This is a genomic window from Enterobacter sp. FB (assembly GCF_000805795.1).
Lineage (GTDB): Bacteria > Pseudomonadota > Gammaproteobacteria > Enterobacterales > Enterobacteriaceae > Enterobacter > Enterobacter roggenkampii.
In genome coordinates, this window is the sequence record NZ_JSZC01000016.1 from 1 (window position 1) to 57,671 (window position 57,671).

General features: G+C 55.6%; 50 protein-coding genes, 5 tRNA genes, 1 rRNA gene and 1 riboswitch. Of the genes, 23 read left to right on the top strand and 33 right to left on the bottom strand.

Going from position 1 to position 57,671, the window contains the following annotated elements:
* Positions 1 to 47: 47 nt before the first annotated feature.
* Positions 48 to 1,588: ribosomal RNA gene (locus PI91_RS20770) — 16S ribosomal RNA — on the bottom strand.
* A 561-nt stretch (positions 1,589 to 2,149) separates the two neighbouring features.
* Here PI91_RS20770 and purH point away from each other — a divergent pair.
* Together purH and purD are read left to right on the top strand one after the other, a co-directional pair.
* Positions 2,150 to 3,739 carry a bifunctional phosphoribosylaminoimidazolecarboxamide formyltransferase/IMP cyclohydrolase gene (gene purH, locus PI91_RS20775; RefSeq protein WP_039267012.1) on the top strand — a complete coding sequence of 530 codons (1,590 nt, stop codon included), beginning with the start codon at positions 2,150 to 2,152 and terminating at the stop codon, positions 3,737 to 3,739.
* A 15-nt stretch (positions 3,740 to 3,754) separates the two neighbouring features.
* Positions 3,755 to 5,047 carry a phosphoribosylamine--glycine ligase gene (purD, locus tag PI91_RS20780; RefSeq protein WP_039267013.1) on the top strand — a complete coding sequence of 431 codons (1,293 nt, stop codon included), beginning with the start codon at positions 3,755 to 3,757 and terminating at the stop codon, positions 5,045 to 5,047.
* A gap of 90 nt (positions 5,048 to 5,137) precedes the next feature.
* On the opposite strand, the gene PI91_RS20785 is transcribed toward purD, so the two are convergent.
* From PI91_RS20785 to nudC, 6 genes are all read right to left on the bottom strand, one after another.
* A complete protein-coding gene (locus tag PI91_RS20785) occupies positions 5,138 to 5,830 on the bottom strand; it encodes a DUF1481 domain-containing protein (protein WP_021242965.1) in 693 nt (230 codons plus the stop codon).
* A gap of 11 nt (positions 5,831 to 5,841) precedes the next feature.
* Complete coding sequence (hupA, locus tag PI91_RS20790; protein ID WP_002445246.1) at positions 5,842 to 6,114, bottom strand: nucleoid-associated protein HU-alpha; 273 nt, start codon at positions 6,112 to 6,114, stop codon at positions 5,842 to 5,844.
* A 186-nt stretch (positions 6,115 to 6,300) separates the two neighbouring features.
* Complete coding sequence (locus PI91_RS20795) at positions 6,301 to 6,891, bottom strand: YjaG family protein (protein WP_008503468.1); 591 nt, start codon at positions 6,889 to 6,891, stop codon at positions 6,301 to 6,303.
* A gap of 41 nt (positions 6,892 to 6,932) precedes the next feature.
* On the bottom strand, positions 6,933 to 7,604 hold the full coding sequence (gene nfi, locus PI91_RS20800; protein ID WP_008503467.1) for a deoxyribonuclease V: 672 nt from the start codon (positions 7,602 to 7,604) through the stop codon (positions 6,933 to 6,935).
* Positions 7,605 to 7,613: 9 nt separating this feature from the next.
* Positions 7,614 to 8,678, bottom strand: coding sequence for a uroporphyrinogen decarboxylase (gene hemE, locus PI91_RS20805; RefSeq protein ID WP_039267015.1), 1,065 nt, complete (start codon positions 8,676 to 8,678; stop codon positions 7,614 to 7,616).
* A 38-nt stretch (positions 8,679 to 8,716) separates the two neighbouring features.
* Positions 8,717 to 9,490: an NAD(+) diphosphatase gene (gene nudC / locus PI91_RS20810; RefSeq protein ID WP_039267016.1), complete on the bottom strand. Its 774-nt coding sequence runs from the start codon at positions 9,488 to 9,490 to the stop codon at positions 8,717 to 8,719.
* Between the two features lie 95 nt (positions 9,491 to 9,585).
* Between nudC and PI91_RS20815 the strand changes: the two genes are divergently transcribed.
* From PI91_RS20815 to PI91_RS20860, 10 genes are all read left to right on the top strand, one after another.
* Entirely contained in the window at positions 9,586 to 10,071 is a 486-nt protein-coding gene (locus tag PI91_RS20815) for an Rsd/AlgQ family anti-sigma factor (protein WP_008503464.1), read from the top strand.
* 54 nt (positions 10,072 to 10,125) lie between these two features.
* A riboswitch (TPP riboswitch) is annotated at positions 10,126 to 10,234 on the top strand.
* A gap of 79 nt (positions 10,235 to 10,313) precedes the next feature.
* Positions 10,314 to 12,209 carry a phosphomethylpyrimidine synthase ThiC gene (gene thiC, locus PI91_RS20820; protein ID WP_039267017.1) on the top strand — a complete coding sequence of 632 codons (1,896 nt, stop codon included), beginning with the start codon at positions 10,314 to 10,316 and terminating at the stop codon, positions 12,207 to 12,209.
* Positions 12,209 to 12,844, top strand: a complete 636-nt coding sequence (gene thiE, locus PI91_RS20825) for a thiamine phosphate synthase (protein ID WP_021242961.1) — start codon at positions 12,209 to 12,211, stop codon at positions 12,842 to 12,844. Before thiC ends, thiE begins: the two co-directional genes overlap by 1 nt.
* Positions 12,837 to 13,592, top strand: coding sequence for a HesA/MoeB/ThiF family protein (locus PI91_RS20830; protein WP_039267019.1), 756 nt, complete (start codon positions 12,837 to 12,839; stop codon positions 13,590 to 13,592). Before thiE ends, PI91_RS20830 begins: the two co-directional genes overlap by 8 nt.
* Positions 13,576 to 13,776 (top strand): sulfur carrier protein ThiS, encoded by a 201-nt coding sequence (thiS, locus tag PI91_RS20835; RefSeq protein ID WP_021242959.1) that lies wholly within the window; start codon positions 13,576 to 13,578, stop codon positions 13,774 to 13,776. The genes PI91_RS20830 and thiS overlap by 17 nt, the downstream gene beginning before the upstream one ends.
* A gap of 1 nt (position 13,777) precedes the next feature.
* Positions 13,778 to 14,548, top strand: coding sequence for a thiazole synthase (thiG, locus tag PI91_RS20840; RefSeq protein WP_021242958.1), 771 nt, complete (start codon positions 13,778 to 13,780; stop codon positions 14,546 to 14,548).
* On the top strand, positions 14,545 to 15,672 hold the full coding sequence (gene thiH / locus PI91_RS20845) for a 2-iminoacetate synthase ThiH (protein ID WP_039267020.1): 1,128 nt from the start codon (positions 14,545 to 14,547) through the stop codon (positions 15,670 to 15,672). The genes thiG and thiH overlap by 4 nt, the downstream gene beginning before the upstream one ends.
* A gap of 336 nt (positions 15,673 to 16,008) precedes the next feature.
* Positions 16,009 to 17,550 carry a sensor domain-containing diguanylate cyclase gene (locus PI91_RS20850; RefSeq protein ID WP_039267022.1) on the top strand — a complete coding sequence of 514 codons (1,542 nt, stop codon included), beginning with the start codon at positions 16,009 to 16,011 and terminating at the stop codon, positions 17,548 to 17,550.
* 180 nt (positions 17,551 to 17,730) lie between these two features.
* A complete protein-coding gene (locus PI91_RS20855) occupies positions 17,731 to 18,039 on the top strand; it encodes a PTS sugar transporter subunit IIB (protein WP_008503456.1) in 309 nt (102 codons plus the stop codon).
* Positions 18,039 to 18,356: a PTS lactose/cellobiose transporter subunit IIA gene (locus tag PI91_RS20860; RefSeq protein WP_008503455.1), complete on the top strand. Its 318-nt coding sequence runs from the start codon at positions 18,039 to 18,041 to the stop codon at positions 18,354 to 18,356. The genes PI91_RS20855 and PI91_RS20860 overlap by 1 nt, the downstream gene beginning before the upstream one ends.
* A gap of 57 nt (positions 18,357 to 18,413) precedes the next feature.
* On the opposite strand, the gene rpoC is transcribed toward PI91_RS20860, so the two are convergent.
* From rpoC to PI91_RS20930, 13 genes are all read right to left on the bottom strand, one after another.
* Positions 18,414 to 22,637 carry a DNA-directed RNA polymerase subunit beta' gene (gene rpoC, locus PI91_RS20865; protein ID WP_008503454.1) on the bottom strand — a complete coding sequence of 1,408 codons (4,224 nt, stop codon included), beginning with the start codon at positions 22,635 to 22,637 and terminating at the stop codon, positions 18,414 to 18,416.
* Between the two features lie 76 nt (positions 22,638 to 22,713).
* Positions 22,714 to 26,742, bottom strand: a complete 4,029-nt coding sequence (rpoB, locus tag PI91_RS20870; protein ID WP_008503453.1) for a DNA-directed RNA polymerase subunit beta — start codon at positions 26,740 to 26,742, stop codon at positions 22,714 to 22,716.
* 319 nt (positions 26,743 to 27,061) lie between these two features.
* The gene (gene rplL, locus PI91_RS20875) at positions 27,062 to 27,427 is read right to left on the bottom strand and encodes a 50S ribosomal protein L7/L12 (RefSeq protein WP_002445276.1); all 366 of its coding nucleotides are present in this window, start codon (positions 27,425 to 27,427) and stop codon (positions 27,062 to 27,064) included.
* Positions 27,428 to 27,493: 66 nt separating this feature from the next.
* Positions 27,494 to 27,991 (bottom strand): 50S ribosomal protein L10, encoded by a 498-nt coding sequence (gene rplJ / locus PI91_RS20880; protein WP_003862338.1) that lies wholly within the window; start codon positions 27,989 to 27,991, stop codon positions 27,494 to 27,496.
* Between the two features lie 291 nt (positions 27,992 to 28,282).
* A complete protein-coding gene (gene rplA / locus PI91_RS20885) occupies positions 28,283 to 28,987 on the bottom strand; it encodes a 50S ribosomal protein L1 (RefSeq protein WP_006810530.1) in 705 nt (234 codons plus the stop codon).
* Positions 28,988 to 28,990: 3 nt separating this feature from the next.
* The gene (rplK, locus tag PI91_RS20890; RefSeq protein ID WP_008503452.1) at positions 28,991 to 29,419 is read right to left on the bottom strand and encodes a 50S ribosomal protein L11; all 429 of its coding nucleotides are present in this window, start codon (positions 29,417 to 29,419) and stop codon (positions 28,991 to 28,993) included.
* A 155-nt stretch (positions 29,420 to 29,574) separates the two neighbouring features.
* Positions 29,575 to 30,120, bottom strand: coding sequence for a transcription termination/antitermination protein NusG (gene nusG / locus PI91_RS20895; RefSeq protein WP_003862341.1), 546 nt, complete (start codon positions 30,118 to 30,120; stop codon positions 29,575 to 29,577).
* A gap of 1 nt (position 30,121) precedes the next feature.
* The gene (secE, locus tag PI91_RS20900) at positions 30,122 to 30,505 is read right to left on the bottom strand and encodes a preprotein translocase subunit SecE (RefSeq protein WP_003862342.1); all 384 of its coding nucleotides are present in this window, start codon (positions 30,503 to 30,505) and stop codon (positions 30,122 to 30,124) included.
* Positions 30,506 to 30,734: 229 nt separating this feature from the next.
* Positions 30,735 to 31,919, bottom strand: coding sequence for an elongation factor Tu (gene tuf, locus PI91_RS20910; protein WP_014830236.1), 1,185 nt, complete (start codon positions 31,917 to 31,919; stop codon positions 30,735 to 30,737).
* Between the two features lie 118 nt (positions 31,920 to 32,037).
* A tRNA-Thr gene (locus PI91_RS20915) sits at positions 32,038 to 32,113 on the bottom strand.
* Positions 32,114 to 32,119: 6 nt separating this feature from the next.
* Positions 32,120 to 32,194, bottom strand: a tRNA-Gly gene (locus PI91_RS20920).
* Positions 32,195 to 32,311: 117 nt separating this feature from the next.
* A tRNA-Tyr gene (locus PI91_RS20925) sits at positions 32,312 to 32,396 on the bottom strand.
* Between the two features lie 8 nt (positions 32,397 to 32,404).
* Positions 32,405 to 32,480, bottom strand: a tRNA-Thr gene (locus PI91_RS20930).
* A 317-nt stretch (positions 32,481 to 32,797) separates the two neighbouring features.
* Here PI91_RS20930 and coaA point away from each other — a divergent pair.
* Positions 32,798 to 33,748, top strand: coding sequence for a type I pantothenate kinase (coaA, locus tag PI91_RS20935; RefSeq protein ID WP_021242480.1), 951 nt, complete (start codon positions 32,798 to 32,800; stop codon positions 33,746 to 33,748).
* Positions 33,749 to 33,791: 43 nt separating this feature from the next.
* Here the strand turns inward: coaA and dppF are convergent, their stop codons facing one another.
* From dppF to eptB, 7 genes are all read right to left on the bottom strand, one after another.
* Entirely contained in the window at positions 33,792 to 34,805 is a 1,014-nt protein-coding gene (gene dppF / locus PI91_RS20940; protein WP_039267024.1) for a dipeptide ABC transporter ATP-binding subunit DppF, read from the bottom strand.
* A complete protein-coding gene (gene dppD, locus PI91_RS20945) occupies positions 34,802 to 35,785 on the bottom strand; it encodes a dipeptide ABC transporter ATP-binding protein (protein WP_008502772.1) in 984 nt (327 codons plus the stop codon). Before dppD ends, dppF begins: the two co-directional genes overlap by 4 nt.
* 10 nt (positions 35,786 to 35,795) lie before the next feature.
* Positions 35,796 to 36,698, bottom strand: a complete 903-nt coding sequence (gene dppC / locus PI91_RS20950; RefSeq protein ID WP_008502771.1) for a dipeptide ABC transporter permease DppC — start codon at positions 36,696 to 36,698, stop codon at positions 35,796 to 35,798.
* 9 nt (positions 36,699 to 36,707) lie between these two features.
* A complete protein-coding gene (gene dppB, locus PI91_RS20955) occupies positions 36,708 to 37,727 on the bottom strand; it encodes a dipeptide ABC transporter permease DppB (RefSeq protein WP_024909087.1) in 1,020 nt (339 codons plus the stop codon).
* A 177-nt stretch (positions 37,728 to 37,904) separates the two neighbouring features.
* Entirely contained in the window at positions 37,905 to 39,512 is a 1,608-nt protein-coding gene (dppA, locus tag PI91_RS20960; protein ID WP_008502769.1) for a dipeptide ABC transporter periplasmic-binding protein DppA, read from the bottom strand.
* Positions 39,513 to 40,132: 620 nt separating this feature from the next.
* A tRNA-Pro gene (locus tag PI91_RS20965) sits at positions 40,133 to 40,209 on the bottom strand.
* Positions 40,210 to 40,300: 91 nt separating this feature from the next.
* A complete protein-coding gene (eptB, locus tag PI91_RS20970; protein WP_039267026.1) occupies positions 40,301 to 41,992 on the bottom strand; it encodes a kdo(2)-lipid A phosphoethanolamine 7''-transferase in 1,692 nt (563 codons plus the stop codon).
* A gap of 133 nt (positions 41,993 to 42,125) precedes the next feature.
* Between eptB and PI91_RS26565 the strand changes: the two genes are divergently transcribed.
* Positions 42,126 to 42,260, top strand: a complete 135-nt coding sequence (locus PI91_RS26565) for a hypothetical protein (protein ID WP_255355298.1) — start codon at positions 42,126 to 42,128, stop codon at positions 42,258 to 42,260.
* Here the strand turns inward: PI91_RS26565 and PI91_RS20975 are convergent.
* Both PI91_RS20975 and PI91_RS20980 read right to left on the bottom strand, forming a co-directional pair.
* The gene (locus tag PI91_RS20975) at positions 42,251 to 43,453 is read right to left on the bottom strand and encodes an MFS transporter (RefSeq protein ID WP_008502767.1); all 1,203 of its coding nucleotides are present in this window, start codon (positions 43,451 to 43,453) and stop codon (positions 42,251 to 42,253) included. The two genes, PI91_RS26565 and PI91_RS20975, sit on opposite strands and share 10 nt — an antisense overlap.
* A 239-nt stretch (positions 43,454 to 43,692) precedes the next feature.
* Entirely contained in the window at positions 43,693 to 44,388 is a 696-nt protein-coding gene (locus PI91_RS20980) for an autotransporter domain-containing protein (protein ID WP_021242477.1), read from the bottom strand.
* 165 nt (positions 44,389 to 44,553) lie between these two features.
* On the opposite strand from PI91_RS20980, the gene tag reads away from it, so the two are divergent.
* Positions 44,554 to 45,135, top strand: a complete 582-nt coding sequence (gene tag / locus PI91_RS20985) for a DNA-3-methyladenine glycosylase I (protein WP_021242476.1) — start codon at positions 44,554 to 44,556, stop codon at positions 45,133 to 45,135.
* Positions 45,113 to 45,559: an N-acetyltransferase gene (locus PI91_RS20990; protein ID WP_039267027.1), complete on the top strand. Its 447-nt coding sequence runs from the start codon at positions 45,113 to 45,115 to the stop codon at positions 45,557 to 45,559. The genes tag and PI91_RS20990 overlap by 23 nt, the downstream gene beginning before the upstream one ends.
* Here PI91_RS20990 and PI91_RS20995 read toward each other — a convergent pair.
* Positions 45,522 to 47,801: a molybdopterin guanine dinucleotide-containing S/N-oxide reductase gene (locus PI91_RS20995; protein ID WP_052232748.1), complete on the bottom strand. Its 2,280-nt coding sequence runs from the start codon at positions 47,799 to 47,801 to the stop codon at positions 45,522 to 45,524. The two genes, PI91_RS20990 and PI91_RS20995, sit on opposite strands and share 38 nt — an antisense overlap.
* Before the next feature lie 212 nt (positions 47,802 to 48,013).
* Here PI91_RS20995 and PI91_RS21000 point away from each other — a divergent pair, with 212 nt between their 5' ends.
* The 6 genes from PI91_RS21000 (at position 48,014) to ghrB (ending at position 54,067) form a co-directional block, all read left to right on the top strand.
* Entirely contained in the window at positions 48,014 to 48,676 is a 663-nt protein-coding gene (locus PI91_RS21000) for an OmpA family lipoprotein (RefSeq protein ID WP_008502762.1), read from the top strand.
* Positions 48,677 to 48,855: 179 nt separating this feature from the next.
* Positions 48,856 to 49,872, top strand: coding sequence for a LacI family DNA-binding transcriptional regulator (locus PI91_RS21005; protein ID WP_023345235.1), 1,017 nt, complete (start codon positions 48,856 to 48,858; stop codon positions 49,870 to 49,872).
* Between the two features lie 103 nt (positions 49,873 to 49,975).
* Positions 49,976 to 50,725, top strand: a complete 750-nt coding sequence (locus PI91_RS21010; RefSeq protein WP_032635477.1) for a sugar phosphate isomerase/epimerase — start codon at positions 49,976 to 49,978, stop codon at positions 50,723 to 50,725.
* A gap of 3 nt (positions 50,726 to 50,728) precedes the next feature.
* The gene (locus tag PI91_RS21015; protein WP_023294842.1) at positions 50,729 to 51,667 is read left to right on the top strand and encodes a sugar kinase; all 939 of its coding nucleotides are present in this window, start codon (positions 50,729 to 50,731) and stop codon (positions 51,665 to 51,667) included.
* A 116-nt stretch (positions 51,668 to 51,783) separates the two neighbouring features.
* Positions 51,784 to 53,064 carry an MFS transporter gene (locus tag PI91_RS21020; RefSeq protein ID WP_032675755.1) on the top strand — a complete coding sequence of 427 codons (1,281 nt, stop codon included), beginning with the start codon at positions 51,784 to 51,786 and terminating at the stop codon, positions 53,062 to 53,064.
* Between the two features lie 28 nt (positions 53,065 to 53,092).
* Positions 53,093 to 54,067, top strand: a complete 975-nt coding sequence (ghrB, locus tag PI91_RS21025) for a glyoxylate/hydroxypyruvate reductase GhrB (protein WP_023345234.1) — start codon at positions 53,093 to 53,095, stop codon at positions 54,065 to 54,067.
* Between the two features lie 58 nt (positions 54,068 to 54,125).
* Here ghrB and cspA read toward each other — a convergent pair whose 3' ends face one another.
* Positions 54,126 to 54,338 (bottom strand): RNA chaperone/antiterminator CspA, encoded by a 213-nt coding sequence (gene cspA / locus PI91_RS21030; protein WP_003860775.1) that lies wholly within the window; start codon positions 54,336 to 54,338, stop codon positions 54,126 to 54,128.
* Between the two features lie 247 nt (positions 54,339 to 54,585).
* Entirely contained in the window at positions 54,586 to 55,296 is a 711-nt protein-coding gene (locus PI91_RS21035) for a DUF3053 domain-containing protein (RefSeq protein ID WP_008502756.1), read from the bottom strand.
* Between the two features lie 331 nt (positions 55,297 to 55,627).
* Here PI91_RS21035 and PI91_RS21045 point away from each other — a divergent pair, with 331 nt between their 5' ends.
* Positions 55,628 to 55,915, top strand: a complete 288-nt coding sequence (locus PI91_RS21045) for an HTH-type transcriptional regulator (RefSeq protein WP_008502755.1) — start codon at positions 55,628 to 55,630, stop codon at positions 55,913 to 55,915.
* A 39-nt stretch (positions 55,916 to 55,954) separates the two neighbouring features.
* Here PI91_RS21045 and PI91_RS21050 read toward each other — a convergent pair whose 3' ends face one another.
* Entirely contained in the window at positions 55,955 to 57,574 is a 1,620-nt protein-coding gene (locus PI91_RS21050) for an ABC-F family ATP-binding cassette domain-containing protein (protein ID WP_039267029.1), read from the bottom strand.
* Positions 57,575 to 57,671: the final 97 nt, after the last annotated feature.

The window sequence follows — 57,671 nt, forward strand, 5'->3', positions numbered from 1 at the left end:
TTCATCAGACAATCTGTGTGAGCACTACAAAGGCAGGTTCTTTAAGGTAAGGAGGTGATCCAACCGCAGGTTCCCTACGGTTACCTTGTTACGACTTCACCCCAGTCATGAATCACAAAGTGGTAAGCGCCCTCCCGAAGGTTAAGCTACCTACTTCTTTTGCAACCCACTCCCATGGTGTGACGGGCGGTGTGTACAAGGCCCGGGAACGTATTCACCGTAGCATTCTGATCTACGATTACTAGCGATTCCGACTTCATGGAGTCGAGTTGCAGACTCCAATCCGGACTACGACGCACTTTATGAGGTCCGCTTGCTCTCGCGAGGTCGCTTCTCTTTGTATGCGCCATTGTAGCACGTGTGTAGCCCTACTCGTAAGGGCCATGATGACTTGACGTCATCCCCACCTTCCTCCAGTTTATCACTGGCAGTCTCCTTTGAGTTCCCGGCCGGACCGCTGGCAACAAAGGATAAGGGTTGCGCTCGTTGCGGGACTTAACCCAACATTTCACAACACGAGCTGACGACAGCCATGCAGCACCTGTCTCAGAGTTCCCGAAGGCACCAATCCATCTCTGGAAAGTTCTCTGGATGTCAAGAGTAGGTAAGGTTCTTCGCGTTGCATCGAATTAAACCACATGCTCCACCGCTTGTGCGGGCCCCCGTCAATTCATTTGAGTTTTAACCTTGCGGCCGTACTCCCCAGGCGGTCGACTTAACGCGTTAGCTCCGGAAGCCACGCCTCAAGGGCACAACCTCCAAGTCGACATCGTTTACGGCGTGGACTACCAGGGTATCTAATCCTGTTTGCTCCCCACGCTTTCGCACCTGAGCGTCAGTCTTTGTCCAGGGGGCCGCCTTCGCCACCGGTATTCCTCCAGATCTCTACGCATTTCACCGCTACACCTGGAATTCTACCCCCCTCTACAAGACTCTAGCCTGCCAGTTTCGAATGCAGTTCCCAGGTTGAGCCTGGGGATTTCACATCCGACTTGACAGACCGCCTGCGTGCGCTTTACGCCCAGTAATTCCGATTAACGCTTGCACCCTCCGTATTACCGCGGCTGCTGGCACGGAGTTAGCCGGTGCTTCTTCTGCGGGTAACGTCAATCGCTGAGGTTATTAACCTCAACGCCTTCCTCCCCGCTGAAAGTACTTTACAACCCGAAGGCCTTCTTCATACACGCGGCATGGCTGCATCAGGCTTGCGCCCATTGTGCAATATTCCCCACTGCTGCCTCCCGTAGGAGTCTGGACCGTGTCTCAGTTCCAGTGTGGCTGGTCATCCTCTCAGACCAGCTAGGGATCGTCGCCTAGGTGAGCCGTTACCCCACCTACTAGCTAATCCCATCTGGGCACATCTGATGGCAAGAGGCCCGAAGGTCCCCCTCTTTGGTCTTGCGACGTTATGCGGTATTAGCTACCGTTTCCAGTAGTTATCCCCCTCCATCAGGCAGTTTCCCAGACATTACTCACCCGTCCGCCGCTCGCCGGCAAAGTAGCAAGCTACTTTCCGCTGCCGCTCGACTTGCATGTGTTAGGCCTGCCGCCAGCGTTCAATCTGAGCCATGATCAAACTCTTCAATTTAAGTTTGATGCTCGTGAATTAAACTTCGTAATGAATTACGTATGTTCACTCAGAGACTTGGTATTCATTTTTCGTCCGAGGACGTTAAGAATCCATGTCACTTTGAGTGCCCACACAGATTGTCTGATAAATTGTTAAAGAGCAGTGCAACGCGGCTTTCGCTCACCGTTGCGAGGTGGCGTATATTACGCCTTCCTCTTTCAGAGTCAACCCGTTATTTCAGGATTTTTTCTCTTCAACCGAACCGCTTGTTGTGTGAATTGATTCACATCCGCCGTGTCGATGGAGGCGCATTATAGGGAGTTCTCCGCAGGCCGCAACCGCTAAATGACAGAAAAATGACTGACTGCTGCATTCCACAGCAAAACCCCGCCTTATACCTTTTTACGCACAGACTTATCCACAATGATACGAAAAAGTGAAAATGTGCGAGCGTTGCGCAAACGTTTTCGTTAAAATGCTCGCGCTTTACAAGGATGCCTCGTCAGGTGTGTTAGATGAGTTTTTCACAGGAAAATTCATCTAACGCTCTCTGTAATCGTGAAATCCAGGGGATTTACCATGCAACAACGTCGTCCAGTCCGCCGCGCTCTGCTCAGTGTTTCTGATAAAGCCGGTATCGTCGAATTCGCTCAGGCACTTTCTGCACGCGGTGTAGAGCTGCTTTCCACAGGTGGAACCGCTCGCCTGTTAGCAGATAAAGGTCTGCCGGTAACCGAAGTGTCCGATTACACCGGTTTCCCGGAAATGATGGATGGACGCGTCAAAACCCTGCACCCGAAAGTCCACGGCGGTATTCTTGGCCGTCGCGGTCAGGACGACGCCATTATGGAACAGCACGACATCGCGCCGATCGACATGGTTGTCGTTAACCTCTACCCGTTCGCCCAGACCGTGGCGCGCGAAGGCTGCTCTCTGGAAGATGCCGTAGAGAATATTGATATCGGCGGCCCGACCATGGTGCGCTCTGCGGCCAAGAACCATAAAGATGTCGCCATCGTGGTAAAGAGCAGCGATTACACCGCCATTATTAATGAGATGGACGCCAACGATGGGTCGCTGACCCTGGAAACGCGTTTCGACCTCGCCATCAAGGCCTTCGAGCACACCGCGGCGTACGACAGCATGATTGCCAACTACTTCGGTAGTCTGGTGCCGGCTTACCACGGTGAAAGCAAAGATCCTTCAGGTCGCTTCCCGCGCACCCTGAACCTGAACTTCATTAAGAAGCAGGATATGCGTTACGGTGAGAACAGCCACCAGCAGGCGGCCTTCTATATAGAAGAAGAGATAAAAGAAGCCTCTGTTGCGACCGCTCAGCAGGTGCAGGGCAAAGCGCTCTCCTATAACAACATTGCAGACACCGACGCCGCGCTGGAATGCGTGAAAGAGTTCAGCGAGCCGGCCTGTGTTATCGTCAAGCATGCGAACCCATGTGGCGTTGCCGTGAGCACCTCCATTCTGGACGCCTATGACCGCGCCTACAAAACCGACCCGACCTCCGCGTTCGGCGGCATTATCGCCTTCAACCGCGAGCTGGATGCCGAAACCGCACAGGCCATCATCTCCCGCCAGTTTGTCGAAGTGATCATCGCGCCATCGGCCTCCGAAGAAGCGCTGAAAATCACCGCGGCAAAACAGAACGTGCGTGTACTGGTTTGTGGCCAGTGGGCGGAACGCGTGCCGGGCCTGGACTTCAAGCGCGTGAACGGCGGCCTGCTGGTTCAGGACCGCGATCTGGGTATGGTGACAGAAGCCGACCTGCGCGTGGTGACCAAACGTCAGCCGACCGAACAGGAGCTGCGTGACGCGCTGTTCTGCTGGAAGGTGGCGAAGTTCGTCAAATCCAACGCCATCGTCTATGCCAAAGAGAACATGACTATCGGGATAGGCGCAGGCCAGATGAGCCGCGTTTACTCGGCGAAAATCGCGGGTATTAAAGCAGGCGATGAAGGCCTGGAAGTCAAAGGCTCCGCCATGGCCTCTGACGCCTTCTTCCCGTTCCGTGACGGTATCGACGCCGCAGCCGCTGTCGGCATCACCTGCGTGATCCAGCCAGGCGGCTCAATCCGCGACGACGAAGTGATTGCTGCTGCCGACGAACACGGCATTGCGATGATCTTCACCGACATGCGTCACTTCCGCCATTAATTCCCGGAGCAGAAAATGAAAGTATTAGTGATTGGTAACGGCGGACGCGAGCACGCGCTGGCGTGGAAAGCGGCCCAGTCTCCGCTGGTTAAAACGGTCTTCGTGGCACCGGGCAACGCCGGTACCGCACTGGAACCCGCGCTGCAGAACGTGGCTATCGGCGTGACCGACATTCCGGCGCTGTTAAGCTTTGCTCAGCAGGAGAAAATCGACCTGACCATCGTCGGTCCGGAAGCGCCGCTGGTGATAGGTGTCGTGGATGCGTTCCGCGCAGCGGGCCTGAAAATCTTTGGCCCAACGGAAGGCGCCGCGCAGCTGGAAGGCTCCAAGGCCTTCACCAAAGATTTCCTCGCGCGTCATAACATCCCGACGGCGGAATATCAGAATTTCACTGAAGTGGAGCCTGCTCTGGCCTGGTTACGTGAGAAGGGCGCGCCGATTGTTATCAAGGCCGACGGTCTGGCCGCGGGTAAAGGCGTGATCGTCGCGATGACGCTCGAAGAAGCCGAAGCCGCGGTTCAGGATATGCTGGCAGGTAACGCCTTTGGCGATGCGGGCCACCGCATCGTGATTGAAGAGTTCCTCGACGGTGAAGAGGCGAGCTTTATCGTCATGGTCGACGGCGAGCACGTTCTGCCGATGGCCACCAGCCAGGATCACAAGCGTGTGGGCAATGGCGACACGGGGCCTAATACCGGCGGGATGGGTGCTTACTCCCCTGCGCCGGTCGTCACTGACGACGTCCACCAGCGCACCATGGATCGCATCATCTGGCCTACCGTGAAGGGAATGGCGGCAGAAGGCAATACCTACACCGGTTTCCTTTATGCAGGCCTGATGATCGACAAGCAGGGTAACCCTAAGGTCATCGAATTCAACTGCCGCTTTGGCGATCCAGAAACCCAGCCAATCATGCTGCGCATGAAATCCGATCTGGTGGAGCTGTGCCTGGCTGCCTGCGATGGCAAGCTGGACGAGAAAACCTCCGAGTGGGACGAGCGTGCGTCTCTCGGCGTGGTGATTGCTGCGGGCGGTTATCCGGGCAACTACAGCACCGGTGATGAGATCCACGGTCTGCCGCTGGAAGAGATTGACGGTGCGAAAGTGTTCCACGCCGGTACGAAGCTGGCTGAGGACGATCGCGTTCTGACCAACGGCGGACGCGTGCTGTGTGCGACCGCGCTGGGCCATACCGTGGCAGACGCACAGAAGCGCGCCTATGCGCTGATGGCGGATATTCACTGGAACGGTAGCTTTAGCCGTCAGGATATCGGCTATCGCGCGATTGCGCGTGAGCAGGGGGAGTAATTCCTCCTCGCCCTCACCCTCTCCCACAGGGAGAGGGAATCGTTCGTAGGCCGGATAAGCGTTAGCGCCATCCGGCTTAATCCACAGAACTCAAAAACTCTTCTCTGTCGGCTGCCAGGTGCAGAAATCTTCGTTCGCCACCAATAGCAATTGAGAGCCTTCCGGCGCCTCAAGCCACGCCACGCTCACGTCCATTGATGAATGACGCTGACGGCGTTGAATGTGTTCGGTTGCCCAGGATTCAAGCTCAGGCTTCACCGTTTGCCCTTCGCAGGTCGTCACCGTTCCATCGTTATGCCAGCGCCCCTGGCGCAGCACGACGCGTCCCAGACGAAGCGCATCGCTGGTCTGGCGGATTTGTTCGGCACGGTAACGGTAGAGGGCGATTTGGTCACTGGAAAGCTGCTGTTTTTGACCGCTGACTTCACGCTGCATAAAGCTTAGCTCGCCATGGTCGTCAAAACGCACTTTCACGTGTTCGGGGGTCTTGCTGTAGACATTCAGCTCAATCAGCGAGAGATCATCTCCCTGCCAGCGATATTCTGCCGTCGACGTATTTCCGCTATGCCACGGGCTGAAGGCAGACAACAGATGAACTTCATTGCCGGAATCTTTACGCCAGATCCTGACCGCGCCCTGGTTGTCAGCGTAGCCGCTGGCGGTAAACGGCGGCAGAGTGGTGTCGTGGCTACAGGCTGACAGCAGCAGCGCACCTGCCAGCGCGAGCGTTCCGCGCCAGAAAGACAAAAGGGGCGTTGCCGCCCCTTCGCTAAAACTGTTCACTGCCACGCGTCTTACTTAACAGCGTCTTTCAGTGCTTTACCAGAAACAAATGCCGGCACGTTAGCTGCGGCGATTTTGATTTCTTTACCGGTCTGCGGGTTGCGGCCAGTACGCTCAGCGCGGTGGTTCACTTTGAAGGTACCGAAACCAACCAGTTGTACAGCATCGCCTTCTTTCAGAGACTCAGTAATAGCAGCCAGGGTAGATTCCAGAGCAGCTTTAGCCTGCACTTTAGACAGATCAGCCTTGTCCGCAATTACATCAATCAGTTGAGTCTTGTTCATAAGTTATCCTTTCAATGTGTTTATCGCTTGCTAAGCATCGAGTGCGACGAAAATGCCAAAAAAGCACTCTCCTGCATACACGCACCGATAGCCACTTTTTTTCGCCCCCCAAATGTAGACCAGACAAGGGTCGAAAGGGAAGAGTCGAGGAGCGACAAAACGGGCGTTATCTCAAGTTTTCTTATCTCATTGGTTAAAAATTATACCAATATTACTCTCACCGGCCTCACGTAAGTCCGCGCGCAGCCCTTTGATCAGCTCAATGTCGCGTTCTTCACACTCTGCCAGCAGGCGGAAAATCTCCCACTGGATATCCCATTCTTGCTCAACGGCCGGGTTCGCACGCAGCTCTTCGTCGGTCATCTCGCGACCTTCCTGGGTCATTTCCAGCATCGCCACGGTGGTGATAGAGGCCTTACTGACTTCGATAGCGTGCTCCAGCGTCTCACCGCTCAGGCGGGAGTGGAGCAATTCGCTTAACGCCACACAGGCATCAATTGCCGGGTAGACGCCGTACAGGTCAAAATCATCCGCCACCGGGATCGCCTCTTCCAGCTTTTCGAGCTGAGAGTCGAAATTCACCTTCGCGTCTTTCACCGTCAGCGTTTCCCAGATCAGATCCAGAATGCGGCGGTAGATATGGCCATCACCAAAGCCGGTCTGCTTGCAGAACGCGGCATAGTTGGGATACATGCGCTCGCACAGGCAAGCCATGAAGGTGACGTGCTGCCAGCTTTCCAGCTTTTCAAGGCGCAGGTGAATCGGGTTTTGTAGCATGATGATCTCTCGAATCGAAAATTAGGCGCAGTTTACCTGAATCATCGCTGAATTTCCTGCCAACGAACAAAAGCCGGACGCGAAGAGGCCACCGCGTCAGCCCAGCGCGTTGGCTCCGGTAAGCGGTAGCCCTTCATGCAGCGCTGTACCCACGCCAGGGCGCTGTCCATACTCACCCGATGGCCGGTGGCGATGAACAGCGGATTACAGCGTGCCTTGCTGCGCCAGACCCACGCCAGCTGCTCGCCTTTATGGATAAGCGGTGCCAGCGCACCCGGCTGGGCTGAAAGAGGTTCAAAGGCGCCGCAGAGGCGTTTCTTGGCGACACCGATGGTCGGCACATCCACCAGCAGCCCAAAGTGGCTGGCAACGCCTAAACGGCGCGGGTGTGAGATACCGTGTCCATCGACAAAAAGCAGGTCAGGTTTTTGCGAAAGCTGCTCCCACGCTGCCAGCAGCGCGGGATATTCGCGGAAGGAGAGAAAGCCCGGAATGTACGGCATGGTGGTGGCAATACGCGCGACCTTGTACTCCACCAGCTCGAGCGAAGGGTATTTCAGCACCACCATCGCCGCTCGCGTCACGTCCCCACCCTGCTCAAACCCGACGTCGGCTCCGCCAATGTACTGCGGAGGATCCTTATCCAGACGATCCTCGCGGATCACCGATGAGGCCAGTTCGATTTGTTGAGCGCGTAGCGACGCGAGATCCATAACGACTCCTTACTTGTGATACTGGGCAGAAAGCCGATGCACCGCCTCCACAAATACGCCTGCGTGCTCTGGCGGTACATCCTGATGAATACCGTGGCCGAGGTTAAAGACGTGGCCTTCCCCCTGGCCGAAACCAGACAGTATAGTCGACACTTCTTCTTCAATGCGGGCAGGCGGCGCATAGAGCATGGACGGGTCCATATTGCCCTGAAGCGCTACTTTGTCGCCCACGCGGCGGCGGGCATCAGCGATATCGGTAGTCCAGTCGAGACCCAGGGCGTCACAGCCGGTTGCCGCCATGGCTTCCAGCCACTGACCGCCACCTTTGGTGAACAGCGTCACCGGCACGCGGCGGCCTTCGTTTTCGCGCAGCAGGCCGTCAACGATTTTATGCATGTAATACAGGGAGAACTGTTGATAATCACGCCCGGTCAGCACGCCGCCCCAGGTATCGAAAATCATCACCGACTGCGCACCTGCTTTAATCTGCGCGTTGAGGTAGAGCGTGACGCTCTTCGCGAGCTTGTCGAGCAGCGCATGCAGAGCCAGCGGCTCGGCGTACATCATCTTTTTAATCAGGGTGAAGGCTTTGCTGCTGCTCCCTTCCACCATATAGGTCGCCAGCGTCCACGGGCTGCCGGAGAAGCCAATCAGCGGCACTTCACCTTTCAGCTCGCGGCGAATGGTGCGCACGGCGTTCATCACGTAGCCCAGCTCGCCTTCCGGATCGGGGATCGGCAGCTTGTCCACGTCGGCTTTGCTTCTGATCGGAGAGGTAAAACGCGGGCCTTCACCGGTTTCGAAGTACAGGCCAAGGCCCATCGCATCCGGAATGGTCAGAATATCCGAGAAGAGGATCGCCGCATCCAGCGGGAAGCGGCGCAACGGCTGGAGCGTCACTTCACAGGCCAGCTCGGCGTTTTTGCACAGCGACATAAAATCGCCCGCCTGCGCGCGCGTGGCTTTGTACTCTGGCAGATAGCGTCCCGCCTGGCGCATCATCCACACCGGGGTGACATCAACGGGCTGGCGCAGCAGCGCACGCAGATAACGATCGTTCTTCAGTTCGGTCATTTTTGCAGTTCCTTAAGCGTCATGGCCTCAGTGTAACACTACTCATACTCGGCCCGACACATCGCCACGGTATCTTCTATGAGCCGACGCGCCACGGTGCCCGGTGGGGGAAGCAGCGGTAGATCGTCATACCGATACCAGTTCGCATCCAGCAGCTCTTTCTGATCGATAACGATCTCGCCGCTGTCATAGTCGGCCATAAAGGCCGTCATCAGCGACTGCGGGAACGGCCACGGCTGGGAGGTGACGTAGCGCAGGTTCTTCACTTTGATCCCGCTCTCTTCCATCACCTCGCGCGCCACTGCCTGCTCCAGCGTTTCGCCCACCTCGACGAACCCGGCCAGCACGGTATGAATGCCGTTGCGATGGCGGGTATGCTGTGCAAGCAAAATAGAGTCATCCCGACGGATAGCGACGATAATGCACGGCGCAATTTGTGGGTAATAACGTTCGCGGCAGTGGCTGCAGAGCATCGCCCACTCGGTTTTACTCGGGTGCATGGTATGGCCGCAATAGCCGCAGTATTTGTGCGAGCGGTAAAACTCCGCCAGCTGCACGCCCCGCCCCGCCAGCTGGAACAGGCCTACGTCCAGATCCAACACCTGGCGAACGGATCCCATATCCTGACGACGCGATTGTTGGATCAACCACACGGGTTCACCCTGCCACTCGCCGATCTTCAGCGCAGGCTGGCCCTCGAGATCAAACGTTTCCGCCGCACCGTAGGGCAGCTCTCCACCGGGCAACCATAATTTTTGTTCGTGACTGACGATCCACCAACCCAGATCTGATTTTTCAATAATACGATCCATATCTATTGCACTACCTTCGCTTCACTGACATGTTGTTAGCATTGTGGTTACATTCTGGATGAGCAGATTCAATCCTACACTTTGCGGAGTCGACCATGTTAAACCAGCTAGAAAGCCTGACTGAGCGCGTTAGAGGAAGTAACAAACTGGTGGATCGCTGGCTACATGTGCGCAAGCATCTACTCGTGGCTTATTACAATCTGGTCGGTCTTAAGCCTGGCAAAGAATCGTTTATGCGGCTGAATGAAAAAGCGCTGGATGATTTTTGTCAGAGCCTGGTCGACTACCTGTCCGACGGCCATTTCAATATTTATGAACGCATTATCCGCGAAATGGAAGGGACAACGCCGTATTTAGCGGCCAGCAAACTTTGTCCGCTGCTGGAAGCCAACACCCAGCAGATCATGGATTACTACGATTCCACGCTTGAGAACGCCATCGATCACGATAACTATCTTGAGTTCCAGCAGGCGCTTTCCGACCTTGGCGAAGCGCTGGAAGAGCGATTCACGCTGGAAGATAAGCTGATTAGCCTCGTCCTGGACGCCAGCCCCGAAGATAACATCGCGCGCCCGGCTTGAGTTCTTAATCGTTAACGAGTAATTTACAACCATTCGCCCCTCTCACGAGGGGGATTTTTCTTGTCGGAGTGCCCAGAGCGAAAGCCGGGCTGAGACCGTTAATTCGGGATCCGCGGAACCTGATCAGGCTAATACCTGCGAAGGGAACAAGAGTCACACTGCTGTTGTATCGCCCCCCCGGCGATCCTCTCTTGCTTCATCCGTCGTCTGACAAGCCATGTCCTTCACTTTTGGAATGAGCTATGTCTACTGCAAAACTGACCCGCCGCGAACAGCGTGCACAGGCCCAACATTTCATCGACACCCTGGAAGGCACCGCTTTCCCGAACTCGAAACGCATCTACATTTCCGGCTCGCAGGCCGATATCCGCGTCCCGATGCGCGAAATCCAGCTCAGCCCGACGCTTATCGGCGGCACCAAAGAGAATCCGCAGTATGAAGACAACGAAGCCGTGCCGGTGTATGACACCTCCGGCCCGTACGGCGATCCTGATGTTGCTATCAACGTCCAGCAGGGTCTGGCAAAGCTGCGCCAGCCGTGGATAGAGGCGCGTAACGACTGCGAAGAACTGAGCGTACGCAGTTCTGCATACACCAAAGAACGCCTGGCCGACGACGGTCTGGACGCGCTGCGCTTTACCGGCCTGCTGACGCCAAAACGCGCCAGAGCGGGCAAATGCGTGACGCAGCTGCACTACGCCCGCCAGGGGATCGTCACGCCGGAGATGGAGTTCATCGCCATCCGCGAGAACATGGGCCGCGAGCGTATCCGCAGCGAAGTACTGCGCTACCAGCACCCGGGCGAAGGCTTTGGCGCACGCCTGCCGGAGAACATCACGCCGGAGTTTGTGCGTGACGAAGTGGCCGCAGGCCGCGCGATCATCCCCGCCAACATTAACCACCCGGAATCCGAGCCGATGATTATCGGCCGCAACTTCCTGGTGAAGGTCAACGCTAACATCGGTAACTCGGCCGTCACCTCCTCCATCGAAGAAGAGGTTGAAAAGCTTGTCTGGTCAACGCGCTGGGGCGCGGACACGGTAATGGATCTCTCCACCGGCCGCTATATTCACGAAACCCGCGAGTGGATCCTGCGTAACAGCCCGGTTCCGATTGGCACCGTCCCGATTTATCAGGCGCTGGAGAAGGTCAACGGCATCGCCGAAAACCTTACCTGGGAAGCGTTCCGCGACACGCTGCTGGAGCAGGCGGAACAGGGCGTGGACTACTTCACCATTCACGCGGGCGTGCTGCTGCGCTACGTGCCGATGACCGCGAGGCGTCTGACCGGCATCGTCTCGCGCGGCGGTTCGATCATGGCGAAGTGGTGCCTCTCCCATCACCAGGAGAACTTCCTCTACGAACACTTCCGCGAGATCTGCGAAATCTGCGCCGCTTACGATGTCTCTCTGTCGCTGGGCGACGGCCTGCGCCCGGGCTCCATCCGCGACGCCAACGACGAAGCGCAGTTTGCCGAGCTGCACACGCTGGGCGAACTGACCAAAATCGCCTGGGAGTATGACGTGCAGGTGATGATTGAAGGCCCGGGACACGTGCCGATGCAGATGATCCGCCGCAACATGACCGAAGAGCTGGAGCACTGCCACGAAGCGCCGTTCTACACGCTGGGGCCACTGACCACCGACATCGCGCCGGGCTATGACCACTTCACGTCAGGCATTGGGGCGGCGATGATCGGCTGGTTCGGCTGCGCCATGCTCTGCTACGTGACGCCGAAAGAGCACCTCGGCCTGCCTAACAAAGAGGACGTGAAACAGGGGCTGATCACCTACAAAATTGCCGCCCACGCGGCGGATCTGGCCAAAGGCCACCCGGGCGCGCAAATCCGTGATAACGCCATGTCGAAGGCGCGCTTTGAATTCCGCTGGGAAGACCAGTTCAACCTGGCGCTGGATCCGTTCACCGCCCGCGCCTACCACGACGAAACCCTGCCGCAGGAATCGGGCAAAGTCGCGCACTTCTGCTCCATGTGTGGGCCGAAGTTCTGCTCGATGAAAATCAGCCAGGAGGTGCGCGACTACGCCGCCACGCAAACCATTGAAGTGGGTATGGCGGACATGTCCGAAACCTTCCGCGCCAAAGGCGGCGAAATCTACCTCAAAAAAGAGGAGGCGTAATGTACCAGCCCGATTTCCCACCCGTTCCCTACCGTTTAGGGCTCTATCCGGTGGTGGACAGCGTGGCGTGGATAGCGCGCCTGCTGGAAGCAGGCGTTCGCACCCTCCAGCTGCGCATCAAGGATAAACGCGATGAGGAGGTGGAAGCCGATGTGGTTGCCGCCATTGCGCTGGGGCGTCGGTATAACGCCCGCCTGTTTATCAATGACTACTGGCGGCTGGCCGTTAAGCACCGGGCGTACGGCGTGCATCTGGGTCAGGAGGACCTGGAAACAACGGATCTGAGCGCAATCCGTGACGCCGGGTTGCGTCTTGGTGTGTCAACACACGATGACATGGAGATCGACGTGGCCCTGGCGGCCCGCCCCTCTTACATCGCGCTCGGTCACGTCTTCCCGACGCAAACCAAGCAGATGCCCTCCGCTCCGCAGGGTCTGACGCAACTGGCGGGTCACGTTAAACGCCTTGCCGACTACCCCACCGTCGCCATCGGCGGAATCAGCCTGGAACGCGCCCCGGCAGTGCTGGAGACCGGCGTGGGCAGCATCGCCGTCGTCAGCGCCATCACCCAGGCCGCAGACTGGCAGGCCGCCACCGAACAGCTGTTACAGCTGGCAGGAGCAGGCGATGAATGATCGCGACTTTATGCGCTACAGCCGTCAGATTCTGCTGGAAGATATCGCCATCGACGGGCAGCAAAAACTGCTGGCCAGCCGGGTGCTGATTGTTGGCCTGGGGGGATTAGGCACACCCGCCGCGCTCTATCTGGCAGGCGCGGGTATCGGCACGCTGGTGCTGGCCGACGACGACGAGGTCCACCTCAGCAACCTGCAGCGACAAATCCTCTTTACCACCGAGGATATCAACCAGCCGAAAGCACAGATCACCCGGCAGCGGCTGCATCAGCTTAACCCGGATATCGAACTGATTGCCCTACAGGAGCGGCTTGGCGGTGAAAGCCTGCACCGTGAAGTCGCCCTTGCCGACGTGGTGCTGGACTGTACCGACAACATGGCGACGCGCCAGGCGATCAACGCCGCCTGCGTGGCAAACCATACGCCGCTTATCACCGCCAGCGCGGTGGGGTTCGGCGGGCAAATGATGGTTCTGACGCCACCGTGGACGCAGGGCTGCTATCGCTGCCTGTGGCCGGACGATGCCGAGCCGACGCGCAACTGCCGTACGGCGGGCATTCTGGGTCCGGTGGTCGGCGTGATGGGCACGATGCAGGCGCTGGAGGCCATCAAGCTGCTCAGCGGCATGGAGACGGAACGCAATACGCTGCGGCTGTTTGATGCCCGCTCCAGCGGCTGGCGTCATCTGGTGCTGCATCGCGCCAGCCACTGCCCGGTGTGCGGAGGCCGCGATGCGCATTCTGTTTAACGATGAGCCGATGAGCTGCGACGACGGGCTCACCGTTGCCGCACTGCTCGACAAGCTGCGTCAGCTCAAGCCGGGAACGGCGCTGGCGCTCAATCAACAGATCCTGCCGCGCGAGCAGTGGGAACATCAGCAGGTCAATGAAGGCGACCAGATCCTGCTGTTTCAGGTTATCGCAGGGGGCTGAGATGTTACGTATTGCCGATAAAGTCTTTGATTCACATCTGTTTACCGGAACCGGAAAATTCGCCTCGCCGCAGCTGATGGTGGAGGCCATTCGCGAAAGCGGCAGCCAGCTGGTGACGCTGGCGCTCAAGCGCGTGGATCTGCGCCATCACAGCGATGCCATTCTGGCTCCGTTGCTGGAAGCGGGCGTCACGCTGTTGCCCAACACCTCCGGCGCCAAAACGGCAGAAGAGGCGATTTTTGCCGCACAGCTGGCACGGGAGGCGCTCGGCACCCGCTGGTTGAAGCTGGAAATCCATCCGGATGCCCGCTGGCTGCTGCCCGATCCGATCGAAACGCTGAAAGCGGCTGAAAAGCTGGTGCAGCAAGGGTTTACCGTCCTGCCTTACTGCGGGGCCGACCCTGTCCTGTGCAAACGGCTGGAAGAGGTCGGCTGCGCTGCCGTCATGCCGCTGGGGGCCCCCATTGGCTCCAACCAGGGGCTGGAGACCCGCGCGATGCTGGAAATCATTATTGAGCAGGCCACCGTACCGGTGGTGGTGGATGCGGGCATTGGCGTGCCCAGCCATGCCGCGCAGGCGCTGGAGATGGGTGCTGACGCGGTGCTGGTGAATACGGCTATCGCGGTTGCTGACGATCCGGTCATGATGGCGCGTGCATTCCGCCTGGCCGTGGAGGCCGGCCTGCTGGCAAGAGGATCCGGCCCCGGCTCGCGCAGTTTCCAGGCGCAGGCCACCAGCCCGCTGACCGGTTTTCTGGAGGCGATCTCATGAGCACGTTTACCGAGCGCTGGCGCCAGCTTAGCTGGGACGACATTGCCCTGCGTATCAACAGCAAAACGGCGGCTGACGTGGAGCGCGCGCTGCAGGCCCGTCATCTGACCCGCGAGGATCTGATGGCCCTGCTCTCCCCGGCGGCCAGCGCCTACCTCGAACCGATGGCCCAGCGAGCGCAGCGGCTTACCCGCCAGCGGTTTGGCAACACGGTGAGCTTCTACGTGCCGCTCTATCTCTCCAACCTGTGCGCCAATGACTGCACCTACTGCGGTTTCTCCATGAGCAACCGCATCAAGCGTAAAACGCTCGATGAGGCTGAGATTGCCCGTGAGTGTGCGGCCATCCGTGAAATGGGCTTTGAACATCTTTTGCTGGTCACGGGCGAACATCAGGGGAAAGTGGGAATGGACTATTTCCGTCGGCACCTTCCCTCCATTCGTCGTCAGTTTGCGTCGTTGCAGATGGAAGTGCAGCCTCTGTCGCAGGAGGAGTACGCGGAGCTCAAAACGCTCGGGCTGGACGGCGTCATGGTCTATCAGGAAACCTACCACGAGGCGACGTACGCCCGACACCACCTGAAGGGCAAGAAACAGGATTTCTTCTTCCGCCTGGAAACGCCGGACAGGCTGGGTCGCGCCGGTATCGACAAAATCGGTCTGGGTGCGCTGATCGGGCTCTCCGACAGCTGGCGGGTGGATTGTTACATGGTGGCGGAACATCTGCTGTGGTTGCAGCAGCACTACTGGCAGAGCCGATACTCCATCTCCTTCCCGCGCCTGCGTCCCTGCGCGGGAGGAATTGAACCGGCTTCGCTGATGGATGAACGCCAGCTGGTGCAGACCATTTGCGCGTTTCGCCTGCTCGCTCCGGAAGTGGAATTATCGCTCTCAACGCGCGAGTCTCCGGCATTTCGCGATCGCGTCATCCCGATTGCAATTAACAACGTCAGCGCGTTTTCCAAAACGCAGCCTGGCGGCTACGCCGACGACCATCCGGAACTGGAACAATTTGCACCCCATGACGGACGACGCCCGGAAGCGGTCGCCGCCGTCCTGACGGCGCAGGGTCTTCAGCCCGTCTGGAAAGACTGGGACAGCTGGCTGGGAAGAGCCTCGCAGTGACGTTGAAACGCACTGCAACACGTTAAAAAATTGTCGAGCCGCGACGAAAAGGCAAAACCGGATGGTTGTCGGCAATCGTCCGGTTTTTTATTGTCACACGGTCAGCAACGGATGCTGACCAGGGCGAAAAGCTTCTTCCTCGTTTCGCCCTGCCTCTGGTTCATTGCTCAAACGGCTCATGCCAGTTTAATAAGTATTTTCTTAATGGTTCTTAAGATAAATCATCCTGTCAAAAATCGCGTGCCGTATAATTCACCGCTAACCGCAGGGCAGCGACTATGCTGAGAGGATATCGGCAGACGAAAAGTATTCACCATCAGGAACGATGTACAGCTCATGGCACTTCACAGCAAAAAGCTCTCTTTTACCCGGCCCATTATGCTCAGCTTTGCGGGGATCCTCTGCAGTTTTGCGGTGATCGCGATCGCGGTGACGCTTTCGCAACGAAAGGATTTTCTTGAGGATTATCATAAGATCAATAGCAACTTCACGCACAACCTGGCGGTGAACTACACCGAATCTATCCTGCGTGAAAACGACTATATTCTGGGCCGTTCCGCGATGTACTTTGCGCGCGACGACAGGCTAAACGAGACGCTCAACGTTAACCCGACGCAGGGGCTGCAGATGGTCATGCATTTGCAGAACCTGATGCCGACCGTCTCCTCCATTTCGCTTGCCGATACGCAGGGACATTATCTGCGCGCACCGGAGGTGCTCCCCACGGAGAAGAGTAAAACCTTCGATCCCCGAACGCGGCCGTGGTTTGTCGCTCAGGCGGAAGCCAGCATCTTCAGCCACTATACCCGTCCCTACATGGACTACTTCACCGGCCATCCGACAGTAACCCTTTATAAGCCGTTGATCTCGCCGGAAGGCAGACTGAAGGGAACGATCGCCTTTCATCTTGATTTGACGTCAATGGGCTATACCCTGCGCCAGATGGTGGCGCCCGTTCAGGGGGAATTCTTCGTCGTCGAACGCGACGGTGCTGTGGTGCTGCATCCGGATACCGGCGCGCTCTTCAAGCAGTACGTGAGCGAAGCGCTGATGGACAAAATGACCAGCGGCGAAGGCCATCTTTACGACAAGAAAAGCAACGCCTGGTATTACTACTACTCGTTTACCAACCCGGACTGGTTTGTCATCTACCGGGTATCCGGTGCGACGCTCACCGATATCACCCGCCACGAAACGACGATCGTTGGCTGGGGGTTTGCGCTGGCGGCCATCATCATCATCCTTTTCGGCTTATACCTCCGCCACGCCTCGCGTAGCGTGCTGATGCACATTATCAATGCCATCAAAACTGGCGACGTTAACGAGGCACCGCGCCTGGAAGCGATGTTGAGCCACACGATTCAATCCAATAAAGAGCGCGAAATGGCGTATGTGCGCCAGGCTACCCACGATGCGCTGACGGGCTGTAAAAACCGCCGCGCGTTCGACAGCGATATCGCAGAGCTGCTGAATGCCCAGCAGCCCTTCGCGATGGCGCTGGTGGATATTGATAACTTCAAGTCAATTAACGACACGCTGGGTCACCTGACCGGTGATATCGTTCTGCGCAACGTGGCTCGTGAAGGGATCCAGATTATGCAGCCACATCACGTCTCGGTTTACCGTTATGGCGGAGAAGAGTTCGCCATAATCTTCCAGGCGGAGCAGATGTCTTCCGCGCTCTCATTACTGGAAGCGTGGCGTACCGCCGTTGAAAAACGCGTCTGGCGGGAAGAAAACCTGCGGGTTACGTTCAGCGGCGGTCTTGGGGAGTGGCATTTTGAACCGCTGGAACAATTTGTCGGAAGCGTTGATAACGCTCTCTACAGCGCCAAACAGCAGGGAAAAAATCGAATCGTTCGCACATCCATCAGCTAATCCTCTCTCCTTCACCCTGCCCGTTTCAACGGGCAGGGTACCCGCCAATGTAAAATTGTAACCGGTTTCAGAAAAACGCCTGTTTCTTTGTGATGCCTGACACACAATCGCGGTAAAGCGGTTGTTGAAGCGGTCTGCACGGGATAATTATCAATAAACACATGTAGATCGAGGCTGATTATGAAGAACATCGTTTTATGCTGTGCAGCGGGAATGTCAACCAGCATGCTGGTTCAACGTATGAAAGACGCCGCGCAGAAAAAAGGGGTTGAAGTCACCATTAAAGCCGTTCCGGTTGCGGAGTTTAAAGACAACATCGCAACGGCCGACATCGTATTGCTGGGGCCACAGGTTAAATACGAGCAGGCTAAATTACAGGCGCAGGCCGACCCGCTGGGCAAAAAGGTCGCGGTGATCGACATGATGGATTACGGCATGATGAAAGGTGATGCCGTACTGGATAAAGCGCTCAAACTTCTGGAGTCATAATGGAAGACTTAGAAACCACGATTATGGAACTGCTTGTTAACGCAGGCGCGGCGCGCAGTGCGGCCCTGACGGCATTGCAGATGGCGCGTAAAGGTGAGTTTGACGAAGCCGAAAAAGCGATGGAAGAGTCGCGGGAATATGTGAAGCATGCGCACACCATACAGACGCAGCTTATCGGTCTTGATGAAGGGACCGGGAAGCTTCCGGTTAACCTGATCACCGTCCACTCGCAGGATCACCTGATGAACGCCATGGTCATACAGGACCTGGCGGGCGATATGATTGAGCTATATCGACGGATCCCATTAGTAAACTGAAATTTTGCAGATATAAAAAAACCCGCCGAAGCGGGTTTTTTATTAGCGACTCAACGATTACTCGTTGTCGGAGCCACCCAGACCTGCGTTCAGCAGTTCTGCCAGGCTCGCGGATGCATCTTCAGCAGTAACCTGCGGTGCAGCTGGCAGTTCGCCTGCAGCACGACGACGCATACGATCCTGATGGTACGCATAACCGGTACCAGCCGGGATCAGACGACCCACGATAACGTTCTCTTTCAGACCGCGCAGTTCATCACGTTTACCTGCAACAGCGGCTTCGGTCAGGACACGAGTCGTTTCCTGGAACGATGCTGCAGAGATGAAGGACTCGGTTGCCAGAGACGCTTTGGTGATACCCAGCAGATCGCGCGAGAAGGTCGCACCGATTTTGCCGTTCGCTTCCAGTTCGCGGTTAGCGATCTTGACGCGTGAGTATTCAACCTGCTCGCCTTCGAGGAACTCGGAGCTGCCCGCGTTTTCGATGGTTGCTTTACGCAGCATCTGACGAACGATAACTTCGATGTGTTTATCGTTAATCTTAACGCCCTGCAGGCGGTATACGTCCTGTACTTCGTTAACGATGTAACGAGTAACAGCATGCACACCACGCAGACGCAGGATGTCGTGCGGCGCTTCTGGACCGTCGGAAACCACGTCACCACGTTCTACGCGTTCACCTTCGAACACGTTGAGCTGACGCCACTTAGGAATCATCTCTTCGTACGGTTCGCTGCCATCTACTGGAGTGATAACCAGACGGCGCTTACCTTTGGTCTCTTTACCGAAGGAGATGATACCGCTGATTTCAGCCAGGATTGCCGGCTCTTTCGGACGACGTGCTTCGAACAGGTCCGCAACGCGTGGCAGACCACCGGTGATGTCCTTGGTACCGCCGGATTCCTGAGGAATACGCGCCAGGGTGTCACCAGAGCTGATCTGTACGCCATCTTCCAGCTGTACAATCGCTTTACCCGGCAGGAAGTACTGCGCAGGCATATCGGTACCTGGGATCAGAACGTCATTACCCTGAGCATCAACGATTTTCAGTGCAGGACGCAGATCTTTACCACCGGTAGTACGTTCAGCAGAATCCAGAACCACCAGAGAAGACAGACCGGTCAGCTCGTCAGTCTGACGAGTAATGGTCTGGCCGTCGATCATGTCAGTGAAGCGGATGAAACCACTTACTTCGGTGATAACCGGCATGGTGTGTGGATCCCAGTTTGCAACGGTTTCACCGCCGGCAACCTGCTCGCCATCACCTTTCGCCATAACCGCACCGTAAGGCACTTTATAGCTCTCTTTGGTACGACCGAATTCGTCGATCAGCTTCAGCTCGGTGTTACGTGAAGTGATAACCAGTTTACCGCTGGAGTTCACAACCGATTTCGCGTTGCTGAGCTTGATGCTACCTTTGTTTTTCACCTGGATGCTGGATTCAGCAGCCGCACGAGATGCCGCACCACCGATGTGGAACGTACGCATCGTCAGCTGTGTACCCGGCTCACCGATGGACTGTGCCGCGATAACGCCGATGGCTTCACCTTTGTTGATGATGTGGCCACGCGCCAGGTCACGACCGTAGCAGTGCGCACATACACCAAAGTCGGTGTCACAGGATACAACGGAACGCACCTTCACGGAGTCAACAGAGTTCGCTTCCAGCAGGTCACACCACTGTTCGTGCAGCAGGGTGTTGCGTGGAACCAGAATGTCTGCGGTGCCCGGCTTCAGGATGTCTTCCGCGGTCACACGACCCAGTACGCGATCGCGCAGTGGCTCTTTAACATCACCACCCTCGATAACCGGGGTCATGGTGATACCTTCGAGGGTGCCACAATCGTCTTCGGTCACAACCAGATCCTGCGCAACGTCTACCAGACGACGCGTCAGATAACCGGAGTTCGCGGTTTTCAGTGCGGTATCCGCCAGACCTTTACGCGCACCGTGCGTGGAGATGAAGTACTGGAGTACGTTCAGACCTTCACGGAAGTTCGCGGTGATTGGCGTTTCGATGATGGAGCCATCTGGCTTCGCCATCAGACCACGCATACCTGCCAGCTGACGAATCTGTGCTGCAGAACCACGCGCACCGGAGTCGGCCATCATGTAGATGCTGTTGAAGGAAACCTGCTGCTCTTCTACGCCGTCACGGTTAATCACGGTTTCGGTCTGCAGGTTGTCCATCATCGCTTTGGATACACGATCGTTCGCCGCTGCCCAGATATCGATAACTTTGTTATAGCGTTCGCCCGCGGTAACCAGACCAGACTGGAACTGCTCCTGGATCTCAGCAACTTCAGCTTCCGCTTCAGAGATGATCTCGTGTTTCTTCTCTGGGATGACCATGTCATCGATACCAACAGATGCACCTGAACGCGCTGCATAAGCAAAGCCGGTGTACATAGTCTGGTCAGCGAAGATAACGGTCGGCTTCAGGCCCAGAATGCGGTAACAGGTGTTCAGCATTTTGGAGATCGCTTTCTTGCCCAGCGCCTGGTTGACGATGGAGAAAGGCAGACCTTTCGGTACGATCATCCACAGAATGGCACGGCCAACGGTCGTGTCTTTCAGGCTGGTTTTCGCAACGAATTCGCCGTTTGCATCTTTTTCGTATTCGGTGATACGCACTTTAACGCGCGCATGCAGAGAGGCCAGGCCAGCGCGATAAATACGCTCAGCTTCTTTCGGGCCAGTCAGCACCATGCCTTCGCCTTTGGCGTTAACACAGTCACGGGTCATGTAGTACAGACCCAGTACAACGTCCTGAGAAGGAACAATGATTGGCTCACCGTTCGCTGGAGACAGGATGTTGTTGGTAGACATCATCAGCGCACGCGCTTCGAGCTGGGCTTCCAGCGTCAGCGGTACGTGAACAGCCATCTGGTCACCATCGAAGTCGGCGTTATATGCCGCACAAACCAGCGGGTGCAGCTGGATCGCTTTACCTTCGATCAGGACTGGCTCAAATGCCTGGATACCCAGACGGTGCAGTGTTGGTGCACGGTTCAGCAGTACCGGGTGTTCGCGGATAACTTCGTCCAGGATATCCCAAACGACAGCTTCTTCACGCTCAACCATTTTCTTAGCGGCTTTGATGGTGGTGGCCAGGCCACGCAGTTCCAGCTTGCCGTAGATGAACGGTTTGAACAGCTCCAGTGCCATTTTCTTCGGCAGACCGCACTGATGCAGACGCAGGTATGGACCTACGGTGATTACAGAACGACCGGAGTAGTCAACACGCTTACCGAGCAGGTTCTGACGGAAACGACCCTGTTTACCTTTGATCATGTCGGCCAAAGATTTCAGAGGACGTTTGTTAGAACCGGTGATCGCACGACCGCGACGACCGTTATCCAGCAGGGCATCTACCGCTTCCTGCAGCATACGTTTTTCGTTGCGTACGATGATGTCCGGCGCAGCCAGATCCAGCAGACGTTTCAGACGGTTGTTACGGTTGATCACGCGACGATACAGATCGTTCAGATCGGACGTTGCGAAACGACCACCATCCAGCGGAACCAGTGGACGCAGATCTGGCGGCAGAACCGGCAGAACGGTCAGGATCATCCACTCTGGCTTGTTACCAGACTGAACGAACGCTTCCAGCAGTTTGATACGCTTGGTCAGTTTTTTACGCTTGGTTTCGGAGTTGGTTTCGTTCAGCTCTTCACGCAGCTGCTCGCACTCTTGCTCCAGATCCATGCTCTTCAGCAGAGCCTGAATAGCTTCCGCACCCATCTTCGCGTCGAATTCGTCACCGAACTCTTCCAGCGCGTCCAGATACTGCTCTTCAGTCAGGATCTGATGACGTTCCAGGTTCGTCATCCCGCCTTCGATAACCACATAAGATTCGAAGTACAGAACACGTTCGATATCACGCAGCGGCATATCCAGCAGCAGACCGATACGGGACGGCAGTGATTTCAGGAACCAGATGTGAGCAGTCGGAGACGCCAGCTCGATGTGGCCCATGCGCTCACGGCGCACTTTGGTCTGGGTCACTTCAACGCCGCACTTCTCACAGATCACACCGCGGTGTTTCAGGCGCTTGTACTTACCGCACAGGCACTCGTAATCTTTTACTGGCCCGAAAATACGCGCACAGAAAAGGCCGTCACGCTCAGGCTTGAACGTACGGTAGTTGATGGTTTCCGGCTTTTTAACTTCACCGAAAGACCATGAACGGATCATGTCTGGCGAAGCCAGAGCAATTTTGATCGCATCAAACTCTTCGGTTTTAGTCTGCGCTTTCAGAAACTTTAATAAATCTTTCACGGATTTGCTCCCGTCGGAGTTAGCACAATCCGGTGCCGGGGGTTAACCCGGCACCAGTGACCTGTTTGAGCGAGAATTACTCGTCTTCCAGTTCGATGTTGATACCCAGCGAACGAATCTCTTTCAACAGTACGTTGAAGGATTCTGGCATGCCTGGTTCCATCTGATGGTTGCCGTCCACGATGTTCTTATACATCTTGGTACGACCGTTCACGTCATCAGACTTAACGGTAAGCATTTCCTGCAGGGTGTATGCCGCGCCGTATGCTTCCAGCGCCCACACTTCCATCTCCCCGAAGCGCTGACCACCGAACTGTGCCTTACCACCCAGCGGCTGCTGAGTAACCAGGCTGTAAGAACCGGTAGAACGAGCGTGCATCTTGTCGTCGACCAGGTGGTTCAGTTTCAGCATGTACATGTAACCTACGGTTACCGGACGTTCGAACTGTTCACCGGTACGGCCGTCAAACAGCGTAATCTGACCAGACGTTGGCAGACCACCCAGTTGCAGCAGCTCTTTAATTTCAGCTTCTTTTGCACCGTCGAATACCGGCGTTGCAATTGGCATACCTTTGCGCAGGTTCTCTGCCAGACGCAGCACTTCTTCATCGCTGAAGGTGTTCAGGTCGACTTTCTGACGCACGTCGGTACCCAGATCGTAGGCACGCTGGATGAATTCGCGCAGTTTCGCGACTTCCTGCTGCTGTTTCAGCATGGCGTTAATCTTGTCGCCGATGCCTTTCGCAGCCATACCCAGGTGAGTTTCCAGGATCTGACCAATGTTCATACGAGACGGTACGCCCAGTGGGTTCAGTACGATATCTACCGGCGTACCGTTAGCATCGTGCGGCATATCTTCGATCGGGTTGATCTTAGAGATAACACCCTTGTTACCGTGACGACCTGCCATCTTATCACCAGGCTGGATCTGACGTTTAACAGCCAGATAGACCTTAACAATCTTCAGCACGCCTGGTGCCAGATCGTCGCCCTGAGTGATTTTGCGGCGTTTCGCTTCGAGTTTTTTCTCGAACTCGTGTTTCAGTTCGTCATACTGCTCAGCCAGCTGTTCCAGCTGATTTTGTTTCTCTTCGTCGGTCAGGCCCAGTTCCAGCCAGCGATCGCGTGGCAGTTTGTCGAGCTTCTCAGCTTCAACGCCACCGGCAACCAGCACCGCATAGATACGGCTGAACAGACCCGCTTCGAGGATCTGCAGCTCTTCAGACAGGTCTTTCTTAGCCTGTTTGAGCTGCATCTCTTCGATTTCCAGCGCACGCTTATCTTTCTCAACGCCATCACGAGTGAAGACCTGAACGTCGATAACCGTACCGGAAACACCGTTTGGTACGCGCAGAGAAGAGTCTTTAACGTCAGACGCTTTCTCACCGAAGATGGCACGCAGCAGTTTCTCTTCTGGCGTCAGCTGGGTTTCACCTTTCGGCGTAACCTTACCCACCAGAATGTCGCCGCCGGTCACTTCCGCACCGATGTAAACAATACCGGATTCATCCAGTTTGGAGAGCGCAGCTTCACCCACGTTAGGGATGTCAGCAGTGATCTCTTCTGGCCCCAGCTTGGTGTCACGGGACACACACGCCAGTTCCTGAATGTGGATGGTGGTGAAACGATCTTCCTGAACCACACGCTCGGAGACGAGGATGGAGTCTTCGAAGTTGTAACCGTTCCACGGCATGAACGCTACGCGCATGTTCTGACCGAGCGCCAGTTCACCGAGGTCGGTGGACGGACCGTCTGCCAGCACGTCGCCGCGCTCAACTGGCTCACCCAGAGATACGCAAGGCATCTGGTTGATACAGGTGTTCTGGTTAGAACGGGTGTATTTGGTCAGGTTATAAATGTCGATACCTGCTTCGCCCGGGTACATCTCGTCTTCGTTAACTTTGATAACGATACGGGAGGCATCCACGTACTGAACAGTACCGCCACGTTTAGCAACTGCAGTAACACCGGAGTCAACGGCAACAGCACGTTCCATACCGGTACCAACCAGCGGCTTATCAGCACGCAGAGTTGGAACGGCCTGACGTTGCATGTTCGCACCCATCAATGCACGGTTGGCGTCATCGTGTTCCAGGAACGGGATCAGGGACGCACCGACGGATACCACCTGCTGGGTGGATACGTCCATGTAGTCAACCTGGTCGCGGCTGAACAAGCTGGATTCGCCTTTGCTACGGCAGGTCACCAGATCTTCTACAAAGTGGCCTTCGTCATCCAGGTTGGAGTTCGCCTGAGCGATAACGTAGTTGCCTTCTTCGATAGCAGACAGGTAATGAATTTCGTCGGTAACAACACCGTCGGTCACTTTACGGTACGGGGTCTCGAGGAAACCGTATTCGTTAGTCTGTGCGTACACGGACAGGGAGTTGATCAGACCGATGTTTGGACCTTCAGGCGTTTCGATTGGACATACGCGACCGTAGTGGGTCGGGTGTACGTCTCGAACTTCGAAGCCTGCACGTTCACGGGTCAGACCGCCTGGGCCGAGTGCAGAGATACGACGCTTGTGCGTAATCTCAGACAGCGGGTTGTTCTGGTCCATGAACTGAGACAGCTGGCTGGAACCGAAGAACTCTTTCACTGCTGCAGAAATCGGCTTGGCGTTGATCATATCCTGAGGCATCAGGGTATCCAGATCGCCCAGAGACAGACGCTCTTTCACCGCACGCTCTACACGTACCAGGCCAACGCGGAACTGGTTTTCCGCCATTTCGCCTACGGAACGGATACGACGGTTGCCGAGGTGGTCGATGTCGTCCACTTCGCCTTTGCCGTTACGGATATCGATGAGCTTCTTCATCACTTCGATGATGTCGTCTTTGCTCAGGATACCGGAACCTTCGATTTCGTCGCGCAGCAGAGAACGGTTGAACTTCATACGACCAACCGCGGACAGATCGTAGCGGTCTTCGGAGAAGAACAGGTTCTCGAACAGGCTTTCAGCCGCTTCGCGAGTTGGTGGCTCACCAGGACGCATCATGCGGTAGATTTCAACCAGCGCGCTCAGACGATCGTTGGTTGGGTCGACGCGTACAGTCTCAGAGATGTACGGACCGTGGTCCAGATCGTTGGTGAACAGCGTTTCGATACGTTTGTGGCCAGCCTGACTCAGCTTAGCCAGCAGATCCAGGCTCAGCTCCATGTTAGCCGGGCAGATCAGCTCGCCAGTTGATTCATCAACGTAATCTTTCGCGGCTACTTTTCCTGCAATGTATTCAACCGGAACTTCGATGTGTTTGATATCATCTTTTTCCAGCTGGCGGATGTGGCGCGCGGTGATACGGCGACCTTTTTCCACATACACTTTGCCGTCGGCTTCGATGTCGAACGACGCGGTCTCACCACGCAGACGTTCCGGCACCAGCTCCATCTGCAGCTTGTTGTCGCGGATTTCAAAGATCACTTTCTCAAAGAACAGGTCCAGGATCTGCTCAGTGGTATAGTTCAGTGCACGCAGAATGATGGTTGCAGGCAGTTTACGACGACGGTCGATACGGACAAACAGGTTGTCTTTTGGATCGAACTCGAAGTCCAGCCAGGAACCACGGTAAGGAATGATGCGTGCGTTATACAGTACTTTACCGGAAGAGTGCGTTTTACCTTTATCGCTGTCGAAGAAGACGCCCGGGCTACGATGCAGCTGGGAAACGATAACACGCTCAGTACCGTTAATAACGAAAGTACCGTTGTCCGTCATGAGTGGAATTTCACCCATGTAGACTTCTTGTTCTTTAATGTCTTTTACGGTGCCTTCCGGCGCTTCGCGCTCGTAGATCACCAGACGCAGTTTCACGCGCAGCGGTGCGGAATAGGTCACGCCACGGATCTGACATTCCTGAACGTCAAACACCGGTTCGCCAAGGCGGTAGCTGACGTACTGCAGCTCGGAGTTACCGCTGTAGCTCTGAATCGGGAACACGGAGCGGAAGGCTGCTTCCAGACCGTACTGCCCTTCAGGATCTTGCTCGATAAACTTCTGGAACGAGTCAAGCTGGATAGAAAGGAGATATGGAATGTCCAGAACTTGTGGACGTTTACCAAAATCCTTACGAATACGTTTTTTCTCGGTATAGGAGTAAACCATAGGGTTCCTCAGCTCGCTGACAAGTCGACCCATCTGTCCGACGAAGGGACAGTTTGTGCAACACCATTTTGTGGACCGGAAAATTGAATACTTTCCGCAATACCTGTTGCTATCACGCTTAAACCATTTCATTGCGATTTACACAGAGCGAGCACCCTGTCGCAATATATTAAGTCGTCGATAGAAACATGCATTGTCAGGACAATCAGCAGTCAAACAGTGTGAAATGCTACTGATGCCTTACAGCGCAAAAAGGCTGGTGACTAAAAAGTCACCAGCCATCAGCCTAATTTCTTAGGCTGCAACCAGAAAAGTTGGCTTATTTAACTTCAACTTCAGCGCCAGCTTCTTCCAGAGATTTTTTCAGTGCTTCTGCGTCGTCTTTGCTCACGCCTTCTTTCAGCGCAGCTGGAGCAGATTCTACCAGGTCTTTAGCTTCTTTCAGACCCAAGCCAGTTGCGCCACGTACTGCTTTGATAACAGCAACTTTGTTCGCGCCAGCAGCTTTCAGAATTACGTCGAATTCAGTTTTTTCTTCAGCAGCTTCAGCCGGGCCCGCAGCTACAGCTACAGCAGCAGCAGCAGAAACACCGAATTTTTCTTCCATTGCAGAAACCAGCTCTACAACGTCCATTACGGACATAGCTGCTACTGCTTCAATGATTTGATCTTTAGTGATAGACATTTAAATTGTTCCTGAAAATCAGAATAAGTTTATACGTAAGCAAATGCTTTATAAAGATAACTGCGATTAAGCAGCTTCTTTCGCATCGCGTACAGCAGCCAGAGTGCGAACCAGTTTGCCAGCCGCAGCTTCTTTCATGGTTGCCATCAGGCGTGCAATTGCTTCTTCGTAGGTCGGCAGGGTTGCCAGGCGATCGATTTGCGATGCCGGGATCAACTCACCTTCAAAGGCTGCAGCTTTGACCTCAAATTTTGCATTCGCTTTCGCGAACTCTTTGAACAGACGAGCAGCAGCGCCCGGGTGTTCCATAGAGTATGCAATCAGGGTCGGACCAACAAACGTGTCTTTCAGGCACTCGAACTGAGTACCTTCAACTACGCGGCGCAGCAGGGTGTTACGAACAACACGCATGTATACGCCAGCTTCACGACCTGCTTTACGCAGTTCAGTCATTTTGTCTACAGTAACGCCACGGGAATCCGCAACTACTGCAGACAGCGCGCCTTTGGCTACTTCGCTGACTTCAGCAACAATCGCTTGTTTGTCTTGAAGATTTAAAGCCATTAGCTTTGCTCCTGGATGTTTGCCGGAACTCATGTTCCGGAACTCACTTCACTCTCCCCAACGGGAAGAGCGTCTTAATACGGTGAGCAGAAACAAGCCAGAGTATCCAAAAATAATCTTAGCGTTCTGTCACCGTCTACGCAGGGGATTAAGTCTCTTGCGAAACACCTGCGGTCTTCGACGGAGGCCTGGATTAGGCCAGGCTCCAACGAACAAATCTTTTAGCCGCTAACAATTGTTAGCAAACGTGGGGGTAAGATTGTAGACAAAATCACCGCCCACGTAAAGGCATTAGTTTGCAGCAGCGCTCAGGCCAGCCTGGTCAACTGCAACACCTGCACCCATGGTGGTGGAAATGCTAACTTTCTTGATGTACACGCCTTTCGCCTGAGTTGGTTTTGCTTTTTTCAGCGCAACCAGCAGAGCTTCCAGGTTTTCTTTCAGTTTGTCAGCGTCAAAGTCCACTTTACCGATGGTGGTGTGGATGATGCCGTTTTTGTCGTTACGATAACGAACCTGACCTGCTTTAGCGTTCTTAACCGCTTCAGCAACGTTAGGGGTTACAGTACCCACTTTCGGGTTTGGCATCAGGCCGCGTGGACCCAGAACCTGGCCCAGCTGGCCAACAACGCGCATTGCATCTGGAGAAGCAATAACAACGTCAAAGTTCATTTCGCCTTTCTTGATCTGATCAGCCAGATCTTCCATACCTACCAGTTCAGCGCCGGCAGCTTTAGCAGCTTCAGCGTTTGCACCCTGAGCAAATACAGCTACGCGAACGGAACGGCCAGTACCGTGTGGCAGTACAGTTGCGCCACGAACGTTCTGATCGGATTTACGCGCGTCGATGCCCAGGTTAACGGCAACGTCAACGCTTTCAACGAACTTAGCAGTTGCCAGTTCTTTCAGCAGAGCGATAGCTTCGTTGATGTCGTACTGTTTGGTCGCATCAACTTTGTCACGGATCACGGACATGCGCTTGGTCAGTTTAGCCATTTCTTAGTCCTCCACTACCAGGCCCATGGAACGTGCAGTACCTTCGATTGAGCGAGTCATCGCTTCAATGTCGGCACCAGTCATGTCGGCAGCTTTGGTCTGCGCGATTTCCTGCAGCTGAGCGCGGGAAATTTTACCCACTTTGTCTTTGTTCGGTTTACCAGAACCAGACTTGATACCAGCCGCTTTCTTCAGCAGAACTGCTGCAGGAGGGGTTTTGGTAACGAAAGTGAAAGAACGGTCAGCGTAAACAGTGATTACGACTGGGATTGGCAGACCTTTTTCCAGGGATTCCGTTTTTGCGTTGAACGCTTTACAGAATTCCATGATGTTCACACCCTGCTGACCCAGAGCTGGACCAACTGGTGGACTTGGGTTCGCCATACCAGCTGCAACCTGCAGCTTGACGTAGGCTTGTACTTTCTTAGCCATTCTAAAATCCTCTGATTGGGTAATAGCGCCTCAGTGAGGCTCCCCGTGAATAAAATTCGTTTTACGGGCCGGGCCCATAAAAACAAAAGGCGCGAAATTGTATTCCAATCTCGCGCCCTGTGCAACGATTAAATCGTCGCTTTTTTGATCGCTGCTTAGGCTTTTTCGACCTGCGCAAAGTCCAGTTCTACCGGGGTCGCACGACCGAAGATAGATACTGAAACTTTCAGGCGGGACTTTTCGTAGTCCACTTCTTCAACGACGCCGTTAAAGTCAGCAAACGGACCGTCATTAACACGAACCATTTCACCCGGTTCAAACAGCGTTTTCGGACGCGGCTTATCACCAACCTGCTGCAGGCGGTTCATAATCGCATCCACTTCTTTGTCGCTGATTGGCGCTGGACGGTCAGACGTGCCGCCGATAAAGCCCATCACGCGCGGTACGCTGCGCACCAGGTGCCAGCTCGCGTCGTTCATCACCATCTGAACCAGCACGTAACCCGGGAAGAATTTGCGCTCGCTTTTGCGACGCTGGCCGCCACGGATCTCGACCACTTCTTCGGTCGGAACCATAACTTCGCCAAATAACTCTTCCATGTTGTGTAATTTGATATGCTCACGCAGCGACGTTGCTACGCGGCCTTCAAAACCGGAAAACGCCTGAACGACGTACCAGCGCTTTTTAGGGGCTTCAGACATCTCAGAACCTCAGGCCAGTGATAAAGGATACCAGGCGAACCAGAATACCATCCAGTCCCCACAGGATCAGTGACATTACAGCGGTAACCGCCGCTACGATCAGCGTGGTGTGCAATGTTTCCTGGCGAGTCGGCCAAATTACCTTACGGACTTCGGTACGCGCTTCGCGAGCAAAAGCGACGGTCGCTTTGCCTTTCGTCGTCAACAGCGCGACACCACCCGCTGCAGCAATCAGAATTACCACTGCAAGCGCGCGTAGCGGCAGCATCATGTCACGATAAAGGTAGTTGCCGACAATCGCTACGATCAGCAGAACGGCTACTACTACCCATTTCATCGCTTCCAGGCCGCGCCCGCTCCCTTGAGCTTCGGTATTCGCACTCATAAACCAACCTGTCAGAAGTATTCTACAAACATTTTCACCCCGCGATTGCGAGGCAAACCAAATCGAAATGCTAATTCGCTTTTCGAATTATACGCTCTCTGCAGAGCCTGTCTCAGCAATGATTATGACAAAAATAATCACTGATGAGCCAGGTTCTGACGTGAAAGCGTGCAAAAAGGGCATCAAATGATGCCCTTTTATTGCGCATTGCGTCAAATGTTATCAGCAATTAGCCGAGAACTTTAGCAACCACGCCCGCGCCAACGGTACGGCCACCTTCACGGATTGCGAAACGCAGACCGTCGTCCATCGCGATTGGGTGGATCAGAGTCACAACCATCTTGATGTTGTCGCCTGGCATTACCATCTCAACGCCTTCTGGCAGTTCGATGGTACCGGTCACGTCAGTAGTACGGAAGTAGAACTGTGGACGGTAGCCTTTGAAGAACGGAGTATGACGGCCGCCTTCGTCTTTGGACAGGATGTACACTTCAGATTCGAACTTGGTGTGTGGCTTGATTGAGCCTGGCTTCGCCAGAACCTGACCACGTTCGATTTCTTCACGTTTGATACCACGCAGCAGAACACCAACGTTCTCACCAGCACGGCCTTCGTCCAGCAGTTTGCGGAACATTTCAACGCCAGTACAGGTAGACTTCGCAGTCTCTTTGATACCAACGATTTCAACTTCTTCACCAACTTTGATGATACCGCGCTCTACACGACCGGTAACAACGGTACCACGACCGGAGATGGAGAATACGTCTTCGATTGGCAGCAGGAATGGCTTGTCAATCGCACGCTCTGGTTCTGGGATGTAAGAATCCAGGAAGCCAGCCAGTTCGATGATTTTCGCTTCCCACTCTGCGTCGCCTTCCAGCGCTTTCAGAGCAGAACCACGAACGATTGGGGTATCGTCGCCTGGGAAATCGTACTGAGACAGCAGTTCACGAACTTCCATCTCTACCAGTTCCAGCAGCTCTTCGTCATCAACCATGTCGCATTTGTTCAGGAACACGATGATGTAAGGAACGCCTACCTGACGACCCAGCAGGATGTGCTCACGAGTCTGAGGCATTGGGCCGTCAGTCGCAGCAACAACCAGGATCGCGCCGTCCATCTGCGCAGCACCGGTGATCATGTTTTTAACATAGTCGGCGTGGCCTGGGCAGTCTACGTGTGCGTAGTGGCGAGTCGGGGTGTCGTACTCAACGTGAGAGGTGTTGATGGTGATACCACGAGCTTTTTCTTCTGGTGCGTTATCGATCTGGTCGAATGCACGAGCAGAACCACCGTAGGTTTTTGCCAGAACGGTAGTGATTGCAGCGGTCAGCGTTGTTTTACCATGGTCAACGTGGCCGATAGTACCGACGTTAACGTGCGGTTTTGTACGTTCAAACTTTTCTTTAGACATCGATTGTCCCTCTAAGACACGGATAAATCGGTGATATCACCACATCAACCAGGCGAAATGCCTGAATTGTTGAATACAGTAAAATTGAAACAGAGAGAAATGGGAAGGAGAAGTGAAGTGGTGCTGATACCCAGAGTCGAACTGGGGACCTCACCCTTACCAAGGGTGCGCTCTACCAACTGAGCCATATCAGCACGTATTGGAGCGGGCAGCGGGAATCGAACCCGCATCATCAGCTTGGAAGGCTGAGGTAATAGCCATTATACGATGCCCGCATCCTGAAACTCGGCTACCCAGTTCTTTCTGTAACAAAAAAAGAGATTTCTCTCTTTTTCAGTTTGAGCTGGCTAATTTTTCCAACCAGCTCCGGCGGCATTTACGCTGCCAGAAAGTGGTGGTGGGGGAAGGATTCGAACCTTCGAAGTCTGTGACGGCAGATTTACAGTCTGCTCCCTTTGGCCGCTCGGGAACCCCACCGGACTTGATGGTGCCGACTACCGGAATCGAACTGGTGACCTACTGATTACAAGTCAGTTGCTCTACCTACTGAGCTAAGTCGGCATCAAGTAGCGCGCATTCTATGGATACCTGCGCGGTCATGCAACTAAAAATTTGCATAAAACGTTCTTTCGCTCACATTTTATGCTAACAGCGTGTTGAGCGCTGTAAAAGTAGTCATTCACGGTCAAATAATCAACATGTAAGGGGTATTTGCACTGTAAACACCGTAGCGTGACGGCCTCCGCGTAACGCAGCGCTTTCCATCTTTTTTCTTATTATTCCTGTCATCTGGTGTTAACCTCCTGCCCATTGTCCAAAATTAACTGTGTGATGAGCCACGATCCGGCAGTTTAATGCTGGCTCACTGAAGCATGCTTATGAGCAAAAAAGAGCAAACGTTAATGACGCCTTATCTTCACTTTAACCGCAGCCAGTGGGCTGCCCTGCGTGATTCCGTCCCTATGACGCTGACGGAAGGTGAAATCGCACGGTTAAAAGGGATAAACGAAGATCTGTCCCTTGAAGAAGTGGCAGAAATTTATCTCCCCCTCTCGCGCTTGCTTAACTTCTATATCAGCTCGAACCTGCGTCGTCAGGCGGTGCTGGAGCAGTTTCTCGGGACGAACGGTCAACGCATTCCTTATATCATCAGTATCGCAGGCAGCGTGGCCGTGGGTAAAAGCACCACCGCACGCGTCCTGCAGGCACTGTTGAGCCGCTGGCCGGAACACCGCAGCGTGGAGCTGATCACGACCGACGGCTTCCTGCATCCAAACGAAGTATTAAAAGAACGCGGGCTGATGAAGAAGAAAGGCTTCCCGCTCTCTTATGATATGCACCGTCTGGTGAAGTTTGTCTCCGATCTGAAATCCGGCGTGCCTCACGTGACGGCGCCGGTCTATTCGCACCTGATCTACGATCGCATCCCGGGTGGGGATAAGACGGTGGTCCAGCCGGATATTCTCATTCTGGAAGGACTCAACGTGCTGCAAAGCGGCATGGACTATCCTCACGATCCGCATCACGTCTTTGTCTCGGATTTCGTCGATTTCTCTATTTATGTCGATGCGCCGGAAGACCTGCTGCAAAACTGGTACATCAACCGCTTCCTGAAGTTCCGCGAAGGGGCGTTCACTGACCCGGATTCCTATTTTCACCACTATGCTCAGCTTTCTGAAGAAGAAGCGATCAATGTGGCCACGGGACTGTGGAATGAAATCAACTACGTGAACCTCAAAGAGAACATCCTGCCGACGCGCGAGCGCGCGAGCCTGATCCTCACCAAGAGCGAGAAGCACGCCGTCGACCAGATTCGCCTGCGGAAATAATCAAGCAGACATAAAAAAACCGGCTTATCGCCGGTTTTTTTCGTTATGCCTGTGGCTTCTCGCCATTTTCATCCTGATCGACCGCGAAGCAGGCAACCAGCTGGCCGCCATAATCCTTCAGCTGCGGCTGGAGCTGGGTGCACGGGCCAAAGCGGCGACTGCAGCGGGCGTTGAATGCACATCCCGGAGGCGGATTCAGCGGGCTTGGCAGTTCACCCGTCAGCTTAATACGCTCACGACGATCGTCCGGGTTCAGACGCGGCGTCGCAGACAGCAGCGCCTGGGTATAAGGGTGACGAGGGTTATTAAAGATCTGGTCTTTGGTCCCCTTCTCCACGCAGCGCCCCAGGTACATCACCATCACTTCATCGGCAATATGCTCCACCACCGACAGGTCGTGGGAGATGAACACGTAGGAGAGCCCCAGCTCCTGCTGGAGATCCATCATCAGGTTCAGCACCTGCGCCCGCACGGAGACGTCGAGCGCCGACACCGGCTCATCGGCAATCACCACGTCCGGGTCAAGCATCAGCCCGCGTGCGATGGCGATACGCTGACGCTGGCCACCGGAGAACATGTGCGGGTAGCGGTCATAGTGCTCGGTTTTGAGGCCGACCTTCGCCATCATCGCCAGCGCTTTTTCACGGCGCTGCTCTTTGCTCAGATTACTGTTGATCAGCAGCGGCTCTTCCAGAATCTGCCCCACCTTTTTACGCGGGTTCAGCGAACCGTACGGGTTCTGGAACACAATCTGGATTTTCTGGCGACGCAGCTTCTGCGCCTGCGGGTCGTGCTTGAGCAGATCCTGCCCTTGATAATAGAGCTCGCCGCCGGTCGGCACTTCAATCATCGTCAGCAGACGGCCCAGCGTGGATTTCCCGCAGCCGGACTCCCCCACCACCGCCAGCGTTTTACCGCGTTCGAGGTTAAAGGAGACGCCGTCCAGCGCTTTCACCAGGCGTTCAGAGGCAAACAGCCCCTTCTTAACCGGGTAATATTTTTTCAGGTCGATGGCCTGCAACAGCGGCTGTTGCGTGGTGGCCTGTTGCGTACTCATAGTGTTGGCCTCCCGGCATCATCGAGTGGGTAGTGGCATTTCGACTGACGACCGTCAGCCAGCTGGTTCAGCTCTGGTTCTTCCGCCCGGCATTTGTCCGTCGCATACGGACAGCGCGGATTGAGCAGACAGCCCTGCGGACGGTCATATTTGCCCGGCACCACACCCGGCAGCGACGCCAGACGCGCTTTATCCTGAGCAAACTCCGGCAGCGCGCGTAAAAGCGCCTGGGTATACGGGTGACGCGGCGCGCGGAAGATATCGTGTGAATTGCCGGTCTCGACCACCTGGCCGGCATACATCACGATGATTTTGTGCGCAGCTTCGGCCACCAGCGCCAGATCGTGCGTAATCAGCACCAGCGCCATGTTCTCTTTCTGCTGCAGCTCCAGCAGCAGCTCGATGATCTGTGCCTGGATGGTCACGTCCAGCGCCGTCGTCGGTTCATCGGCAATCAGCAGCTTTGGCCGACAGGCAATCGCCATGGCGATCATCACGCGCTGGCTCATCCCGCCTGAAAGCTGGTGCGGGTAAACGTCCAGACGCGATGCCGGGTCAGGAATGCCCACCTGGTTCAGCAGATCGATCGCCCGCTGACGACGCGTTTTCTTATTCCCGCCCTGGTGCACCTTGATTGCTTCCATAATCTGGAAACCGACGGTGTAGCACGGGTTCAGGCTGGTCATCGGATCCTGGAAAATCATCGCCACTTCCGCACCCACCAGCTGGCGGCGCTGTTTCTCAGAAATGCGCTTCAGGTCCTGACCGTTGAACTGCAGGTTTTCCGCCATCACGCGGCCCGGGTAATCAATCAGCCCCATGATCGCCAGCGAGCTCACTGACTTACCGGAACCGGACTCCCCGACAATGCCAACCACTTCGCCCTGATTTACGCTATAGCTGATGCGGTCCACGGCGCGAAACGGGGTGCCTTCATCGCCGAAGTGCACCGATAATTTATCTACATTTAATAACGCCATCTCGTGCCTCTTACTGCTTCAGTTTGGGATCAAGCGCATCACGCAGGCCATCACCCATCAGGTTAAATGCCAGCACCGTCAGCAGGATTGCCAGACCCGGGAAGGTGACAACCCACCAGGCGCTTTGTGCGAACTGCAACACGTCGGAGAGCATGGTGCCCCACTCCGGTGTTGGCGGCTGCGCACCCATGCCCAGGAAGCCAAGAGCGGCCATATCAAGAATGGCGTTAGAGAAACCGAGCGACGCCTGAACGATCAGCGGCGCAAGGCAGTTAGGGAAGATATTGACGAACATCTGGCGCATCGCACCGGCACCCGCCACGCGAGAGGCGGTGACGTAATCGCGGTTCACTTCCACCAGCACCGCCGCACGGGTTAAACGCACATAGTGAGGAAGCGCCACGAACGTCAGCGCCAGGGCGGCGTTACCGATCGACGGACCGAAGATCGCCACCAGCACCAGGGCCAGCAGCAGGCTTGGCAGCGCCAGCATGATGTCGACGATACGCATGATGATGTTATCAACGATACCGCCGAAGTAGCCGGCAACCAGACCCAGTACGATCCCCATAATCAGGGATAACACCACCACCAGGCAGCCGACCAGCAGCGACAGGCGCGCACCGTACATCAGACGCGACAGCACATCGCGGCCAACATCATCGGTCCCCAGCAGGTGCGCCAGGCTACCGCCATCCTGCCAGGCAGGCGGGGCGAGCAGCGCATCGCGGAACTGATCCGCCGGGTTATACGGCGCGAGGACGTTCGCAAAAACCGCAATCAGGATCATGATAGCGACATACACCAGCCCCACCACCGCGCCTTTGTTGCGCTTGAAGTAGTGCCAGAACTCCTGCATCGGCGTCATCGGAACCGGTGCAGCAACAACTTTGTTTTCAGAAACCTGTGACATGATGGCCCCTTACTTCTTATGACGAATACGCGGGTTCACCACGCCGTACAGCAAATCGACCAGCAGGTTGACGAGGATAATCATCGTCGCGACCAGCAGCACACCGCCCTGCACCACCGGATAGTCACGGCGTTGCAGCGCGTCAATCAGCCAGCGACCCAGGCCCGGCCAGGAGAAGATGGTTTCGGTCAGGATCGCCCCCGCCAGCAATGTCCCCACCTGGAGACCGATAACGGTCACCACCGGCAGCATGGCGTTACGCAGCGCATGGACGATGATAACGCGCATACGCGTCAGGCCCTTGGCGCGCGCGGTGCGGATATAATCCTCACCCAGCACTTCCAGCATCGATGAACGGGTCATACGCACGATCACCGCCAGAGGAATGGTGCCCAGCACCATGGCAGGCAGGATCATATGCGCGACGGCATCCATGAAGTTGCCCTCTTCGCCCCAGATAGCCGTATCAATCAGCATAAAGCCGGTGAGCGGGTTGGTGTCATCCAGGAAGACCATATCGCTGACGCGCCCGGAGACCGGTGTCAGGTTAAGCTGCACCGAGACCAGCATGATCAGCATCATGCCCCACCAGAAGATAGGCATGGAGTAGCCGGTCAGCGCCAGGCCCACAGCGGTGTGGTCAAAAATAGAGCCACGCTTAACGGCAGCCAGTACCCCGACAGGAATACCCACCGCGGTGGCGAAAATCATGGCGCAGACGCCAAGCTCCAGCGTCGCTTTAAAACGCGGCACGAACTCGTCCCACACCGGAAGACGGCTTTTCAGCGAAATCCCTAAATCACCGTGCAGCACGCCCCAGATATAGTGGAGATACTGCTGCCACATTGGCTTATCGAGGCCGAGTTCAGCCAGCAGCTGTGCATGGCGCTCAGGGGAAATACCACGCTCGCCCGCCATAATCATTACCGGGTCGCCGGGGATCATATGGACGAAGGCAAAAGTGAGAAGGGTGATACCGATAAACGTGGGGATAACAAGTCCCAGACGTCGGAGGATGAACTGCAACATAACCCGGATTCTCTCTGATGACGCACGACCAGTGGCGTGACGTCTGTATTGCTCACAAATCTTATCCCCTCTCCTTTCAGAGAGAGAATTAAGCACTGCTGCCGGGTGGCGCTACGCTTACCCGGCCTACATACCGTAGGCCAGTGCAAGCGCAGCGCCGCCTGGCGTTGCTTTTAATTATTCAACCGATACGTTTTCGAAGTGGTGTTTGCCCAGTGGATCAACCACGTAGCCTTTCACTTCTTTACGCACTGGCTCGTACACGGTGGAGTGAGCAACAATCAGCGCCGGAGCCTGATCGTGCATAACAACCTGCGCCTGCTTGTACAGTTCAATACGTTTGTTGTGATCGTCGGTCGCACGCGCCGGCTGGATCAGGTCTTCAAACGGCTTGTAGCACCAGCGAGAGTAGTTAGAACCGTCTTTCGCTGCAGCACAGCTGAACAGGGTGGCGAAGAAGTTGTCCGGATCCCCGTTGTCACCGGTCCAGCCCATCATCACTGCCTGGTGCTCACCCGCTTTGGCGCGCTTCAGGTACTCGCCCCACTCGTAGGTCACAATCTTGGCCTGTACGCCAATCTTCGCCCAGTCAGCCTGAACCATTTCTGCCATACGGCGTGCGTTCGGGTTGTACGGACGCTGTACCGGCATCGCCCACAGCTCAACGGTGAAGCCTTTATCCTGGCCCGCTTCTTTCAGCAGCGCTTTCGCTTTCTCAGGATCGTAGGAGTAGTCTTTAACGTCGTCGTTATAGCCCCACATGGTTGGTGGGATCAGGTTTTTGGCTGCAACGCCAGCGCCCTGGTAAACCGCCTTGATGATCGCTTCTTTGTTCACCGCGTAGGTCAGCGCCTGACGCACTTTCACGTCATCAAACGGTTTCTTCTCGGTGTTGAAGGAGAGATAGCCCACGTTCAGGCCAGCCTGCTCCAGCAGGTTGATGTTCTTGTCCTGCTTCATGCGGGCGATGTCAGCCGGGTTCGGGTATGGCATCACCTGGCATTCGTTTTTCTGCAGTTTTGCATAACGTACTGACGCATCAGGCGTGATGGAGAAGACCAGACGATCAATCTTCGGCTTGGTGCCCCAGTAGCCTTCGAACGCTTTGTACAGAATGCGGGAGTCTTTCTGATACTGCAGCAGCTGGAATGGACCGGTACCGATTGGGTTCAGGTCGACTTTTTCCGGCGTACCGGCTTTCAGCATATTGTCCGCGTACTCTTTGGAGAGAATTGAGGCGAAGTCCATGGCCAGGTCAGCCAGGAACGGTGCTTCCGGACGCGTCAGCACGAACTGAACGGTATTATCGTCCACTTTTTTCACTTCAGAGATCAGATCCGGCAGACCCATCCCTTCGAAGTATTCATAGCTGCCGCCAGAGACTTTGTGGTACGGGTTCTGAGCGTTTTTCTGACGGTCGAAGGAGAACACAACGTCGTCGGCGTTAAAGTCGCGCGTTGGTTTGAATTCTTTGCTGTCCTGCCACTTCACGCCCTTGCGCAGGTGGAAGGTGTAGGTTTTACCGTCTTCGCTGACGTCCCACTTCTCGGCCAGACCCGGAATCACTTCCGTGGTGCCGGTTTTGAATTCAACCAGACGGTTATAGATCGGTACAGAGCTTGCGTCGTAAGTCGTACCAGAGGTAAAGAGCTGTGGGTTAAAGCCTTCCGGCGAGCCTTCAGAACAGTAAACCAGGGTTTTTGCCTGTACGCTTGCTGCCACGGTCATAGCCACCAGGCTCAGACCAAGCTTCAGCATCCCTGACTTCTTCAAGGAAATACTCATTATTCTGCTCCAATGTGATGTTTTGCTTTGTTGTGTTACGCCGCCAGACCTTTATTTATTTTTTACCCGGTCCGGTCGGAGGTGCCCGAAGGCGTTAAAGGGATGGAGAATCCTTTCAGAAGAGCGTTTGAGTTGCAGCGCAGATCGTCCCTGAAATGCCCCTCATGCCCTACAATCTGTCAACAGAATGTGAAAACGTCAATACAGGTGACGGGGATTTACGCTGAGTGTGAGAAACCGCAAACAAAGATTAAAAAAACCATGAGCGTCAGTTTTCAGCAGGGAAATTTATGCTACTCGCCATGTTGCAGCACAACTATCTTCATATTTCGCAACAATCAGTGATTAACTTTTATTCAGAATGGGTAAATTTTCTTGCAGAATGGTGATTATCTGAGCACTAAATACCGCGAACGTTAAAACGCACAGCGAAAAATGCTGAGGTTATCCATAAGCAACGCGAAAAAAGATCAATCTATATATAAAAAAATACAATGGATTATGTCACAAAATCGTTAACAGGCAGGGAGAAGCGGGCGTAAGGGGCGTTTTGATTACTCTGAAGAGCTAAGGCCATAATGCAAAAAGGGCTAACCTTACGGTTAGCCCTTTTCAGAATGTGGTCGGCGAGAGAGGATTCGAACCTCCGACCCACTGGTCCCAAACCAGTTGCGCTACCAAGCTGCGCTACTCGCCGAATGCGGAGCGCATCTTACTGCTGAGGTGCGCCCCCGTCAATCCCTTATTTTCAAAAAGCCATTCAACTGGCGATATTCTCGCCAGAGCAGCTACTGCGCGGCTTTTGCGCTGTTAGCAGGGAGTTTACACCAGTTGTTGTTTTCGTTAATCCCACCGTTCGGTGAGGTGTAGCCGAGACAACCCATAATGGTGTCGTACAGTTCAACGTGACGACGCGGCACCTTCATTTCCGCCTCTTTCTTCAGATGGGCAAACATCTTCGCTTTCTCCGGGTCTTCCAGGTACTTATCGGACATCCACACCATCATTGGCACGCGGAACTGCTCCGGCGGCGCCATCTTGCGTGGCGTACCGTGCAGATGTTCGAACTCATTGATAGATTCACCGTGGTCCGCCGCATAGAAGACAATAGCCTTCTTATCGCGAACCTGGTCAATCACCGAATCAATAAAGTGATCCACATACATCACGGAGTTGTCATAAGAGTTAATCAACTGGGCTTTGGTGCAGTCTTTATCCACTCCGACGCACTCCGGCGTCCATTTGGCAAAGCTGCGGGGGTAGCGCTGCGTGTAGTTAAAGTGCGACCCTTTGGTATGAAGGATGATCATATGCTTACCATCAGGATTCCCGTTGAGTGAGAGTTTCATCTCATCAATCAGCAACATGTCATCGACAGGTTTGCCACGGTTGCGCGCCTCTGCGCCAATCTGCTCGCGGTAGGAGATGTTTTGCGCCATGGTGTTGCTGTAGAACCACATCTCACTCTGCATCGCATAGAGGTCGGAGGTAAACCCAAGCTGATGCAGCACCGAGAAGACGTTTTGCTCTTTTAGCGTACGCTGCGGGTTATCGCTCGCCCCGCCCTCGCGCACAAACATGCAGCGCAGGGAAAGCTTGGTGGCGGTATCACAGGAATAGCCACGATAGGCAATCAGGTTCTTTTCCTGCGCCAGTTTAGGCGTGGTATCACGGTTATAGCCGAGAATGCCCATATGATCCCAGCGCGTGGTCTCTCCGATAATAAAGACGACGTAGGTATCGTCAATATCCTTTGGCGCCACATAGGTAAACTTCTTCGCCGGGTTTATCAGCGACTTATTATCCGAGGACTCATCCACCTGCGCCCACGCATACAGCCCTAGCGCGGAGATCCAGTTAGACGGTAAATAAGAGTTGGCAACCACGCCACCGTAGCTCGGCATATCCACGCCGGAGGTACGCTCATCATTCTTCTGCTTCACCTCCAGCAGACGAATCGGCCCCCAGACCATCAGGCCCGCCAGCAGCACCACGGCGACGCTTCTGAATCGCTTTCCTGGCGTGCGGATCTGGTGAACAAGGGTATAGCGGCAGCGGTTGCTCCAGATGAGCAGCAGCGGCAAGGCGCTGACCGCTACCAGCCAGAGGATAAAGTGCAGCCCCACAACCTCTTTAGAGAGGTCGATATCCGTGGTCATCACCGAGGCAATAATGCCGTAGCCAATCACCACGTTCATAAAAGTCATGTAATAGCTGGCACCCGCCGAGCACAGCACGATAAACGTTGCCAGCACTCGCCACACGCGACGGCCAAACAGGGTAAGAATACGGAATAAAAAGAAGGTGACCAGTACCGCAGCGACCAATTCGACAACCGCTGCAATTCCTTTCCAGACGGTAAAATCATGCGCGTAACCGTCAAACCGACGGAAAAAAACTGCGCCGTTCATAAACAGGCCGATGTACAACGCCAGCAAAAAGCAGAGCTTTTGTTGCGCCATCGATTTAATGTATTTCATGCAAGCTACCCGGAAAAAGGGACAGTACCGCCGCCCACCTCGATTAAAAAGTGGGCAGATTAGACATACGCTCAGGGGATCGTTCAATGAAACGTCTACAGGCGTGGTAAGTAGACCACAGGGAAGCGGAAAAGTGGCAGAAGAGAGTGTGATCAGTACAGTTATTTACAAAAAAGCAAATCCAAAAACAGACAAAATCGCTTTATTTCCACTTTTAAGAAAACAAAAAGGCCGGATTACCGGCCTTTCTCGTCGTGATTATGCATGAACTTCTTTAAAAACTTCACGTTGCGGCTGGCGAATCGTGGTTGACAGCGCCAGGGAGATAATCAGCAAGGCAAATATCACGCAGAAGGTTACGTAGAACCCGCCGAACAGTGAAGCAATCAGCGAGCCACAGATACTGCCGATCCCGAAGCCCAGATAGATCACGCCGTAGTTTTTCGCCAGATTGTTCAGGCCAAAGAACTCGCTCACCAGTGACGGGAAGACGGTAATGGTGCCGCCGAAGTTAAAGGCCACGCAGGCAATTGCCGCGAAGAAGGTGGCTTCATTCAGCGGAGCGAACAGCAGCGCCGCCATACCGACCAGCGAAACCACCTGCCCAATCGTAATCACGCGGATGCGGGCGATTTTGTCGGACAGAATACCGAGGACCAGACGACCGGAGAGGTTAGCAATGGAGATGACGGTCACCGCGTTGGCCGCCGTGGCTGCATCCAGTTTCACCATCCCCTGTGCGATATCTTTCGCGACGCCGATGACATACAGGCCGCTCATGCAGGCCGTCAGGAACATCACCGCCAGCATCCAGTACTGCGGTTTACGCATGGACTGCGCGAGGGTGAAATCATTCTCCACCACGCCATTCACGGATTTCACTTCCTGCTGCGGCGCATCCTTCATCAGCGTGGCGCCGAACAGAATCATCACCAGCACGATTGCGCCCCAGATCATAAAGGTTTTTTCGAGACCGACGGACGCCAGCAGATGGGCATCGATAAATTTGAACCCGAGGCTGCCCAAACCATAAGAACCAATGGCAAACGCAGAGATTAAGCCTTTACGTTCCGGGAACCACTTCACGCAGTTTGACAGCGTCAGCAGATAGCCCGCGCCGTCCGCCAGTCCCACCAGCACGCCCGCACTCAGCCAGAGCATCATCAGATTGCTGGAATGCGCGGTCAGGAAAAAGCCCAGCCCCAGCAGGATGCCGGACGCCATGGTCACGCGCTTCACGCCAAAACGCTCCTGCAGCTTGCCCGCGACGGAAGATGAAATCGCCAGACCCAGGCTCAGCAAACCAAAGGAGAACGCGACCTGGCTGACCGGTGCGCCGAGTTTGTCAGAAAGCGCACTGTTAAACAGGCTCCAGGTATAGACAGATCCCAGCGCAAACTGAGTGACGATGGTACCAAAGAGCGTGAGCCAGCGCGTGCGGTTATAGGTTGATGTGTTCATGGCAGTTGTCCTGCAAGATAAATTGAGGGAATTCGCTGAGGACAACGATAAACAAAACCTCAATATGCCTGGGGTAAAACGGCATGAAATGCAGGCGGAACGGAATGAAATGCCTGGAACCGGGAATGAACGACCTAGCACGGGAATAAAGCGACAGCGTGTTAGTATCTGCTATCGCTGTAAAGCCCGTGGTTATTGTATTCGAGATGTTATCGTAACGTTTAAAAAAAGTAACAACGCTAGAAATTGGCGCTGACGCCGAGGGTGTATAAAAACTCCTCACCGGTGGTGGTATGCTCCCCCTGAGCCAGCGAGGCATAGGCCGCCATGTGCGTATTAAAGGGAATATCCGTTCCCACGGTGACATCCATCCAGCTGCCGTTTTGGGCAGGAGCTGGCGTTTGCGGCATACCAAACTGCGATTTCCACTGGTTTTCACCAAACTGTTGGTTATAGCTGATCTGCGCCCAGGGCCGGAGATCGCCGTACTGGGTGTTAACGCGCCACCCCAGCGTGCTGACGCTGGCATGCCAGAGCGGGTCCGTAACTGACTGTGTCGACGCGCTATCACCAAACTCGTTGATCATCATGGGAGCCGTGCCGTCGTACCGCCACGCCACCACCGGGCCGGTGGTAATTCGCGCTGAAACGGGAAAATTCCATCCTACGCTCATCGCCCCCTCTGTCGTGCTGCCAGACGGTATATTCAGAGCAAGACCCGGCGCATTTTGCGAAGACTGAATACGCTCCGCGAGAATATCCTCATAGCGCGGTTGGTGATCCGCGTCCCATGTATAGCGTTCCGCCGTATTATTTTGGGCGTCTGAAACGATATATTCCTGTTGCCAGGCAGACGCTGTATTACAAAAAAACAGGCAGGCTGAAATCCCCACCAGACCAGACACAGCATGGCGACCACTGATTTTTTTTATCATCTTCAACGCGACCCCAGAGAGAGCCGAATTCGGCGATATTTGTCGTTATTCAGGAAGAGCTTAGAGAGCATATGGCCCTGTATTAACTATTGTCTTTATAGTAAACACGTCAAGCCAGTCAGAACGAAATTTTTGCGAAATCAGTATCAATAAGGGAGATGACGGATGGAACGTTGCGGTTGGGTAAGCCAGGATCAGCTTTATATCGACTATCACGATCGGGAATGGGGCGTGCCGGAAAGGGATGGCAAAAAGCTCTTTGAGATGATCTGCCTGGAGGGCCAGCAGGCGGGGTTATCATGGATTACAGTACTGAAAAAACGCGAAAATTACCGCAGCGCTTTCCACCAGTTCGACCCCGTCGCCGTCGCCGCGATGACCGATGAGGACGTCGAGCGACTGGTGCAGGATGCCGGCATCATCCGCCATCGCGGCAAGATCCAGGCCATCATCGGTAACGCACGCGCTTATCTGGCGATGGAACAAAACGGCGAATCATTTTCAGATTTTGTCTGGACGTTTGTGAATAACGCTCCGCAAGTCACGGAGGCGACCACGCTCGCGGAAATTCCGGCCGCCACTCCGGCCTCGGATGCGCTCTCGAAGGCCCTGAAAAAACGCGGCTTTAAGTTTGTCGGCTCCACCATCTGCTACGCCTTTATGCAGGCCTGTGGCCTGGTCAACGACCACGTTACCGGCTGCTTCTGTCATCCGGGAGGCCATCATGATCCGCAAATGGCAAAATGAAAATACCGCGCCGCTGCTGAGCCTGTGGCTGGAAAGTACCACGGAAGCGCATCCGTTCATCGCGCCGAATTACTGGAAAGAGAATGAGGCCATGGTGCGGGACGTTTATCTGCCGTCCGCTGAAACCTGGGTCTGGGAGCAGGACGGCGAACCTTGCGGATTTATCAGCGTGATGCAGTCTCAGTTTGTCGGCGCCCTGTTTGTGGCGCCGTCATGCATCGGGAAAGGCATCGGGCGCGCGCTGCTGAACCATGTTCAACAGCGCTTCCCGCACTTAACCCTGGAGGTGTATCAGAAAAATGTCCGGGCGGTGAATTTCTACCATGCGCACGGCTTTCGCATTGAAGACAGCGCCTGGCAGGATGACACCCAACACCCGACGTGGATCATGAGCTGGCAGGCGGATCAAACGCCGTTAAGGTAAGCTCGGGACCCTCATATTTCTCGACCCAGGCCAGCGCCGTGTTCCCTGCGCAACCATTCCCCAGCTTCGAGCTGGGGAGATCTTTGGTCAGCACGTTAACCGCCCCGTTTTTACAGATACCGCCTTCGGCGAGCTCAAGGTCAGGCCATGCGCCCTGATGAATGCAGATCACGCCCGGCTTAATCCCGTCGCTCACCACCGCCCCTGCCAGCACCTGTCCACGCGCGTTCCAGACGCGCACCACGTCGCCGTCCGCAATCCCGCGCGCTTGCGCATCAAGGGTATTCAGCGTGATGGGCTCTCGCCCGGCGACCGCATACTGCTCGCGCAGGGAGGTATAGTTAAGCTGGCTGTGCAGACGGTGCGCGGGATGGGCAGATAATACCTGCAGCTGATCCGGCCGGGCGTTACCGTGCCATTCGTCCGGCTCGAGCCACGTGGGATGCGGCGGGCAGTCAGCATAGCCAAAGCTGGCGATGCGCTCGCTGTAGATCACGATCTTGCCGCTCTCGGTTTTCAGCGGGTGGTTCTCCGGATCGCGGCGGAAATCGGCAAAACGAACAAACTTCGCGTTCTGTTCGCTCTCCGGCATTTCGACGATCTGGTTCGCCTCCCAGAACTCAGTAAATGGCGGGAGCGTCACGCCCTGCGCCGCGCCGCGCTGTCCGGCAATCTGGTAGAAGGTTTCCAGCCATTCGAGATCGGTTTTTCCTTCGGTAAAACGCGCGCGACCGCCCGCTTCCCACCGCTCGCTCAGTTCAGCAAACACGTCGAAATCATCACGCGCCTCATCGCGCGGGGCCACCACGCGCTTCATCGGGACCATATGCTGGTTGCTGTAGTCGCCGGTCATGGTGAGATCGTTACGCTCAAACGAGGTGGTCGCCGGGAGCACGATATCAGCGTGTTTCGCCGAGGCGGTCCAGAAGCACTCTGAAATCACCACCAGCTCCGGCTTCTGCCAGGCGCGGATCAGGCGGTTGGTATCCTGATGGTGCGTGAAGTTTGACCCGCCCGCCCACCAGACAAATTTAATATCCGGGAAGTGGCGGTCCAGACCATTGTGCTGATAGAACCCGCCCGGATTTTCCAGGGCTTCAACAATACGCGCCACCGGGATTTTATCCACCGCATCCACGCCGCCCTGCACCGAGCCCTGCAAAGACGCCAGCACCGCCGCTTTACGCGTGGGGTTACCGCCATTGGCAAAATGATAGGAGAGACCAAAACCGCCGCCCGGCGTACCGATCTGCCCAAGCATCGCGGCAAGGGTCACCAGCATCCAGTGTTTCTGCTCGCCAAACTGCTGGCGCTGCATCCCCCAGCCGGACATCAACATCGTGGTGTTTTTATGGAATAACGCCGCCAGTTCGCGGAGTTTATCCGCAGAAACACCGCAAATGTCAGCCGCCCACTCTGCCGTTTTGGCCACGCCATCCGTTTTACCCGTCAGATAGTCGGCGAATTTATCGAAGCCGGTGGTACAGCGCGTCAGGAATTCGACATCGTGCCAGCCGTTTTCCACCAGGGTATGGGCGATACCCAGCATCATTGCCACGTCGGTGCCCATATGTGGGGCAATCCACTCGGCGCTGTCGCCGAAGAAATCCAGGGTTTCAGAGCGCATCGGGTCAATGCAGATGATGCGCTTGCCGCTTTTGCGCAGCGCGTCGAAATAGCCAATGCCCTGCTCGTCGCTGGCATTCCAGGCAATTTTCAGCGTGTTAAGAGGGTTAGCGCTCCACAGCACCACCACGTCGGTATGTTCCAGCACCAGCGGCCAGCTGGTCTGCTGCTGGTACACCTCGTTCCCGCCCACGACGTACGGCATGATCGCCTGCGCTGCACCGGTGGAGTAATCCCCCAGATGACCGGTATAGCCGCCCGCCAGGCTCATATAGCGCTGCAGCAGCGTCGATGCCTTGTGCAGCACCCCGTTAGAGCGCCAGCCGTAGGACCCGGCGAAAATGGACGACGGACCGTAACTGTCGCGAATGCGCTTGTGCTGGGTGTGGATCAGCGCCAGCGCGTCATCCCAGCTCACGCGAACAAACTCATCCTGACCGCGAATGCCCTGCGGCTTGTCAGGTGAGGCGAGAAAACCTTTACGCACCATCGGCCAGCGCACGCGTGTTTTGCTGTGCACCTGATCGCGAACGACGGTCTGTAAAGAGTTGGGATGTTGTGTTGGCAATGCTCCGCGAGACGACAGAACATTTTCGCCATCGGTTTCGACCAGCATTGGCCCCCAGTGGGCGGCGGTCAGAATGGTTTTCGTTGAGGTGCTCAAGCGTGCGCTCCTGGTTGCGTGCAGGTTTTACGGCCTTCTTGCTGAGACCGTTTATGGTTTGTCACAAATTTCAGAGTTATACCCGGAATTTTCTCCGTATCTGGACGTCATAATCAACTGCCACGTTCGCCGTGGCAAAGAATAAAAAGGATTAAGGAAAGAAGATGAAAAAACGCGTACTCGTTATTGCCGCTCTGGTGAGCGGTGCACTGGCTGTTTCTGGCTGCACAACCAACCCTTACACCGGTGAGCGCGAAGCGGGTAAATCCGGCATTGGCGCGGGTATCGGCTCGCTGGTCGGCGCAGGCGTTGGGGCGCTCTCCTCCTCCAAGAAAGACCGCGGCAAAGGCGCGCTGATTGGCGCAGCGGCGGGCGCGGCCCTGGGCGGCGGCGTCGGTTATTACATGGACGTGCAGGAAGCAAAACTGCGCGACAAAATGAAGGGAACCGGCGTGAGCGTGACGCGCAGCGGCGATAACATCATCCTGAACATGCCGAACAACGTCACCTTCGACAGCAGCAGCGCAACGCTGAAACCCGCGGGTGCGAACACCCTTACCGGCGTGGCGATGGTGCTGAAAGAGTACAACAAGACCGCCGTGAACGTGATTGGCTACACCGACAGCACCGGCAGCCAGGATCTGAACATGCGTCTGTCCCAGCAGCGCGCCGATTCCGTGGCCAGCTCGCTGATTACCCAGGGCGTTGAAGCAAACCGCATCCGCACCAGCGGCATGGGCCCTGCCAACCCTATCGCCAGCAACAGCACGGCGGAAGGCAAAGCGCAGAACCGCCGCGTAGAGATTACGTTAAGCCCAATTCAGTAGGTAATAGCAAAACGGCAACCCCGTTGCCGTTTTTAGTGTTTGCGCCCTCTCCCGTGGGAGATGGTTGGGGTGAGGGCATCAGGCCGCAACCTCCGGTAAGCGCAGCGCCACCGGGCAAATTACTTGATTCGTCCGATTTTCCCGCTAAGGTATTCTCACTAAATTCAGGGAAATCAGCGATGAGCAAACCAGCCCGGGCCACCATCAGCGACGTGGCGAAAGCCGCCAAAACCGGCAAAACCAGCATTTCGCGCTACCTTAACGGCGAGAAACACCTGCTATCCGATGCGTTGCTGGCGCGTATTGAACAGGCTATTGCCGATCTCGACTACCGTCCCAGCCTCATGGCGCGCGGGCTCAAACGCGGCCGCACCCGCCTTATCGGGCTGATCATCGCCGATATCACCAACCCCTACTCCGTGAACGTGCTCAGCGGTATCGAAGCCGCCTGTCGCGAGAAGGGTTTCACGCCGCTGGTCTGTAATACCAACAACGAAGTCGACCAGGAGCTGCATTATCTCGACCTGCTGCGCAGCTATCAGGTGGAAGGGATTGTGGTCAACGCGGTAGGCATGCGTGAAGAAGGCTTAAATCGCCTGCAGCAATCCTCCCTGCCAATGGTCCTCATCGACCGTAAAATCCCGGAATTTGCCTGCGACGTGGTCGGGCTGGATAACATCCAGGCCGCCACGACCGCCACCGAACATCTGATTGAACAGGGCTTCGAGGCCATTCTGTTTCTGAGTGAACCGCTGGGGATGGTCAACACCCGACGTGAACGCCTGAGCGCATTTCGCGCCACGCTGGAGCGTTATCCCGGCGTGATCGCCGAAAATGCCGAAACGCCGCTTCACGAAGCCGGGCAGCTCGACAACACCCTGCGTCAGTTCCATACGCGCCATCGTGGGATGCGCAAAGCGGTTATCTCCGCCAACGGGGCGCTGACGCTGCAGGTCGCCCGCTCGCTCAAGCGCATTGGCCTGCACTGGGGCAGCGATATCGGTCTGCTGGGGTTTGATGAACTGGAGTGGGCGGAGCTGGCTGGCGTCGGCATTACTACCCTCAAACAGCCTACCTGGCAGATTGGCTATGCTGCTGTTGAACAAGTCGTTCGTCGTATTGAAGGCACCAGCGATGCCGTTCGCGAGCAGGTCTTCTCCGGCGAGCTGATCGTTCGTGGCTCCACCGCGCGTTAAATTTCCCTTGTGATAGCGATCATAAATTCAACATCCTGACCTTTTCTTTGGAACCGGTTCCATCTAGCGTAATAGTATTGATATGTTGCGATGGAGTCCGAAGATGGGCAGGAAAATTATGGTGGTCACCGCCGCGTACGGTGCGGAACAGGTGCGACAGGCGGGCGGTCAACGGGCGATGCTCCCCGTTATTGCTGGCGCGGGGGCAGACGGCGTGGAGATCCGCCGGGAACTGTTCAACAGCGAAGAGCTGTTGGCGCTGCCCGCGCTGGGCGAATCCATTGAGCTGCTGGGTCTGCTGGCGTGCTACTCCGCACCCGCCGCCCTGTTTATGCCCGACGGCACCCTCAACCCGGACCTGCCCCGCTATCTTTCTGAAGCCAACACTCTGAACGCACTTTGGCTGAAGGTTTCCCTGGGCCATTTCAGCGACACGCAACCGCTCGACGCCCTGCGTACGCTGCTGAATACCAGCGGCATGGCGCTGGTCGTGGAGAACGATCAGACCGACTGCGGACAGCTCGCGCCCATGCAGCGCTTCCAGGCCGCCTGTCGGGAAATGGCGCTCCCCGTCACGCTGACCTTCGATATGGGGAACTGGCTGTGGGTGGGCGACTCCCCTGAAGAGGCCGCGCGTCATCTGGCCCCTGCGGTGAGCTATATCCACGTGAAAGCCGCCGTGCCGCATAAAGATAACTTCCGCGCCGTCGCACCGGACCGCGCTGATGCGCGCTGGCTGGATCTGCTCGGCCAGCTGCCTGCCGATGCCCCGCGCGGTATCGAATTCCCGCTGGAAGGGGCGGATTTAACCGCCGTTACCCGCCATTACGTCAACCTGCTGCGCGAGGAGTAAACCATGCACAAGACGCTGGATGTCATCACGATCGGCGAGGCCATGGCCATGTTTGTCGCCACCGAAACGGGCGAGCTGAGTGCGGTGGAGCACTTTATCAAACGCGTCGCAGGCGCAGAGCTGAACGTCGCGACCGGCCTGGCGCGTCTCGGCCTGAACGTGGGCTGGGTCAGCCGCGTGGGGGATGACAGCTTTGGCCATTTCGTTCTCGATTCGCTGAAAAAAGAGGGGATTGATGCTGCAGGGGTCACCCTCGACGGACGCTTCCCTACCGGCTTTCAGCTTAAATCCAAGGTCGAAAATGGAACCGATCCCATCGTGGAGTATTTCCGCAAAGGCTCGGCTGCAAGCCACCTTTCTGTCGCGGATTACCACGCCGATTACTTTGCCTCCGCACGTCATCTGCACCTGAGCGGCGTAGCCGCGGCACTCTCTGCCAGCTCGTATGAGCTGCTGGATCATGCCGCGACCACCATGAAAGCTCAGGGGAAAACCCTATCGTTCGACCCCAACCTGCGTCCGGTGCTGTGGAAAAGCGAAGCGGAAATGGTGGAGAAACTGAACCGTCTGGCGTTCCGGGCGGACTGGGTTCTGCCAGGCCTGAAAGAAGGGATGATTCTGACCGGCGAAAGCACGCCGGAAGGCATCGCCGACTTCTACCTGAATAAAGGGGTAAAAGCGGTGGTGCTGAAGACCGGTGCCGATGGCGCGTGGTTTAAAACGGCCAACGGCGAGCAGGGCGCGGTCGCGGCAGTGAAGGTCGAGAACGTCGTCGACACCGTCGGCGCAGGTGACGGCTTTGCCGTGGGCGTGATTAGCGCCCTGCTGGAAGGTAAAACGCTGCCGCAGGCCGTCGCGCGAGGCAACAAGATTGGCTCGCTGGCCATTCAGGTGCAGGGCGACAGCGAAGGATTACCAACGCGAGCACAGCTCGGCGTTTAAATTCCCTCTCCCTGTGGGAGAGGGCCAGGGTGAGGCAGCAAGCCGCACCAGATAATTAAGCCACCGTGTACCCTACAGACAACGGCGGTAACAACCTCAACAACAGAGGCAAGCCTATGAACAGTTCGACCAATGCAGTAAAACGCTGGTGGTACATCATGCCAATCGTGTTTATCACGTACAGCCTGGCGTACCTTGACCGAGCCAACTTCAGCTTCGCGTCCGCCGCGGGGATCACCGAGGACCTCGGGATCACCAAAGGGATCTCCTCCCTGCTGGGTGCCCTTTTCTTCCTGGGCTACTTCTTCTTCCAGATCCCCGGCGCGATCTATGCGGAACGCCGCAGCGTGCGTAAGCTGATCTTCATCTGTCTGATCCTGTGGGGCGCCTGCGCGTCGCTGACCGGCATGGTGAACAATATTCCTGCCCTGGCCGCCATTCGCTTTATCCTCGGCGTCGTTGAGGCGGCGGTTATGCCCGCGATGCTGATCTACATCAGCAACTGGTTTACCAAATCTGAGCGCTCGCGCGCGAATACCTTCCTGATCCTCGGTAACCCGGTCACGGTACTGTGGATGTCGGTGGTGTCCGGCTACCTGATCCAGTCCTTCGGCTGGCGCGAGATGTTTATCATTGAAGGGGTACCGGCAATTATCTGGGCCTTCTGCTGGTGGGTACTGGTGAAAGATAAACCAGCCCAGGCGAAATGGCTTTCCGAAGACGAAAAAGCGGCGCTGCAGGCGCAGCTGGACAAAGAACAGCAAGGCCTGAAGGCGGTGCGTAACTATGGTGAAGCCTTCCGCTCGCGTAACGTGATCCTGCTCTGCGCGCAGTACTTTACCTGGAGCATTGGCGTGTACGGCTTTGTGCTGTGGCTGCCGTCCATTATCCGCAGCGGCGGTGAAAACCTCGGCATGGTCGAAGTAGGCTGGCTGTCATCCGTACCGTATCTGGCGGCAACCATCGCGATGATTATCGTTTCCTGGGCGTCGGACAAGCTGCAGAACCGCAAGCTGTTTGTCTGGCCGCTGCTGCTGATTGCCGCCTTCGCCTTTATTGGCTCCTGGGCCGTGGGCGTAAACCACTTCTGGATCTCTTATACGCTGCTGGTGGTTGCCGGTGCGGCCATGTACGCCCCTTACGGACCGTTCTTTGCCATCATCCCCGAGATGCTGCCGCGTAACGTGGCGGGTGGCGCGATGGCGCTGATTAACAGCATGGGTGCGCTGGGTTCGTTCTGCGGCTCCTGGTTCGTCGGTTACCTGAACGGTGCCACCGGCAGCCCATCCGCATCGTACATCTTTATGGGGGTGGCGCTTTTCGCCTCGGTATGGCTTACTCTGATTGTTAAGCCTGCTAATAATCAACAACACCCTGTCGGCGCTCGCCACGCCTGAATCCTTAAAAAAATCAACGGAGATTAGCATGAAGCCGTCCGTCATTTTGTATAAAACCCTGCCGGAAGATCTGCAGAAACGCCTTGAAGAGCACTTCACCGTCACGCAGGTGAAGAACCTGCGCCCGGAAACCGTGGCACAGCACGCCGACGCGTTCGCGAGCGCGGAAGGCCTGCTGGGTTCAAGCGAAAAAGTGGATGTCGCCCTGCTGGAGAAAATGCCGAAGCTGCGTGCTACCTCAACCGTTTCCGTGGGTTACGACAACTTCGACGTGGATGCGCTTAACGCCCGCAAAATCCTGCTGATGCATACCCCGCATGCTCTGACGGAAACCGTTGCCGATACGCTGATGGCGCTCATGCTCACCACGGCCCGTCGCGTGGTGGAAGTGGCTGAGCGCGTCAAAGCGGGCGAATGGACAAAAAGCATTGGTCCGGACTGGTTCGGCGTGGATGTTCACGGCAAAACGCTGGGCATTGTCGGTATGGGGCGTATCGGGCTGGCGCTGGCGCAGCGCGCCCATTTTGGTTTTAACATGCCGATTCTGTATAACGCGCGTCGCCATCACAGTGAAGCCGAAGAACGCTTCAACGCCCGTTACTGCGAGCTGGATGCCCTGCTGCAGGAAGCCGATTTTGTCTGCCTGGTGCTGCCGCTGACGGATGAAACCCGTCATCTGATTGGTAAAGAGGCGTTTGAAAAAATGAAGGCATCTGCCATTTTCATCAACGCGGGTCGTGGCCCGGTGGTGGATGAGAAGGCGCTGATTGAGGCTCTGAAAAACGGTGAGATCCATGCAGCAGGTCTGGACGTGTTTGAGCAGGAGCCGCTGCCGGTGGACTCCCCGCTGCTGACAATGCCTAACGTGGTTGCCCTGCCCCACATCGGCTCAGCCACCCATGAGACGCGCTACAACATGGCGGCCACCGCGGTCGATAACCTTATTGCCGCCCTTAGCGGAAAGGTGGAGAGAAACTGCGTGAACCCGCAGGTGCAACGATAGAAACGAAAAAACCCGCCAGAAGGCGGGTTTTTGAATTCTTTGCTACTGGGTTGGAAGCTTACAGGCTTACAACGTTACCAGCTGCTGGGCCTTTAGCGCCGCTTTCGATGGTGAAGGAAACTTTCTGACCTTCGTCCAGAGATTTGTAGCCATCGTTCTGGATAGCAGAGAAGTGTACGAACACGTCTTTAGAGCCATCGTCAGGAGTGATGAAGCCGAAACCTTTATCAGCGTTGAACCATTTTACCAGACCAGTCATTTTAGCAGACATAGAAATTACCTTATTAACAAATATATTGTGCCTTCCGGCTTGATGGATTGCGTTACAGATTTTTAAGCGATGAAGGAAGGGTCACTACGAAGGGTATCTATGGATAACAATCTGGACTGCTTTACTAAACTGCTTTAGGTCTGTGTAACAAACCGACGGGAATAGTTATACCGATGTGGTAGAGGAATGACAAGCGTTATTTTCGCAACGCATAAAAAAACCCCGCCAGAAGCGGGGTTTTTTCGGTTTATTCTGTGGCAGCGACTGCGGCACTCCAGGCCTGGCTGAAGGCCTGATGCTGGGAGGCCAGCGGCCCAATCAGCGTATTGTACTGGCTTGCCTGCTGGGAGGTCGGGAACTGAATACCGTTGGCAACAAAGCTTACCTGCGTATTCTGCTGGGCAATAAAGTCACCCACCTGGACCAGCTGCTGCGTGAAGATTTGCGCGGCCGGAATCAACGGTTGCAGTGCTTCTGACGGTTTGGTCACCACTTTCTCATACACTTTGTCGAAGACCGGTTTGAGATCGTCGCCCTGCTTCAGCGCAGAACGTGACGCGTCAGCCTGCATTTTCGCATTCTGCAGCTGCTGGCTCAGCACGCCAAGCGCACCGTTGGACTGACGCAATGGTTCACGCTGCGTCATGTAATCCTGTGGAACGCGGATGGCGTTCACGCTATCCACTACCGGGCGGATACCGGAGTCCATCGCCTGGCTCACCTGCTGTGAATAACCATAAAGAATGGCGTAATCGGACACAAAGGGGCCAAACTGTTTTTTCTGATCCGCAGTCAGCGTTGGCAACCGCTCGCCGCTGCGCATCACTGTATTCTGCAGAAAATCGATAAACGCTTTGCGCTGATCGCCTTCTTTATCAAAACACCCACTCAGGCTAACAACCATCAACAACGCCGCAATAGGCGCAAACCAGCGAGAGCAGGACTTTCCTGTCGCCATTTTATTACTCCTTTCACCCAAAAAAGCGCACACCGGCACACGCGTGCCCGACGCTGACAAGGATAGTCCAGGTCAGCCTTGCAAGATACTCTTTTCATGCAAAACGGCTATTGCCGATTTATTTCTTACCATTTACAAAAAAATACCTGGCGAAGCCGACATATGACTAATCAGGGAATTAGCATAACTCTCCATATTGCTGAATCGGATACAGCGATCGTTACCGCACGATTAATCACACCCGTGACGATCCTGGGTTGGTATTAGGGACTATTCTTAACTGGCTCTCTGATGTTCTTGATCACGATGTGAGATTTAAGAGGAGTCCTCAATGGAATATAAAGATCCTGAGTTTGAGCTGCTGAGCAGCCTGGAACAGATCATTTTTAAAGATGTACCGCAGACGATTACCCTGCAACAAAAATCCAATCCCTTTACAGAATATGAGCAATTGCGCAAAGGGACAGGACTGAAAACCGAAGAATTCGCCAGAGCGATGGGTGTCAGCGTGGCTATGGTGCAGGAGTGGGAGTCAAAACGTGAGAAACCCACCCCAACCGAGTTACGGCTGATGCGCCTGATTCAGGCCAACCCTGCACTCAGCAAGCAGATCGCGTAGTGAAGATTGAATGCCCCCGCCTTTGCGGGGGCTTGTGTTTTACAGGCTATCACAACGCCAACCTGCCTCTTCCCACACCAGCTCATGCGTTAACGTTAAGCCGCTTAAAAACGCCTCATCGTGTGATACCACCAGCAGTGCCCCAGGGAAACCGGCCAGCGCCGCTTCAATGGCCTGGACTGAAGCCAGATCCAGATGGTTGGTCGGTTCATCCAGCAGCAGAAGCTGCGTGGCCTCCGCGCGCCACAGCACGCAGGCCAGGGCAGCCTTAAGACGCTCACCGCCGCTGAGCGCCGCCAATGGGAGCATCACTTTGTCAGCCCCCAGTTGAAGCTGCGCTAAACGGGTTCGCAATACCCCCTCTTCCAGAGGGGTATGACTCAAATTGAGATGCGTCATGACCGATTGCGAGAGATCGAGACGGGAGAGATGCTGGTCGAGATAAGCGCAGCTGACGGACACTTTATAGCTACCCGAACGGGGGGCAACCTCGCCGAGGAGGGTTTTTAACAGCGTCGACTTCCCGCAGCCGTTCGGTCCCTTTAACGCCACGCGCATCGGTCCGTCCATCCGCCAGGTAAGCGGATGAACAGGTACATGCTGCAGCACCAGATCCTCCAGCACCAGCACCTGCTTCCCCTCCGGGATCTGACTCCCCGGTAAAGTGAACATCACCGGATTATCGTCTTCAACGCGTTCACGCGCCTTGTTTACCGCGGCGTTCAGCGCTTCGTTTTGCTCGCTGTGCTGTTTTTTCCAGGTGCCGATACGTTCCTTTGCCGCGCCTTTATATTTGACCCGCTCGAACGATGCGATATTCAGGGTATCGACGGTGCGTAACGTCTTTGCCGACCGCCGCTGGCTGTCATCATGCTCTTTTTGCATGCGCGCGCGGGTGCGTTTGCGCTCGGTTGCCGCATGTTCCAGCGCCGCGCGGGCAGCCTGCTGTTCGGCATCGCGCTGGGCTTGATAATCCGCATAATTTCCGCCGTAGCTGCGCAGACCCGAGGCGCTCAGCTCAAGAATACGCGGCACCTGCTCCAGAAGTTCGCGGTCATGCGAGGCCACCAGCACGCCGCCCTGATACCGACTCAACTGGTCGTAGAACCACGCCCGGCCTTGTCGATCCAGATGGTTAGTCGGTTCGTCCAGCAGAAGAAAGTCCGCGCCCGCCGTAAACGCCCCGCACAGCAGGGCGCGGATGCGCTCGCCGCCGCTGAGTTCTATGGCGGGCTTATCAGGCTCAAACGGTGGGAGCGTCGCATTGATAAACGCTTCGCTCAGACGTTCGGCGATATCCCAGTAGCCGTCGAGCAACGCCAGATCGTCAGGCTGATAATCACCACTGTCAATGCGCTTACGCGCCGCAAAAATCGCGTCATACCCGAGAAGTTCAGCCAGCGTCGTCTGCGAAGAAATAACATGCTGCTGCGCCACCCAGGCATGCGAGCCAAAGCGTTCAATATGACCGGTAGCCGGTTCGTCCAGCCCCGCCAGCAGACGCAGCAGACGCGTTTTTCCGCTGCCGTTGCGGCCAACCAGCGCGCACAGGGAGGGTTCCAGCGTGAGATTCAGCGGACCAAAAAGGGTATCGCCCGTCGGAAACTGACAGGTGACCTGATGCAAAATAAAAGAAGGGGACTGCGCAAAATGAGCCATAAGCACTCCTGAATGAAATCAAAACATCCCCTGCCGACGCGGTGGCGTTTTAGCAAGGATCGAAATTCATCAGTCGTGTTTGTTCATTTTTGGGGGG

Coding starts and splice junctions, on each gene's coding strand:
- tag (WP_021242476.1), top strand. CDS start 44,554: ATGGAACGTTGCGGTTGGGTAAGCCAGGATCAGCTTTATATCGACTAT.
- thiC (WP_039267017.1), top strand. CDS start 10,314: ATGTCTACTGCAAAACTGACCCGCCGCGAACAGCGTGCACAGGCCCAA.
- PI91_RS20975 (WP_008502767.1), bottom strand. CDS start 43,453: ATGAACACATCAACCTATAACCGCACGCGCTGGCTCACGCTCTTTGGT.
- purH (WP_039267012.1), top strand. CDS start 2,150: ATGCAACAACGTCGTCCAGTCCGCCGCGCTCTGCTCAGTGTTTCTGAT.
- thiS (WP_021242959.1), top strand. CDS start 13,576: ATGCGCATTCTGTTTAACGATGAGCCGATGAGCTGCGACGACGGGCTC.
- PI91_RS21010 (WP_032635477.1), top strand. CDS start 49,976: ATGGGCAGGAAAATTATGGTGGTCACCGCCGCGTACGGTGCGGAACAG.
- PI91_RS21015 (WP_023294842.1), top strand. CDS start 50,729: ATGCACAAGACGCTGGATGTCATCACGATCGGCGAGGCCATGGCCATG.
- rplL (WP_002445276.1), bottom strand. CDS start 27,427: ATGTCTATCACTAAAGATCAAATCATTGAAGCAGTAGCAGCTATGTCC.
- PI91_RS21000 (WP_008502762.1), top strand. CDS start 48,014: ATGAAAAAACGCGTACTCGTTATTGCCGCTCTGGTGAGCGGTGCACTG.
- eptB (WP_039267026.1), bottom strand. CDS start 41,992: ATGAAATACATTAAATCGATGGCGCAACAAAAGCTCTGCTTTTTGCTG.
- PI91_RS20795 (WP_008503468.1), bottom strand. CDS start 6,891: ATGCTACAAAACCCGATTCACCTGCGCCTTGAAAAGCTGGAAAGCTGG.
- dppC (WP_008502771.1), bottom strand. CDS start 36,698: ATGTCACAGGTTTCTGAAAACAAAGTTGTTGCTGCACCGGTTCCGATG.
- rpoB (WP_008503453.1), bottom strand. CDS start 26,742: ATGGTTTACTCCTATACCGAGAAAAAACGTATTCGTAAGGATTTTGGT.
- thiE (WP_021242961.1), top strand. CDS start 12,209: ATGTACCAGCCCGATTTCCCACCCGTTCCCTACCGTTTAGGGCTCTAT.
- PI91_RS20850 (WP_039267022.1), top strand. CDS start 16,009: ATGGCACTTCACAGCAAAAAGCTCTCTTTTACCCGGCCCATTATGCTC.
- purD (WP_039267013.1), top strand. CDS start 3,755: ATGAAAGTATTAGTGATTGGTAACGGCGGACGCGAGCACGCGCTGGCG.
- PI91_RS20995 (WP_052232748.1), bottom strand. CDS start 47,801: ATGCTGGTCGAAACCGATGGCGAAAATGTTCTGTCGTCTCGCGGAGCA.
- PI91_RS20980 (WP_021242477.1), bottom strand. CDS start 44,388: ATGATAAAAAAAATCAGTGGTCGCCATGCTGTGTCTGGTCTGGTGGGG.
- PI91_RS21045 (WP_008502755.1), top strand. CDS start 55,628: ATGGAATATAAAGATCCTGAGTTTGAGCTGCTGAGCAGCCTGGAACAG.
- coaA (WP_021242480.1), top strand. CDS start 32,798: ATGAGCAAAAAAGAGCAAACGTTAATGACGCCTTATCTTCACTTTAAC.
- PI91_RS21005 (WP_023345235.1), top strand. CDS start 48,856: ATGAGCAAACCAGCCCGGGCCACCATCAGCGACGTGGCGAAAGCCGCC.
- nfi (WP_008503467.1), bottom strand. CDS start 7,604: ATGGATCTCGCGTCGCTACGCGCTCAACAAATCGAACTGGCCTCATCG.
- PI91_RS21035 (WP_008502756.1), bottom strand. CDS start 55,296: ATGGCGACAGGAAAGTCCTGCTCTCGCTGGTTTGCGCCTATTGCGGCG.
- tuf (WP_014830236.1), bottom strand. CDS start 31,919: ATGTCTAAAGAAAAGTTTGAACGTACAAAACCGCACGTTAACGTCGGT.
- PI91_RS20815 (WP_008503464.1), top strand. CDS start 9,586: ATGTTAAACCAGCTAGAAAGCCTGACTGAGCGCGTTAGAGGAAGTAAC.
- dppD (WP_008502772.1), bottom strand. CDS start 35,785: ATGGCGTTATTAAATGTAGATAAATTATCGGTGCACTTCGGCGATGAA.
- cspA (WP_003860775.1), bottom strand. CDS start 54,338: ATGTCTGCTAAAATGACTGGTCTGGTAAAATGGTTCAACGCTGATAAA.
- rplA (WP_006810530.1), bottom strand. CDS start 28,987: ATGGCTAAACTGACCAAGCGCATGTCCGTGATCCGTGACAAAGTTGAT.
- PI91_RS20990 (WP_039267027.1), top strand. CDS start 45,113: ATGATCCGCAAATGGCAAAATGAAAATACCGCGCCGCTGCTGAGCCTG.
- nudC (WP_039267016.1), bottom strand. CDS start 9,490: ATGGATCGTATTATTGAAAAATCAGATCTGGGTTGGTGGATCGTCAGT.
- ghrB (WP_023345234.1), top strand. CDS start 53,093: ATGAAGCCGTCCGTCATTTTGTATAAAACCCTGCCGGAAGATCTGCAG.
- thiH (WP_039267020.1), top strand. CDS start 14,545: ATGAGCACGTTTACCGAGCGCTGGCGCCAGCTTAGCTGGGACGACATT.
- rplK (WP_008503452.1), bottom strand. CDS start 29,419: ATGGCTAAGAAAGTACAAGCCTACGTCAAGCTGCAGGTTGCAGCTGGT.
- PI91_RS20860 (WP_008503455.1), top strand. CDS start 18,039: ATGGAAGACTTAGAAACCACGATTATGGAACTGCTTGTTAACGCAGGC.
- dppF (WP_039267024.1), bottom strand. CDS start 34,805: ATGAGTACGCAACAGGCCACCACGCAACAGCCGCTGTTGCAGGCCATC.
- dppB (WP_024909087.1), bottom strand. CDS start 37,727: ATGTTGCAGTTCATCCTCCGACGTCTGGGACTTGTTATCCCCACGTTT.
- PI91_RS20830 (WP_039267019.1), top strand. CDS start 12,837: ATGAATGATCGCGACTTTATGCGCTACAGCCGTCAGATTCTGCTGGAA.
- hemE (WP_039267015.1), bottom strand. CDS start 8,678: ATGACCGAACTGAAGAACGATCGTTATCTGCGTGCGCTGCTGCGCCAG.
- thiG (WP_021242958.1), top strand. CDS start 13,778: ATGTTACGTATTGCCGATAAAGTCTTTGATTCACATCTGTTTACCGGA.
- dppA (WP_008502769.1), bottom strand. CDS start 39,512: ATGAGTATTTCCTTGAAGAAGTCAGGGATGCTGAAGCTTGGTCTGAGC.
- hupA (WP_002445246.1), bottom strand. CDS start 6,114: ATGAACAAGACTCAACTGATTGATGTAATTGCGGACAAGGCTGATCTG.
- secE (WP_003862342.1), bottom strand. CDS start 30,505: ATGAGTGCGAATACCGAAGCTCAAGGGAGCGGGCGCGGCCTGGAAGCG.
- PI91_RS20855 (WP_008503456.1), top strand. CDS start 17,731: ATGAAGAACATCGTTTTATGCTGTGCAGCGGGAATGTCAACCAGCATG.
- PI91_RS21020 (WP_032675755.1), top strand. CDS start 51,784: ATGAACAGTTCGACCAATGCAGTAAAACGCTGGTGGTACATCATGCCA.
- PI91_RS21050 (WP_039267029.1), bottom strand. CDS start 57,574: ATGGCTCATTTTGCGCAGTCCCCTTCTTTTATTTTGCATCAGGTCACC.
- nusG (WP_003862341.1), bottom strand. CDS start 30,120: ATGTCTGAAGCCCCTAAAAAGCGCTGGTACGTCGTTCAGGCGTTTTCC.
- rplJ (WP_003862338.1), bottom strand. CDS start 27,991: ATGGCTTTAAATCTTCAAGACAAACAAGCGATTGTTGCTGAAGTCAGC.